General features: G+C 69.8%; 43 protein-coding genes. 25 read left to right on the forward strand and 18 right to left on the reverse strand.

The window, feature by feature from the left end:
- Positions 1-243 precede the first annotated feature (243 nt).
- The 3 genes from VEB62_RS08335 to VEB62_RS08345 all read left to right on the forward strand — a co-directional run bounded on the left by VEB62_RS08335 (position 244) and on the right by VEB62_RS08345 (position 3199).
- Positions 244-1617: a class II 3-deoxy-7-phosphoheptulonate synthase gene (locus VEB62_RS08335; RefSeq protein ID WP_324797959.1), complete on the forward strand. Its 1374-nt coding sequence runs from the start codon at positions 244-246 to the stop codon at positions 1615-1617.
- Positions 1618-1619: 2 nt separating this feature from the next.
- Positions 1620-2192 (forward strand): prephenate dehydratase domain-containing protein, encoded by a 573-nt coding sequence (locus tag VEB62_RS08340; protein ID WP_324797962.1) that lies wholly within the window; start codon positions 1620-1622, stop codon positions 2190-2192.
- Positions 2193-2431: 239 nt separating this feature from the next.
- Positions 2432-3199 (forward strand): chorismate mutase, encoded by a 768-nt coding sequence (locus VEB62_RS08345; protein ID WP_324797964.1) that lies wholly within the window; start codon positions 2432-2434, stop codon positions 3197-3199.
- 122 nt (positions 3200-3321) lie between these two features.
- Here VEB62_RS08345 and panC read toward each other — a convergent pair whose 3' ends face one another.
- Positions 3322-4164 (reverse strand): pantoate--beta-alanine ligase, encoded by an 843-nt coding sequence (gene panC, locus VEB62_RS08350; protein WP_324797967.1) that lies wholly within the window; start codon positions 4162-4164, stop codon positions 3322-3324.
- Between the two features lie 93 nt (positions 4165-4257).
- Here panC and VEB62_RS08355 point away from each other — a divergent pair, with 93 nt between their 5' ends.
- From VEB62_RS08355 to VEB62_RS08365, 3 genes are all read left to right on the forward strand, one after another.
- The gene (locus VEB62_RS08355) at positions 4258-4893 is read left to right on the forward strand and encodes an SPOR domain-containing protein (RefSeq protein WP_324797969.1); all 636 of its coding nucleotides are present in this window, start codon (positions 4258-4260) and stop codon (positions 4891-4893) included.
- 125 nt (positions 4894-5018) lie between these two features.
- Positions 5019-5858, forward strand: a complete 840-nt coding sequence (locus VEB62_RS08360) for a division plane positioning ATPase MipZ (protein WP_324797972.1) — start codon at positions 5019-5021, stop codon at positions 5856-5858.
- Between the two features lie 4 nt (positions 5859-5862).
- Complete coding sequence (locus VEB62_RS08365; protein WP_324797975.1) at positions 5863-6282, forward strand: J domain-containing protein; 420 nt, start codon at positions 5863-5865, stop codon at positions 6280-6282.
- Here VEB62_RS08365 and topA read toward each other — a convergent pair whose 3' ends face one another.
- From topA to ruvX, 7 genes are all read right to left on the reverse strand, one after another.
- Positions 6283-8913, reverse strand: coding sequence for a type I DNA topoisomerase (gene topA / locus VEB62_RS08370; RefSeq protein ID WP_324797978.1), 2631 nt, complete (start codon positions 8911-8913; stop codon positions 6283-6285).
- 93 nt (positions 8914-9006) lie between these two features.
- Positions 9007-10101, reverse strand: a complete 1095-nt coding sequence (dprA, locus tag VEB62_RS08375) for a DNA-processing protein DprA (RefSeq protein ID WP_324797980.1) — start codon at positions 10099-10101, stop codon at positions 9007-9009.
- Positions 10098-10739, reverse strand: coding sequence for a glycerol-3-phosphate 1-O-acyltransferase PlsY (gene plsY, locus VEB62_RS08380; RefSeq protein ID WP_324797983.1), 642 nt, complete (start codon positions 10737-10739; stop codon positions 10098-10100). Before plsY ends, dprA begins: the two co-directional genes overlap by 4 nt.
- A 15-nt stretch (positions 10740-10754) precedes the next feature.
- Entirely contained in the window at positions 10755-12041 is a 1287-nt protein-coding gene (locus VEB62_RS08385) for a dihydroorotase (protein ID WP_324797985.1), read from the reverse strand.
- Positions 12038-13021, reverse strand: a complete 984-nt coding sequence (locus VEB62_RS08390) for an aspartate carbamoyltransferase catalytic subunit (RefSeq protein WP_324797987.1) — start codon at positions 13019-13021, stop codon at positions 12038-12040. Before VEB62_RS08390 ends, VEB62_RS08385 begins: the two co-directional genes overlap by 4 nt.
- A gap of 23 nt (positions 13022-13044) precedes the next feature.
- Entirely contained in the window at positions 13045-13968 is a 924-nt protein-coding gene (locus VEB62_RS08395; protein WP_324797989.1) for an AEC family transporter, read from the reverse strand.
- Entirely contained in the window at positions 13968-14432 is a 465-nt protein-coding gene (gene ruvX / locus VEB62_RS08400; RefSeq protein WP_324797992.1) for a Holliday junction resolvase RuvX, read from the reverse strand. The genes VEB62_RS08395 and ruvX overlap by 1 nt, the downstream gene beginning before the upstream one ends.
- Before the next feature lie 76 nt (positions 14433-14508).
- On the opposite strand from ruvX, the gene VEB62_RS08405 reads away from it, so the two are divergent.
- From VEB62_RS08405 to gatB, 6 genes are read left to right on the forward strand one after another with little or no spacing between them, the layout of a single operon-like run.
- Entirely contained in the window at positions 14509-15033 is a 525-nt protein-coding gene (locus VEB62_RS08405; protein WP_324797994.1) for a hypothetical protein, read from the forward strand.
- Positions 15030-15644, forward strand: a complete 615-nt coding sequence (locus VEB62_RS08410) for a class I SAM-dependent methyltransferase (protein WP_324797996.1) — start codon at positions 15030-15032, stop codon at positions 15642-15644. The genes VEB62_RS08405 and VEB62_RS08410 overlap by 4 nt, the downstream gene beginning before the upstream one ends.
- A 55-nt stretch (positions 15645-15699) precedes the next feature.
- Positions 15700-15987, forward strand: a complete 288-nt coding sequence (gatC, locus tag VEB62_RS08415; RefSeq protein ID WP_324797999.1) for an Asp-tRNA(Asn)/Glu-tRNA(Gln) amidotransferase subunit GatC — start codon at positions 15700-15702, stop codon at positions 15985-15987.
- A gap of 1 nt (position 15988) precedes the next feature.
- Positions 15989-17467 carry an Asp-tRNA(Asn)/Glu-tRNA(Gln) amidotransferase subunit GatA gene (gene gatA / locus VEB62_RS08420; protein WP_324798002.1) on the forward strand — a complete coding sequence of 493 codons (1479 nt, stop codon included), beginning with the start codon at positions 15989-15991 and terminating at the stop codon, positions 17465-17467.
- Positions 17467-17736, forward strand: a complete 270-nt coding sequence (locus VEB62_RS08425; protein WP_324798005.1) for a hypothetical protein — start codon at positions 17467-17469, stop codon at positions 17734-17736. The genes gatA and VEB62_RS08425 overlap by 1 nt, the downstream gene beginning before the upstream one ends.
- A complete protein-coding gene (gene gatB, locus VEB62_RS08430; protein WP_324798008.1) occupies positions 17729-19225 on the forward strand; it encodes an Asp-tRNA(Asn)/Glu-tRNA(Gln) amidotransferase subunit GatB in 1497 nt (498 codons plus the stop codon). Before VEB62_RS08425 ends, gatB begins: the two co-directional genes overlap by 8 nt.
- 52 nt (positions 19226-19277) lie before the next feature.
- On the opposite strand, the gene VEB62_RS08435 is transcribed toward gatB, so the two are convergent.
- Both VEB62_RS08435 and VEB62_RS08440 read right to left on the reverse strand, forming a co-directional pair.
- Positions 19278-19721 carry an RcnB family protein gene (locus VEB62_RS08435; protein ID WP_324798011.1) on the reverse strand — a complete coding sequence of 148 codons (444 nt, stop codon included), beginning with the start codon at positions 19719-19721 and terminating at the stop codon, positions 19278-19280.
- 114 nt (positions 19722-19835) lie between these two features.
- The gene (locus VEB62_RS08440; RefSeq protein ID WP_324798014.1) at positions 19836-20540 is read right to left on the reverse strand and encodes a P-loop NTPase family protein; all 705 of its coding nucleotides are present in this window, start codon (positions 20538-20540) and stop codon (positions 19836-19838) included.
- 497 nt (positions 20541-21037) lie between these two features.
- On the opposite strand from VEB62_RS08440, the gene aspS reads away from it, so the two are divergent.
- A complete protein-coding gene (gene aspS / locus VEB62_RS08445) occupies positions 21038-22819 on the forward strand; it encodes an aspartate--tRNA ligase (RefSeq protein ID WP_324798017.1) in 1782 nt (593 codons plus the stop codon).
- A gap of 33 nt (positions 22820-22852) precedes the next feature.
- Here the strand turns inward: aspS and VEB62_RS08450 are convergent, their stop codons facing one another.
- The 3 genes from VEB62_RS08450 to VEB62_RS08460 all read right to left on the reverse strand — a co-directional run bounded on the left by VEB62_RS08450 (position 22853) and on the right by VEB62_RS08460 (position 26809).
- On the reverse strand, positions 22853-23776 hold the full coding sequence (locus VEB62_RS08450) for a pentapeptide repeat-containing protein (protein WP_324798020.1): 924 nt from the start codon (positions 23774-23776) through the stop codon (positions 22853-22855).
- A 74-nt stretch (positions 23777-23850) separates the two neighbouring features.
- Entirely contained in the window at positions 23851-24342 is a 492-nt protein-coding gene (locus VEB62_RS08455; protein WP_324798023.1) for a pentapeptide repeat-containing protein, read from the reverse strand.
- Between the two features lie 64 nt (positions 24343-24406).
- On the reverse strand, positions 24407-26809 hold the full coding sequence (locus tag VEB62_RS08460; protein ID WP_324798026.1) for a TSCPD domain-containing protein: 2403 nt from the start codon (positions 26807-26809) through the stop codon (positions 24407-24409).
- 199 nt (positions 26810-27008) lie between these two features.
- Between VEB62_RS08460 and VEB62_RS08465 the strand changes: the two genes are divergently transcribed.
- Both VEB62_RS08465 and VEB62_RS08470 read left to right on the forward strand, forming a co-directional pair.
- The gene (locus tag VEB62_RS08465; RefSeq protein WP_324798028.1) at positions 27009-27401 is read left to right on the forward strand and encodes an NADH:ubiquinone oxidoreductase subunit NDUFA12; all 393 of its coding nucleotides are present in this window, start codon (positions 27009-27011) and stop codon (positions 27399-27401) included.
- Positions 27398-28063, forward strand: a complete 666-nt coding sequence (locus tag VEB62_RS08470) for a DUF2155 domain-containing protein (RefSeq protein WP_324798031.1) — start codon at positions 27398-27400, stop codon at positions 28061-28063. The genes VEB62_RS08465 and VEB62_RS08470 overlap by 4 nt, the downstream gene beginning before the upstream one ends.
- Here the strand turns inward: VEB62_RS08470 and aat are convergent.
- Genes aat through aroQ form a run of 4 tightly spaced genes read right to left on the reverse strand, consistent with a single transcriptional unit; the run spans position 28030 to position 31090 of the window.
- Positions 28030-28725: a leucyl/phenylalanyl-tRNA--protein transferase gene (gene aat / locus VEB62_RS08475; protein ID WP_324798034.1), complete on the reverse strand. Its 696-nt coding sequence runs from the start codon at positions 28723-28725 to the stop codon at positions 28030-28032. The genes VEB62_RS08470 and aat overlap by 34 nt on opposite strands.
- Before the next feature lie 5 nt (positions 28726-28730).
- Entirely contained in the window at positions 28731-30083 is a 1353-nt protein-coding gene (accC, locus tag VEB62_RS08480) for an acetyl-CoA carboxylase biotin carboxylase subunit (protein ID WP_324798036.1), read from the reverse strand.
- Between the two features lie 4 nt (positions 30084-30087).
- Positions 30088-30603 (reverse strand): acetyl-CoA carboxylase biotin carboxyl carrier protein, encoded by a 516-nt coding sequence (accB, locus tag VEB62_RS08485; protein WP_324798039.1) that lies wholly within the window; start codon positions 30601-30603, stop codon positions 30088-30090.
- Positions 30604-30622: 19 nt separating this feature from the next.
- Complete coding sequence (gene aroQ, locus VEB62_RS08490; protein ID WP_324798041.1) at positions 30623-31090, reverse strand: type II 3-dehydroquinate dehydratase; 468 nt, start codon at positions 31088-31090, stop codon at positions 30623-30625.
- A 102-nt stretch (positions 31091-31192) separates the two neighbouring features.
- Here aroQ and thiS point away from each other — a divergent pair, with 102 nt between their 5' ends.
- Positions 31193-31390, forward strand: coding sequence for a sulfur carrier protein ThiS (gene thiS, locus VEB62_RS08495; protein ID WP_324798043.1), 198 nt, complete (start codon positions 31193-31195; stop codon positions 31388-31390).
- Between the two features lie 7 nt (positions 31391-31397).
- On the opposite strand, the gene VEB62_RS08500 is transcribed toward thiS, so the two are convergent.
- A complete protein-coding gene (locus VEB62_RS08500; RefSeq protein ID WP_324798046.1) occupies positions 31398-32951 on the reverse strand; it encodes an MFS transporter in 1554 nt (517 codons plus the stop codon).
- A 141-nt stretch (positions 32952-33092) separates the two neighbouring features.
- Between VEB62_RS08500 and VEB62_RS08505 the strand changes: the two genes are divergently transcribed.
- The 9 genes from VEB62_RS08505 to VEB62_RS08545 all read left to right on the forward strand — a co-directional run.
- Positions 33093-33314, forward strand: a complete 222-nt coding sequence (locus VEB62_RS08505) for a hypothetical protein (RefSeq protein ID WP_324798047.1) — start codon at positions 33093-33095, stop codon at positions 33312-33314.
- A 44-nt stretch (positions 33315-33358) separates the two neighbouring features.
- Entirely contained in the window at positions 33359-34378 is a 1020-nt protein-coding gene (locus VEB62_RS08510) for an SPFH domain-containing protein (RefSeq protein WP_324798050.1), read from the forward strand.
- A gap of 49 nt (positions 34379-34427) precedes the next feature.
- Positions 34428-35207, forward strand: a complete 780-nt coding sequence (locus VEB62_RS08515; RefSeq protein ID WP_324798053.1) for a thiazole synthase — start codon at positions 34428-34430, stop codon at positions 35205-35207.
- Positions 35208-35556: 349 nt separating this feature from the next.
- Positions 35557-36024, forward strand: coding sequence for a DUF411 domain-containing protein (locus tag VEB62_RS08520; RefSeq protein ID WP_324798055.1), 468 nt, complete (start codon positions 35557-35559; stop codon positions 36022-36024).
- A 260-nt stretch (positions 36025-36284) separates the two neighbouring features.
- On the forward strand, positions 36285-37730 hold the full coding sequence (serS, locus tag VEB62_RS08525) for a serine--tRNA ligase (protein WP_324798058.1): 1446 nt from the start codon (positions 36285-36287) through the stop codon (positions 37728-37730).
- 150 nt (positions 37731-37880) lie between these two features.
- On the forward strand, positions 37881-38249 hold the full coding sequence (locus VEB62_RS08530) for a hypothetical protein (protein ID WP_324798061.1): 369 nt from the start codon (positions 37881-37883) through the stop codon (positions 38247-38249).
- A gap of 7 nt (positions 38250-38256) precedes the next feature.
- Positions 38257-39048 (forward strand): 5'/3'-nucleotidase SurE, encoded by a 792-nt coding sequence (surE, locus tag VEB62_RS08535; RefSeq protein WP_324798063.1) that lies wholly within the window; start codon positions 38257-38259, stop codon positions 39046-39048.
- Positions 39045-39689: a protein-L-isoaspartate(D-aspartate) O-methyltransferase gene (locus VEB62_RS08540; RefSeq protein ID WP_324798065.1), complete on the forward strand. Its 645-nt coding sequence runs from the start codon at positions 39045-39047 to the stop codon at positions 39687-39689. The genes surE and VEB62_RS08540 overlap by 4 nt, the downstream gene beginning before the upstream one ends.
- A gap of 140 nt (positions 39690-39829) precedes the next feature.
- A partial coding sequence (locus VEB62_RS08545; protein ID WP_324798067.1) for a LysM peptidoglycan-binding domain-containing protein occupies positions 39830-40458 on the forward strand: 629 nt, incomplete at its 3' end.

Genomic DNA, 40458 nt, shown 5'->3' on the forward strand with positions numbered 1-40458 from the left:
CGGGCCGGCGAGTCGAGGAGGTCCGAGAAGGGCCGGCAATCGACGGGCGGGTGGAAAACGGCCACGCGGGGCGGCCTGTCTCGTCGAAACGGTAAAACAAACTCATAGCCGGGCGAGGCCCGGCCGCCCCGCACCCTCCCCCCACCGCCTCGCATGAGGCGGCGAAGACCCATGTCCGAAGAGAAAACCCATGCGTCACGACGGTTCATTGTCCCCGAACGCCCGTCCGCCTATCTTGGCCCGATGAGTACGCGCTGGACACCCGAGAGCTGGAGACAGAAACCCGTCGTGCAGATGCCGACGGACTATCCGGACATGGCCGTCCTGCATCGCGTCGAGGACGAACTGCGCGCCATGCCGCCGCTGGTCTTCGCGGGCGAGGCGCGCCGCCTGACCGCCAAACTGGCCCAGGTCGAGGCCGGAGAGGCCTTCCTGCTGCAGGGCGGCGACTGCGCCGAGAGCTTCAAGGAGTTCTCGACCGACAACATCCGCGACACCTTCCGCCTGATCCTGCAGATGGCCGTCGTCCTGACCTTCGCGGGCCGCAAGCCGGTGGTGAAGGTCGGCCGCATCGCCGGCCAGTTCGCCAAGCCGCGCTCCTCCTCGGTCGAGCAGATCGACGGCGTCGAACTGCCCAGCTACCGCGGCGACATCATCAACGGCATGGCCTTCACGCCCGAAGAGCGCGTGCCCGATCCGCAGCGCCTGATCCGGGCCTACAACCAGTCGGCCTCGACGCTGAACCTGCTGCGCGCCTTCGCCGGCGGCGGCTACGCCGACCTGTACAACATCCACCGCTGGACCATGGGCTTCGCGGCCGACACGGCCTACGGCGCCAGATATCGCGAACTGGCCGACAAGATCACCGAGGCCCTGGCCTTCATGGAGGCTGTCGGCGTCACGCCCGAGACCCATCCGGACCTCAGCCGGGTCGAGGTGTTCACCAGCCACGAGGCCCTGCTGCTCAATCTCGAGAGCGCCCTGACCCGCCTCGACGGCGCCACCGGCGAATGGTTCGACACCTCCGCCCACATGGTCTGGATCGGCGAGCGCACCCGCCAGCTGGACGGCGCCCACGTCGAATTCGCCCGCGGCATCAAGAATCCGATCGGCCTCAAGTGCGGCCCGACCATGGAGCCGGACGACCTGTTGCCGCTGATCGACGTGCTCAACCCGGACAACACGCCCGGCCGACTGACCCTGATCGGCCGCTTCGGGGTGGACAAGGTCGGCGAGCGCCTGCCGCGCCTGATGAAGGCGGTGAAGGACAACGGCAAGCGGGTCATCTGGTCGATCGATCCGATGCACGGCAACACGCTCAAGGCCGGCAACGGCTACAAGACCCGGCCGTTCGAACGCATCCTCGGCGAGGTGAAGGGCTTTATCGACGTGGCCGAGGCCGAGGGCGTCCATCCCGGCGGCGTGCACCTCGAGATGACCGGCCAGAACGTCACCGAATGCCTGGGCGGGGCCCAGGCCCTCACCGAGGACGACCTGTCCAGCCGTTACCACACCCATTGCGATCCGCGCCTCAACGCCGACCAGGCCCTGGAGCTGGCCTTCCTCGTCGCCGAGCGGCTCAAGGCCGGACGGCGTCCGCAGTCCGAGGCGGCGTAGAGGTGGAGGGCGTCGGCCGCCCTGCCGATGACGAACTGCCCGGCCGCTGCGCCTACCAGGGCGCGCCGGGCGCCTTCAGCCACGAGGCCGTCATCGATCTTCGTCCCTGGGACGAACCCGTCGCCTGCGACACCTTCGAGGCGGCCATCGACGCCCTGAAATCGGGCGAGGTCGGCTGCGCCCTGATCCCGGTCGAGAACACCACCATCGGCCGCGTCGAGCCGGCCGCGTCCCTTGTCGAGAAGGCGGGCCTGAGGGTGGTGTCGGAGGTCTGGCGGCCCATCCGTCTGGCCCTGATGGGCACCCCCGGCGCGCGGCTCGGCGACGTCCGGACCGCCGAGAGCCATCCCGCCGCCCTGGGCCAGTGCAAGGGCGTCCTGGCCAGTCTGGGCATCGAGCCGGTCGAGGCCTTCGATACGGCGGGGGCGGCCCGCGCCGTCGCCGAGGCCGGGGATCCCACCCGCGCCGCCGTGGCGCCCCTGCGGGCAGCCGAGGTCTATGAACTGTCGATTCTGCGCAACGACATTCAGGATTCAGCCGACAACCGCACGCGATTTGTCCTGTTGAGCGTCTGAACGGGTTGACGGCGCACGATCCATGCGGCCAATGAGCCCCATGGTCCGCTCGCAAGCCATCGCTGCGACTGCATTCGCCCGCTTCAACGCGGCCGCGGACCTGTATTTCTACGGCTTTCGATACGCCGGCTGAGGCGTTGGGCATCGCGTCCTGACCGCCTCGCCGGCGACCGCTCCGCGACGGAGCGGCGGCTCGCAAAACGCCTCACAAAGCCCATCGAAATCTGAAAGTCCTCCCCGTGTCCCAGTCCATTACCAAGCCCGCCCTCCAGCAAGCCTGGCCGTCCGTCGAACTCTCCGCCGAACAGATGGCCCTGGCCGTCCTGCGCCATGAGATCGACGACCTGGACGACCAGCTGCTGGCCCTGTTCGAACGCCGCCTCGCCATCGCCGCCCTTGTCGGCCAGGCCAAGGACGCGCCGTCCGGCCCCCACGTGAAGCTGCGTCCCGACCGCGAACAGACCGTGCTCGACCGCGTCCTGGCCCAGGCCGAGCCCGACAACCGCGAGGCGGTCGAATCCCTCTGGCGCCAGATCGTCGGCTGGGGCCTGGCCCGTCAGGGCCGGATGCAGGTCCAGGTCTGGTCCCCGGTCGAGCCGACCCGCGCCTTCGACGGCGCCCGTCTCCGCTTCGGCGCCGCCGCCGACATGCGGGCGGTGCGCGATCCCCAGGCCGCGCTCGCCTGGGCCGCCGAGGGTCACGGCGTGGCGGTGCTGGCCGTGAACGCCGGCGATCCGTGGTGGATGGGCCTGCGCCGGGAGTGGGCGTCGCTGAGCGTCTTCGACGGCTTCGGCGGCGAGACGCCCACGGCGCTGGCGGTCGGCAAGATCGATCCGGCGGCCCTGCCCAGCGGCCGGCGCGTGCTGGTCACCGCCGGCGGCGACGCCGGCGACGGCTCGGGCATCCGGCGTCGCGGCCTCGACACCCACCACGGCTGGACCCTGTCCCTGACCGACTCCGTCCTGCCGGTCGGCGGCGACGAGGGCTGCGTGGGCTCGATCGGCTAGAGCGAAATCGGTTCTGATGGACGCAGTCCATCAGGGCTCAGATTTCGCTCCGCTGCGAATCTGGACCATTTTTTGGGTTCAGGTCGATTCGACCTGAAACAAAAATGGTCCAGGGCGGGCGGTCAGATCGCCATATTGTCGATCAGCCGGGTCTTGCCCAGCCAGGCGGCGGCCAGGACCCGGCCCGGGCCGTCGACGGCTCCGGCCTCGAACACCCCCAGATTCTCCGCCCGCCGCACCGCCACATAGTCCACGTGGCTGAAGCCCGCTCGCAGCAGGGCGTCGCGAGCCCCGGCCTCGATGGCGGAGAGGGGGCCTCCCGCCGCCGCCTTCGCCCCGGCCTCGGCCAGCACGCCGTTCAGCCGCCGGGCGACGTCCAGCTGGTCCTCGGACAGGTAGGCGTTGCGCGACGACAGGGCGAGGCCGTGGCCGTCGCGGATGGTCGGCGAGCCGACGATCTCGACGGGGATATCCAGGTCGCGCACCATTCGGCGAACGACGATCAACTGTTGATAATCCTTCTCTCCGAACACCGCGACATCCGGCTGGACCTGGTTCAGCAGTTTGGCGACCACCAGGGCGACGCCGCCGAACATCTGCGGCCGGAACGCGCCTTCCAGCCCCTCGGCCGGCGCGCCGACGGAGATCGTGGTCGTGGCGTCCGCCGGATACATCTCCTCGACCGCGGGGGCGTACATCAGCGCGCACCCCGCGCCGGCCAGCAAGTCCGCGTCCCGGGCCTCGTTCCTCGGATACGACCCGAGATCCTCGTGCGCCGCGAACTGGGTCGGATTGACGAACACGCTGGCCAACACCCGGTCGGCTCGCCGTCCGGCCTCGCGCACCAGGGTCAGGTGGCCGTCATGCAAGGCCCCCATGGTCGGCACGAAGCCGACGGTGAACCCCTGGCGTTTCCACGCGCTTATAGTGGTGCGCAGGGTGGTGACGCCGCGAACAGTGGCCATGAGTGGTGTTTCGGCCATGGTGAACGAATTAACCCTTCGCCTTAAGCGTGCTTGTGAACCGCGCCTCAAAGCCAGGCGTGCAATGTGCCGCTTATGACGCCGAGCCTCATCATCCGTCCAGTGCTGGCCTGTCTGGCCGCCGCCACCCTGTCGGCGTGCGGTCTGGTGGACAGCGATCCGGACCGCTTCGAAAACCTCGCCGAGTCCGTCGCCGCGATCCCGCTGGACGGGTCGGCCGCCCGGACCCCGACGCGCGGCGCCGGGGCTGAAGCCGGTCTGCGGCCCGCGCTCCGGGTCGAGGTGATGGATCCGCACGCCCTGTGGGACGCCCGCGACGGGGACCTTCGCGCCGTGGCCGGCCAACAGGCTCCGCGCCTGATCGCCGCCGCCGCGCCCCCGGTCGTCGAGGCCGTCGTCCACAAGGTTTCGACCCGCATCGACGGCGCCGCGGTCCAGGCCGGATTGCGCCCGGCCCAGCCATCCCGCGCTACCGGCGGCCTGGTCCAGATCGGAGCCTACTCCAGCGAGGCCGCCGCCCGCGCCGCCTGGGCGGAGCTCAGGGACGGCGATGCGGCCCGGGCCCTCGACGGCCTGACGCCGGTGTTCGAGGGGGTCGAGATCGGCGGTCGTCGCCTGACCCGGCTGAAAGTCCGGGCTCCGGCGGCCGGCGCGGCCGCCGTCTGCGCCGCGGCCGGCATCGATGATCCATGGTGCCGCCGCGCGGCGTGATGCGCCGGCGCCTCACATCCACAGTCCGTTGATCGCCGCTCGTTGACGGCGCGCCCCCGCCCGGCGATTCTGGCGTTTCAGGGCTGCGCGTCGAGTCGGCGGCCGGGCAGAGGCATCGAGAGTTCATGGCTGACCCCACGGTCATCGTCGTCGGCAACGAGAAGGGCGGGGCGGGCAAGTCCACGCTCGCCATCCACATCGTCTGCGGCCTGCTGCATGCCGGCAAGACGGTGGCGATCATCGATCTGGACCTGCGCCAGCGGTCCATGGCCAAATTCTTCGCCAATCGCGCCGCCTGGATGGCCGGCAACGATCAGCGCCTGCCCATGCCGGTCGAGCCCGACATGGGCGACGGCAAGGCCCTGGCCAAGGCCGACGAGGCGACCCAGCTGGCCCGCTTCGACGCCGCCTTCGCCGAGGCCCGCGCCGTGGCCGAGGTCATCCTGATCGACACGCCCGGGGGCGACACCCTGCTGTCGCGCACCGCCCATGGCCTCGCCGACCAGATCGTCACACCGATGAACGACAGCTTCGTCGACTTCGACCTACTGGGCCAGGTCGATCCGGTCACCCTCGATCTGCTCAAGCCGTCGATCTATTCCGAAAGCGTCTGGGAGGCGCGCAAGCACCGCGCGGTCACCGAAGGCCGCGCCGCCGCCATCGACTGGATCGTGGTCACCAACCGCCTCGCCGTCGCCGCCGCCCGCAACCGCCAGCGGCTCGAGGAGCGAATGGAGAAGCTGGCCCGCCGGGTCGGCTTCCGCATGGGCCCCGGCCTGCGCGACCGGGTCATCTACCGCGAGCTGTTCCCGTTCGGCCTGACCGTCGCCGACCTGTCCAACGAGGTGCGGCCGGTGGCCGTGTCGCTGGCCCACGTCGCGGCCAGGCAGGAGTTGCGCAACCTGATGCTGGCGCTGGGGCTTGACGGCGGCCAGCTCGACGCGCCGCTGGACGAAGCGGCGTGAGGTCTTGAGCCTGGTCTGGCTGGCGCTGGCGGCGATCGCCGTCTGGGCGCTGGTTCGGCTGGGCCGTCAGACGGAAAGCCCCGGCCGCGGCCACTGGCGCGTCGCCGCCACCCTGTTCAGCGCCGTGCTGATCGCCGGCGCGGTGCTGCTGGCCGCGCGGGGCGCCTGGCTGCCGGCGATCGCGCTCGGCGGCGCGGGCCTGTGGCTGACCCTGTCCTCGCGCCAGCGCGTCGCGCCGCCCCGCACCGAAGCCATGACCGCCGCCGAGGCGCGCTCGCTGCTCGGCGTCGGCGCCGACGCCACGCCGCAACAGATCAACACGGCCTGGAAGCGGCTGATGGCCCGAGCCCACCCCGACCAGGGCGGCACGGAAGGCCTCGCCTCCCGCCTCAACGCGGCGCGGGACCGGCTGCTCAAGCCCTGATCAGGTCGCGGCCTTCTTCGCGGCCGGCTTCCTGGCCGCGGCCTTCTTCGGAGCGGCCTTCTTCGCCGCCGGCTTCTTGGCTGTCGCGGCCTTCTTCGCCGGCGCCTTCTTCCCCTTGGATGGCGCCGCCAGAGCGCGTGCGGCCAGCAGCGGCAGGGCGTCCTCCAGCGTCAGATCCTCCGGCGCCGTGCCCTTGGGCAGGGTGGCGTTGATCTTGCCGGACTTCACATAGGGCCCGAACCGGCCCGCCATGACGTGGATCGGCTCGCCCGTCTCCGGGTGGGCGCCCAGATCCTTCAGCGGCGCGGCCGCGGCTCCGCGCCCGGCGAACTTCCCGGCCCGCTTCTCGGCCAGCAGCACCACCGCCCGGTTCAGCCCGACCTCGAACACCTCGTCGATGTCGGCGACGTTGGCGTAGGTGCCGGCGTGCTGCACGAACGGGCCGTAGCGCCCCAATCCGGCCGTGATCGGCTTGCCGTCCTCCGGGTGCATCCCGACCTCGCGCGGCAGGGCCAGCAGCCGCAGCGCCTGCTCAAGCGACAGCGACGCCGGGGACCAGCCCTTGGGCAGGGAGGAGCGTTTCGGCTTCTCCTCGCCCGGCGGCGTCGTCTCCACATAGGGCCCGAACCGCCCGATCTTCAGGTTGACCGGCTGTCCGGTGACCGGATCGACGCCCAACTCGCGGTCGCCGCCGTCGGCGCCCCCCTCGGCCGCGTCAGGCGACGCCACCGGCCGGGTGTATTTGCAGTCCGGATAGCGCGAGCAGCCGATGAAGGCGCCGAACCGGCTGGTCTTCAGGCTCAGTTGTCCCTGATGGCACAGCGGGCATTCGCGCGGGTCGGAGCCGTCCTCCTTCTGCGGGAAGATGTGCGGGCCCAGCGACTCATTCAGGGCGTCGAGAATGGCCGTGGTGCGCAGTTCGCCGGCGGCCTGGGTGGCGAGGTGGAAGTCGCTCCAGAACTCGCGCAGCAGCACCTTCCAGTTCAGGTTCCCCGCCGACACCTCGTCGAGCCGGGTCTCCAGCGCCGCGGTGAAGTCGTACTCAACCCATTTGCGGAAGAACTGTTCGAGGAAGGCCGTGACCAGCCGTCCCTTGTCCTCGGGATAGAACCGCCCCTTGTCGGCGCGGACGTATTCGCGGTCGCGCAGCGTGGTCAGGATCGAGGCGTAGGTCGACGGCCGGCCGATGCCCAGCTCTTCCAGTTTCTTGACCAGGGTCGCTTCCGAGTAGCGCGGCGGCGGCTCGGTGAAATGCTGTTCGGTGCGGATGGCCTCGACCCTGGCGGCCGCGCCTTCCTTCAGCGCCGGCAGGCGGGTGGTGTCGTCCTCGTCGTCGGCCCCGTCTTTCGGCTTGTCGTCGCGACCCTCTTCATAGACCGCCATGAAGCCGTCGAAGGCGACCACCTGGCCGGTGGCGCGCAGGCCGGTCAGGCCGTCCGGCGTCTCGACCTCGACCGTGGTCCGGTCCAGCCGCGCCGACTCCATCTGGCTGGCGACCATCCGCTTCCAGATCAGCTCGTACAGCCGCGCCAGATCGCTCTCCAGCCGCAGCGTCTCGGGCGCGCGGGCGAGGTTGGTCGGCCGGATGGCCTCGTGCGCCTCCTGGGCGTTCTTGGCCTTGGTCTTGTAGTAGCGCGGCTGCTCGGGAACGTAGGCCGGTCCGAAGCGGCTGCCGATGATCTCGCGCGCCTGGGCGACGCCTTCGGGGCTGACCGACAGGCCGTCGGTCCGCATATAGGTGATCAGGCCGCCCTGGTCGTCGACGCCCTCGTACAGCTTCTGCGCCGCCTGCATCGTCCGCTGCGCCGTGAAGCCGAGCTTGCGCGCCGCTTCCTGCTGCAGGGTCGAGGTCATGAAGGGCGGGGCGGGCGCGCGCTTGACCGGCTTCTTCTCGATCGACCGGATCGTGAACGGCCCGGCCTCGATCGCCTCGCGCGCCGCCGTCGCCATGGCTTCCGAGACGATGTCCAGCCGCTGCACCCGCTTGCCGGCGTGCTTGACCAGACGGGTCGTGAACGGCGGGCTCCCGGCGGTCAGGTCGGCCTCGACCGACCAGTATTCCTGCGCCTTGAACCGCTCGATCTCCATCTCGCGATCGACCACGATGCGCAGCGCTACCGACTGCACCCGGCCGGCCGAGCGCGCGCCCGGCAGCTTGCGCCACAGCACCGGCGACAGGGTGAAACCGACCAGATAGTCCAGCGCCCGGCGGGCCAGATAGGCTTCGACCAGCTCCATGTCGAGCTGGCGCGGATTGGCCATCGCCTCCAGCACGGCGGTCTTGGTGATGGCGTTGAAGGTGACCCGCTCGACGTGGGTGTCCTTGAGCGCCTTCTTCTTGGTCAGGATCTCCAGTACGTGCCAGCTGATCGCCTCGCCCTCGCGGTCCGGGTCGGTGGCGAGGATGACGCGGTCGGCCTTCTTCGCCGCCTCGGCGATCTCCGACATCCGCTTGGAGGCCTTGGCGTCGATCTCCCACGACATGGCGAAATCGTCGTCGGGCAGGACCGAACCGTCCTTCGACGGCAGGTCGCGGACGTGCCCGTAGGACGCCAGGACGGTGAAGTCCGGGCCCAGGTATTTATTGATGGTCTTGGCCTTTGCGGGGCTCTCGACGACGACGAGGTTCATGCGGGGAGGGGGCCTTGAAGGGGGCTCGAAAGGGGGCGGAACGTGGTTGGCGCGGGCGTCGCTGTCAATCGCCGCCGGAATTCGGAGGTTCGATCAGAGGGAAACCAGCCCTCCCGGCAGCAGGCTCGCCCGGCCGGCCAGGCTCAGTTCCAGCAGGGCCGCGGCGACCAGCCCGACCGGCGCGGACAGCGCCCGGGCCAGTTCGTCGCGCGGCGTCGGCGTCGGCGACAGCAGGGCGGCGACACGCTCGAGGAAGGCGTCGTCCACGTCGTCCGGCGCCCCGGCGAACGGGTTGTCGGCTGGCGGCTCGCGCAGAGTGCGCAGGGTCGAGAAGGCGCGCTCGACGTCCTCCAGCCCCTCGCACAGGATCGCGCCCTGCCGCAGCAGTTCGTTCGGGCCGCGCGATCTGGGGTCCAGCGGCGAGCCCGGCACGGCGAACACGTCGCGCCCCTGTTCGCCTGCCAGCCGGGCCGTGATCAGCGAACCGGAGCGCAGTTCCGCCTCGACCACGATGACGCCGCGCGACAGGCCCGAGATGATGCGGTTGCGGCGCGGGAAATCCTTGGCCTGCGCCCGCGCCCCGACAGGGCTCTCCGAGACGATGCAGCCCTGTTCGGCGATCTGGCGGTACAGGTCGGCGTTGTCCGGCGGATAGACATCGTCGACGCCGCCGCCCAGCACCGCCACCGTCCCGGTCGGCAGGGCCCCGGCGTGGGCCGCGCCGTCAATGCCGCGCGCCAGCCCCGACACCACCACGTGGCCGGCTTCGCCCAGCTGCTGCGACAGGCCCCGGGCGATGCGCTGCCCGCCCGCCGAGGCGATCCGCGCCCCGACCACGGCGATGCAGGGGCGGCCCATCAGGGCGGCGTCGCCCAGCGTCCACAGCAACGGCGGTGCCGGATCGACGGCGGCCAGCATCCCGGGATAGGCCGCGTCGCCCAGCACGATCAGCCGCGCCCCGATCCGGGCGCCGGCTTCGATCTCCGCTTCGATATCCGCGATGGGGGGCACATCATGCCCATGCCCGCCGCCGCGCCGGAGCAGGTCGGGCAGGGCCGCGATGGCCCGTTCGGCTGTGCCGAACCGGTCCAGCAACTGTTTGAAGGTGACCGGCCCGACCCGGTCGGTCCGGGCCAGTCGCAATCGGGCGAACCGCTCCGTCTCCGGCAGCGGCGCCCGGCCGGTCACGCCTTCCCGGCGCCGATGCGGGGCTCGGTCCCCTTGAGCAGGCGGGTGATGTTCTGATGATGCCGCACCCAGATCAGCGCCGCGGTGAAGGCGGCCAGCACCAGGACCGGCGCGGGTGTCGGCAGGCCCAGCGCCGCCAGCGGAAGCAGGGCGTAGAGCGGGGCGGCGGCGGAAGAGACGAGGGCCGCCAGCGAGGATATCCGGAACAGGGCGGCGACCAGCAGCCAGGTGGCCCCCGCCAGCAGGCCCAGCGGCCAGGCCGCCGCCAGCATCAGGCCGAAGAAGGTGGCCACCCCCTTGCCGCCCTTGAACCCGAGCCAGACGGGGAACAGGTGGCCGAGGAAGGCCGCGCCGCCCGCCACCGCGGCCATCGCCGGAACGCCGGGGAACAGGTATCGCGCCAGCAGCAGCGCCGCCGCGCCCTTGCCGGCGTCGAGCAGCAGGGTGGCGATGGCCAGGTCCTTGCGGCCGGTCCTCAGCACATTGGTCGCGCCGATGTTGCCCGAGCCGATCTGGCGCACGTCCCCGGCGCCGGCGGCGCGGGTCAGGATCACTCCGAACGGAATGGAGCCCAGCAAATAGCCGCCCACAGCCACGAGGGCGAGCGTGCCGAGCGCCGGGCCGACCAGATCCTGCAAGTGATTCGCTCCCCTTTAACGTGCGTCGTGGACGATGCGTCCGCCGACGACGGTGAGCAAGACCTTCCCTTGCAGGCGGCGGCCGTCGAACGGCGAGTTCTTCGACTTGGACTTCAGGGCGTCGGCGTCGATCACCACTGGCGCGCCCGGGTCGAACAGCATCAGGTCGGCGGGCGCGCCGGCCTTCAGCACCCCGGCCTCCAGCCCCAGCAGCGTGGCGGGGCCGCAGGTCAGGGGGCGCAGCACATCCAGCAGGTCCAGCCCGTCCTCGTGGTGCAGCGACAGCGCCGCCGGCAGCAGCGTCTCCAGACCCACGGCGCCCGGCGTCGCCTCGGCGAACGGGCGGCGCTTGTCCTCGGCCGGGGCGGGGGCGTGGGCCGAGGTGATGGCGTCGATCAGCCCGTCGCGCACCGCCTCGATCAGCGCCTGCCGGTCGCTCTCGGGCCGCAGCGGCGGGTCCATCCGGTAGAAGGTCCGGTAGTCGCCGATGTCGATCTCGTTGAAGCACAGGTGGTTGATCGAAACCGAGGCCGCGACCTCCAGTCCCCGGGCCCGGGCCCGCGCCAGCGTCTCCAGCGCGCCTTCGGTTGAGATCTGGTCGACAAGGAAGCGCGCGCCGGTCTGTTCGACCAGGGCCAGATCCCGCTCCAGCTGGATGCGTTCGGCGATGGCCGGCGCCGAGGCCAGCCCCAGCCGCGTCGCCAGCTCGCCCGAGGTGGCCACCGCCCCCTCGCTCAGCCAGGGATCTGCCGGGCGGCACGAGATCAGGGCGTTGAACGCCGCCGCATAGCCCATCACCCGCAACAGCATCCGGCTGTTGGCGATCACCCGGTCGACATCGGTGAAATAGAGCGCCCCGGCCTCGTCCATCAGGCCGATCTCGGCCATGCGGACGCCGTCTCGACCCTTGGTCGCCGCGCCCGCCGCCCGCACATTGACCAGTCCCAGCGCCGCGCCGCGTCGCTGGATGAACTCGATCATGGCGGGATCGTCGATCGACGGGTCGGTGTCCGGCTGGATGACGATGGTGGTCACCCCGCCCGCGGCCGCCGACAGCGAGGCCGATTTCAGCGTTTCCTTCGGTTCCGCCCCCGGCTCGCCGGTCTTGACCCGGATGTCGATCAGGCCGGGCGACAGGCACAGGCCGCCCGCATCGACGGCCTCGACTCCCTGCGGCGCCGCCGCGCCATGGCCGTGGATGACCTCGACGATCCGCCCGTCCTCGACCAGCACCGCGCCCGGGCCGTCGTAGTCGGAGGCCGCGTCCAGCAGCCGTGCGTTCAGGACAGCGAGCGCACTCATGCCCCGGCTCCCTCGCGCCGCACGGACAGGGCGGCCAGCACCGCCATCCGCGCCGCCACGCCCATCTCGACCTGATCCTGGATCAGCGACACGGTCAGGTCGTCGGCCACGTCGGAATCGATCTCCACGCCCCGATTCATCGGGCCCGGGTGCATCACCTTCGCCCCCGGGTTCGCCCAGGCCAGTTTCTCGCGATCCAGACCCCAGAAGCGGAAATACTCGCGGGTCGAGGGCACCAGCGCGCCCTCCATCCGCTCCAGCTGCAGCCGCAGCATCATCACCACGTCCACGCCCTGCAGGCCCTCGCGCATGTCGTGGAACACCTCGCAGCCCCAGCGGTCGGCGTCGCCCGGCACCAGCGTCGGCGGCCCGATCAGCCGCACCCGCGCGCCCATCATCGACAGCAGCGCCACATTCGAGCGCGCCACCCGGCTGTGGGCGATGTCGCCGCAGATCGCCACGCTCAGCCCGCCCACGTCGCCAAAGGCCCGGCGCAGGCTCAGCAGGTCCAGCAGCGCCTGGGTCGGATGCTCGTGCCGCCCGTCGCCGGCGTTGACCACCGCGCAGCCGACCTTCTGCGACAGCAGGGCCGCGGCGCCCGAGGCCGAGTGGCGGACCACCAGCACGTCCGGCTTCATGGCGTTCAGCGTCGCCGCCGTGTCGATCAGGGTTTCGCCCTTGGTCAGGGACGAGGTGCGGGGGGACAGCGCGGTCACGTCCGCCCCCAGCCGCTTGGCCGCGATCTCGAACGAGGCGCTGGTCCGGGTCGAGCTTTCGAAAAACAGGTTCATCACCGTGCGGCCGCGCATCAGGTCCAGCGACTTCGACGATTGCCGGTTGAAGTCGACGAAGGCGTCGGCCAGGTCCAGCAGCGGCGGCACGGTGGCGGCGTTCAGGTCGCCTGCGGACAGGAAATGATCGCGCGGGAACGGCGCCAGCCGCTCGTGGATCAGGTCGGTGACGGCGGCGGGCTGGGTCATCGAAGCCGGGCTATAGGGCGGACTCACGCCAGATGGAATAGGGCCAGAAGAACCGGGATGCTGATCGCGCTCCCTACGGTCGTTAAAGCCACGATTCCCGCCATCAGCGGCGCGTCCCCGCCCATCTGCCGCGCGAGGATGTAGCTGGCCGCAGCCCCGGGCGCCGCGCCGCACAGCAGGGCGATGCCCTGGGCCGTCTGGTCGCCGCCGTAGAGCACGCACAGGCCCCACATCAGCGGCGGCGTGACGACCAGTTTGACGAAGGAGACCAGGCCGATGGTGATTTTGCGCCGCGCCACCTCGGCGAAGCTCAGACCCGCGCCGGCCACGATCAGCCCCAGCGGCAAGGCCGCCCCGCCGAGCAACTCCAGCGTCTCCGAGATCCCCGACAGCCTCGGAACGCCCGCCAGATTCAGGCCCAGCCCGATCAGACAGGCCAGCAGGATCGGGTTCGACAGAATCGCTCTCGCCAGCGACAGCGGCGACATCGCCCGCTGGTCCGCGCCCCAGCGCACCAGCACGATGACGCACAGGATGTTGGTCACCGGGATCATCGCCGCGATCACCACCGCCGCCAGCGCCAGCCCGTCGGTCCCGTAGACCGCCTGGATCACCGGCAGGAAGACGAAGCTGTTCCAGCGGATCGCCCCCTGGAACACGCTGGTGAAAGCCGGGCCATCGAGCTTCATCAGCGGCTTCAGCGCCAGCGTCAGGGTGGCGATGATCACCACCGAGGTCACCGCCGCGGCCCCCGCCGCGCCCGCACCCCCGCCCGATATGTCGGCGTTCCAGATCGCCGGGATCAGGAAGCCCGGATAGAGGATGTGGATCGACAGCTTCTCGACCGGCCGCCACGTCGCATCGGGCAGAAAGTCGGACCGGCGCAGGCCGTAGCCGATGGCGATGAGCACGAAGACCGGGACGACCCCGGCGAACAGCGCGCCCATCAGCCCCTCAACCGGTCCAGCGCGCCCTGCAGGATCCAGGCGGCGGCGGTGCGGTCGACCACATTGGCCCGCCGCTTGCGGTTCAGGTCCAGCTCCCCGATCAGGAACCGCTCGACCGCGCTCGTCGACAGCCGCTCGTCCTGGAAGGCCACGGGCACCTCGCGCAGCCGCTGCAGATTGCGCGCGAAGGCCCGGCACGACTGCGCCCGCGGCCCCTCGCTGCCGTCCATGTTCAGCGGCAGGCCGATGACCAGCCCCGACGCCTTGCGCCCGTCCATCACCTTCAGCACCGCATTGGCGTCGTCGGTGAACTTCGTCTTGCGGATCAGCACCAGCGGGCTGGCGATCATCCGCGTCGCGTCCGACGCCGCCACCCCGATGGTCTTCTCGCCGAGGTCCAGCCCCAGCCACGGCGTGCCGGGCGGGGTCGAGGCGGCGAGCTCTTCGAGGGTCATGACGGTCACGGCCTGCCGGTAGGACTGGCGCGGGCCCGTGTCAAAGTGCAAAGCTCCGGCCACGTTTGACGGGGAGGGTCATCCAATGAAGCCGCTTCTGTTCCTTACCGCCCTGATCGGGCTGGCCGCCTGTGATACCGGCGTCGAAAGCCGCAAGGAGGCGGTGCCGCCGGCCGAGCGGGCCGCTCCGGCCGCCGCCGAACCCCCCGAGGCCCGTCCGTCCGGCCCGTCGCAGACCGTGCGGCCCTCGACCGACGCCGGTCTCGCGATGGCCGCCTCCGTCGATTTCGTCCAGCCTCTGAACGACCATGGCTACAGCGCCAAGCTGATCAGCCTGTCCGGCGGCGATCCGGCGGCCAACGGCAATCACCTGTATCTGGTCTTCTTCAAGGGCCCGGCCGAGGGCCACGCCGTGTTCCCGCTGGGCGATTTCGCCAGCTGGGAAGTCGAGCAGCAGGAGGTCCAGCTGGTGCTCAAGGTTTCGCAGGACGTGGTTGGCCCCGACGGCGCCGTGACCCGCGGCCCCGAGCGCCGGATCATCGTCGGCTATGCGCCCGGCGGTCCCGAGGCGACGGCCCCTGACACCGTGACCATCACGCCGGCCCGGTGAGCGGTTCCGGAGATCTGGCCCGCAACCGGGCGACCGTCGCGGGCTACGACGCCACCGCCGCGGATTATGCGGCCGAAACCGATCACGCTCCCACGGCGGATCATGTCGAGGCCCTGGACCGCCTCGCCGCCTCGGTCGGGCCCGGCGGCCGGGTGCTGGAGGTCGCTTCGGGTCCCGGCTGGGACGCCGACCGGCTGGAGAACCTCGGCGTGCAGGTCCGGCGGACGGACCTGTCGAAGGGCTTCATCGCCGTCCAGCGCGAGCGCGGCCGGACCGTGGATCAACTGGACCTGATCACCGGCGATCTGGGCGGCCCCTGGGACGGCATCGTCGCCCTCTATGTCATCCAGCATGTCGGCCGCGAGCTTGTAGACGGGGTCATCGGCCGGATCGCGGCGGCGCTCCGTCCTGGCGGCGCGCTGCTGATGTCCTTTCAGGAGGGCGAGGGCGAGGAGACCATCGTCGCGCCGGAAGGGACGTATCAGGAGGTGCGCTGGCGCGAGGCCGAGATGACCGACTGCCTGTCGCGGCATGGCCTCGCCGTCGACTGGCGATCCACCTTCGACGGCCGAAGGGCCGTCTGGATCACGGTAATCGCGCGCCGTTCTTGAGATTTGGGGACCGGCCCGCTAATCCCGCCCCTTCACGTTCGCCGCTGGAGCCCCGATGGCTATCGACGCAGAGACGGTGAGGAGGGTCGCCCACCTCGCCCGCATCAAGACCCCGGAAGACCGCCTGGAGCCGCTGGCGCAGGAGCTGAACGGCATCCTCGCCTGGATCGAGCAGCTCAACGAGGTCGACGTCGACGGCGTCGAGCCGATGACCTCCAACGTGGCCCAGCCGCTGCGTCTCCGCGACGACGTCGTCACCGACGGCGGCAAGGTCGAGGCCGTGCTGTCCAACGCCCCGAAATCCGCCGACGGCTTCTTCGTGGTCCCGAAGGTGGTCGAATAGAATGTCCGACCTCACCAGACTCACGCTGAAAGCCGCGCTCGACGGCCTGAAGGCGAAATCTTTCTCCTCCGAGGAGCTGACCCGCGCCTTCGTCGCCAACATCGACGCCGCCAATCCGGCCCTCAACGCCTACGTCATCCAGACCACGGACAAGGCCCTCGACATGGCCCGCGCCGCCGACGCCCGCATCGCGCGCGGCGAAGGCGGAGCCCTCGAAGGCGCGCCGCTCGGCATCAAGGACCTGTTCTGCACCGACGGCGTCCAGACCACGGCCGGCTCCAACATCCTGCGCGGTTTCGTCCCGCCCTATGAGTCCACCGTCACGTCCAACCTGTGGCGCGACGGCGCGGTCATGCTCGGCAAGCTGAACATGGATGAGTTCGCCATGGGCTCGTCGAACGAGACCAGCGCCTTCGGTCCGGTGGTCAATCCGTGGAAGTCGCGCGCCTCCAACGCCGACCTGACCCCGGGCGGCTCCTCGGGCGGTTCGGCCTCGGCCGTGGCCGGCGACCTGTGCCTGGCCGCGACCGCCTCCGACACCGGCGGCTCGATCCGCCAGCCCGCCGCCTTCACCGGCACGGTCGGCATGAAGCCCACCTACGGCCGCGCAAGCCGCTTCGGCATGGTCGCCTTCGCCAGTTCGCTGGATCAGGCCGGCCCGATCGCGAAAACGGTCGAGGACGCCGCCATCCTGCTGCGTTCGATGTGCTCCTTCGATCCGAAGGACTCGACCAGCCTCGACGTCGAAACCCCCGACTGGACGCAATCGCTCGGCAAGGGCGTCAGGGGCCTGCGCATCGGCGTGCCCAAGGAGTACGTCGTCGACGGCATGCCCGCCGAAATCCAGGCGCTGTGGGACCAGGGCGTCCAGTGGCTCAAGGCCGCCGGCGCCGAGATCGTCGAGATCAGCCTGCCGCACACCAGATACGCCCTGCCGGCCTACTACATCATCGCCCCGGCCGAGGCCTCGTCCAACCTCGCCCGCTACGACGGCATGCGCTTCGGCCACCGGGCGGAGACGGCGTCCAGCCTGACCGACCTGTATGAGACGACCCGCGCCGAGGGCTTCGGCAAGGAGGTCCAGCGCCGCCTGACCATCGGCGCCTATGTCCTGTCGGCCGGATTCTATGACGCCTACTACGTCCGCGCGCTGAAGGTCCGCCGCCGCATCGCCATGGATTTCGACGCCGTCTGGGACAAGGTCGACGCCATCCTGACCCCGTCCACCCCTTCGGCCGCCTTCGCCCTCGGCGACAAGCAGATCGACCCGCTGCAGATGTATCTGAACGACATCTTCACCGTCACCGCCAACCTCGCCGGCCTGCCGGGCATCTCGGTGCCCGCCGGCGTCGACAAGGGCGGCCTCCCGCTCGGTCTGCAGGTCATCGGCAAGGCGCTGGACGAGGCGACGGTGTTCCAGGTCGCGGACGTGCTGGAGCAGTCGGCGGGCTTCACAGCCCGGCCGGAGAAGTGGTGGTGATGAAGCGTTTCGTCAGCACGGGCTTCATGGCGATCTACTGGATCGCCCTGCCGGTTACCGCGCTGGCCATGGTCGGGCTGGGTTACGCTGTGCTGGTGCCCGGCGCTGTCTTCACTCCTGGTGCGCGCCCCGGTTTCTGGATGTCCTTCCTCCTGTCGACGGTGCTTACACTGCTGATCGTCTGGCGGCTCTGGACTCACGACCGCGCGCGCAGATGCGCCAATGAACACGCCTCATCGATTGAGGACTCGAGAAGCGACAATGACTGAGACCACCACCAAAACCATCCAGGGCCGCACTGGCCCGTGGGAGCTCGTCATGGGGCTGGAGATCCACGCCCAGGTGGCGTCGAAGGCCAAGTTGTTCTCCGGGGCCGCGGTCGGCTTCGGCGCGGGTCCGAACGAGCAGGTGTCGCTGGTCGACGCCGGCTTCCCCGGCATGCTGCCCGTGCTCAACAAATTCTGCGTCGAACAGGCGGTCCGCACCGGCCTCGGCCTCAATGCGCGGATCAACAGGCGCAGCCAGTTCGACCGGAAGAACTATTTCTACCCCGACCTGCCGACCGGCTATCAGATCAGCCAGCTCTACTTCCCGATCGTCGGCGAGGGGGTCGTCGAGGTGGAGGCCGAGGACGGCTCCTTCTTCAACGTCGGCATCGAGCGCCTGCATCTGGAACAGGACGCGGGCAAGCTGATCCACGACCTGTCGCCGACCGAGTCCTACGTCGACCTCAACCGCGCCGGCACGGCCCTGATGGAGATCGTCTCCAGGCCGGACATCCGCTCGCCCGAAGAGGCCGTCGCCTACGTCAAGAAGATCCGGACCATCCTGATCTATCTGGGCACCTGCGATGGCGACATGGAGAAGGGCAATCTGCGCGCCGACGTCAACGTCTCGGTCTGCCGCCCGGGCCAGTACGAGAAGTTCAAGGCGACCGGCGACTTCAGCCATCTGGGCACGCGCTGCGAGATCAAGAACGTCAACTCGTTCCGCTTCATCAGCCAGGCCATCAACTACGAGGCCCGGCGCCAGATCGAGATCCTCGAGGACGGCGGCTCCATCACCCAGGAGACCCGCCTCTACGATCCGACGGCGGGCGAGACCCGGTCGATGCGCTCCAAGGAAGAGGCGATGGACTATCGCTACTTCCCCGACCCCGACCTGCTGCCGCTCGAAATCGAGCAGGCGTGGATCGACGAGATCAAGGCCTCGCTGCCCGAGTTGCCCGACGAGAAGCGCCGTCGTCTGATGAGCCAGTACGGCCTGTCGCAATACGACGCCGTGGTGCTGACCTCTGATCAGGCCAAGGCTGACTATTTCGAGGCCGCCGCCGAGGGCCGTGACGCCAAGCTCGTCGCCAACTGGGTCACCAACGAGCTGTCGGCGCGTCTGGCCGCGCGGGGCGAGGACTTCGCCGGCTGCTGGATGCCGCCGTCGCAGGTCGCCGAACTGGTGGCCCTGATCGAGGAGGGGGTCATCTCCTCGAAGATGGCCAAGGAGGTCTTCGAACACGTCTGCGCCGGCGAGGGCTCGCCGCGTCAGGTGGTCGAGGCGCGCGGCCTGGTCCAGGTGACCGACACCGGCGCCATCGAAAAGGCTGTCGACGAGATCATCGCCGCCAACCCCGACAAGGCCGCCGCCGTCGCCGAAAAGCCCCAGGCCATCGGCTGGTTCGTCGGCCAGGTCATGAAGGCCACCGGCGGCAAGGCCAACCCGGCCGCGGTCAACGACATCCTGAAGGCGAAGCTGGGGTTGTAGACGCCGTCCTGGATGAAACGCCCGCCCCGGCATTCCGGAGCGGGCGCGTTCATTAATCCAGCAGCGACAGGATCACCCCCGTCGCGATCGCGGCCAGCACGATGTCGCCGGTATCGGTCCGGTAGTAGCCGTAGCCGCGCGGCGGAGGGGCCCAGCCGTAGCGGCGGTAATCGCGGACGTACCAGTCGCGGCGATAGTCGTAGGGGATCACCGCGCCGCGATACCAGCGGCGGTGATGGCCCCAGGCGTTGCCGTAGGGCGGCCCGTGGTAGCGGCGGCTGTCGCGCCACTGGTCGCGCTGGCCGCGTCGCCAGTCACGATAGCGTTCGCGTTCGGTATAGCGGCGGCCGTCCCAGCGGTTCTGGTCGGCCCGGCGCTCCCAGCGCTCGTAGCGGCCATCGCGATCGCGGTCGCCGCCGCGCCAGGACTGGGCCGAGGCGACGGTGGGCGCGGCCATGGCCAGTGTCAGGGCGCCGATCAGCAGGGGTTTGATCATCTGAACGTCTCCTTCATCTGGAGCCGCGGTCGCCTTCCCTCGGAGCCCGCGACATGAGACCCGACAAGGCTGGAATTTTGTTCGCGCCGTCCTGAACCGACGCTGAACGGTCCGTTAAGGGACGTCTTCGGACCGGCGGTCGAACAACTCCCCGCTTTCGTCCGCGCCCTCCACCACCTCCCGCGCCAGCGCCCGCGTCACCGGCCGGTGCGCGGCGTCCAGACGGTCGACCACCGCCACCGCGGCGGCCGCCGATCGGTCTATGCGGCGCAGCAGCCAGGGGATGACGTCCTTCGCCGGCCGGATGCCGCGCTCGGCGAAGCGCGCCTCGAGCATGGCCGCCAGCACCGCGTCATCCGGCGCCTCCACCGCGACGGTCCGGATCGCGTCCAGCCGGGAGCGCAGGTCGGGAAGGGCGGCCGACCACGTCGACGGCGGCTCGGGTGAAACCAGGAGCAAGGCCCCTCCGGGGGCCTGCGCCAGGTTGATCAGATGGAACAGGGTCTCGTCGTCCACATCCACCGCGTCGTCGAGCAGCACCGGGCGGCCTTCCAGCTCCAGCGGATCGATCAGCGCGGCCTCGGCCCCGTGCAGCGCCACTGCGCCGACGCGCTCGGCCCAGATTTGCCCCAGGCGGCTCTTGCCGCTGCCGGCCGGCCCGCAAACCGCCATCACGCCGCCGATCACGTTGGGCCAGTCCGCCAGCGCCTGATGGGCGGCCCGGTTGCAGTCCGAGACCACGAACCCCTCGGCCCCCTCGGGCAGGTCGCGCTGAAGCGCCAGGCGCATCTGGTCGGGAGGCGAGGGGCGGGCTGTCATTGCGTTCACCATAGCAGACCCGCGCTTGAGTTCCGCCCCCGCCGGTGGACAAGCCGCCGCGCCTGTGGACGCCGCGGACCCTGCCATCCCGACACTCCCGTACCCTGTCATCCCGGTCAAAGGCTGTCATTCCGACCCTGCGGCGGGCGCCCGAAGAAGCGCTGCAGCCCCGGGATCGAGCGCCATGGCCGTGCGCCGGGAGGTCCGGGGCTTCGCCCGCCCGCCTGGCAATCCTCAGTCCGGCCAAGGACTTGCCAGTTTCCACCGCGCACGCGGGCCGGATGCGACCGAAGTTGACGGGGGCGGCGGCTACAGTTTCCAGGTAACGGCGACCGGTCTTTGACATCATGAAATGAACGGGTTTGCATTTTTCGGGCGTCAACCCTGCCATCCCGTGCGTCCGGGCCGGTGAACCTTGACTTTCGGAGACGATAATGCGCCCTTCCGGCCTCCCGATTTGAGGCCTCCCCCGGCCCGTATTCCAAGACGAACCGACCATGCACGCCTACCGCTCCCACACCTGCGGCGCCCTCCGTTTGGCCGACGCCGGATCGACCGTCCGCCTGTCCGGCTGGGTGCACCGCAAGCGCGACCACGGCGGCCTTCTGTTCGTCGACCTGCGCGACCACTACGGCCTGACCCAGCTGGTCCTGCACCCCGGGACGCCGGGCTTCGAGGCCGTGGAGCGCATCCGCGCCGAGAGCGTCATCCGCATCGACGGCGAAGTCATCGCCCGCGAGGCCTCGGTGGTGAACCCGAACCTGCCGACCGGCGAGATCGAGATCCGCGTCACCGGCGTCGAGGTGCTGTCGGAAGCCGCCGAACTGCCGCTGCCGGTCTTCGGCGAGCCGGAGTATCCCGAGGACATCCGCCTCAAGCACCGCTACCTCGACCTGCGCCGCGAGACCCTGCACAGGAACATCGTCCTGCGCTCGAAGGTCATCTCCTCGATCCGCCAGCGCATGGTCGGCCAGGGCTTCCTCGAGTACCAGACCCCGATCCTGACGGCGTCCTCGCCGGAAGGGGCCCGGGACTTCCTGGTCCCGTCGCGCCTGCACCCGGGCAAGTTCTACGCCCTGCCGCAGGCCCCGCAGCAGTTCAAGCAGCTGCTGATGGTCTCGGGCTTCGACCGCTACTTCCAGATCGCTCCGTGCTTCCGCGACGAGGACCTGCGCGCCGACCGTTCGCTGGAGTTCTACCAGCTCGACGTCGAGATGAGCTTCGTCACGCAAGAGGATGTTTTCGCTGCGATCGAGCCCGTCATGCATGGCGTGTTCGAGGAGTTCGCCGACGGCAAGACGGTCGACCCCTATCCGTTCGTCCGCATCCCCTATCGCGACAGCATCGCCAAATACGGCACCGACAAGCCGGACCTGCGCAACCCGATCGAGATGCAGGACGTCTCGGTGCATTTCCGCGACGGCGGCTTCGGCCTGTTCAGCAAGATCCTCGCGGCCGACACGAAGAACGCCGTATGGGGCATCCCGGCGCCCAAGGGCGGTTCGCGCGCCTTCTGCGACCGCATGAACTCCTGGGCCCAGGGCGAGGGCCAGCCGGGCCTCGGCTACATCTTCTGGTCCGAGGACCAGGGGGCCTGGGGCGGCCCGATCGCCAAGAACCTCGGGGCCGAGGCGACCGACGGCCTGATGAAGGCGCTGGGCATGGGGCAGGGCGACGCCGCCTTCTTCGCCGCTGGCGATCCCGGCGTGTTCCACAAGTTCGCCGCCAACGCCCGCATCAAGCTGGGCCAGGACCTGAACCTGATCTCCGACGACGAATTCCGTTTCTGCTGGATCGTCGACTTCCCGATGTTCGAGTGGTCGGAAGAGGAGAAGAGGGTCGACTTCTCCCACAACCCCTTCTCCATGCCGCAGGGCGAGCTGGAGGCGCTTGAGACCAAAAACCCGCTCGATATCCTCGCCTATCAGTACGACATCGTCTGCAACGGCTATGAGCTGTGCTCGGGCGCGATCCGGAACCACAAGGCCGAGATCATGCTCAAGGCCTTCGAGATCGCCGGCTACGACGCCTCGGTGGTCGAGGACCAGTTCGGCGGCATGCTCAACGCCTTCCGCTACGGCGCGCCTCCGCACGGCGGCCTCGCCCCGGGCATCGACCGCATCGTCATGCTGCTGGCCAACCAGACCGCCATCCGCGAGGTCATCGCCTTCCCGCTGAATCAGCAGGGCCAGGACCTGCTGATGAGCGCGCCGTCGGACGCGGCCGAACGTCAGTACAAGGAACTGCACATCCGGCCGGCCCTGCCGCTCAAGGGCTGATGCGAAAAGGGCCCCGCCGGAGCGGGGCCCTGATCAGCGGCCGCTGCTGGCGACCACCAGGTTGCGACTGCGGGGCGGCACAGGTGGGGCCGGGGGCCGGGGCGGCGCCGGCGGCGCGGCCCGGACGCCGCTGATGCCCCGGCAGGCCCGGGCGGTCAGATCGCCCGGCAGGCGGGTGTTGGCGTCGCCGCAGGCCCGTCCGACCTGTTCCTGGGTCAGGTTGCGCGCGCGGGAAAGGTCTGCGCCGCGAATGTCGGTGCGGTTCATCCCGGCGTCCTCGAAGTCCGCGCCGACGAAGTTTCCGCCGGTCAGCCGCGCCCCGTTCAGCGTCGTTTCCGAGAAGTCGGCTCCACGGAAGTCGCCGTTGGAGAGGTTGGACATGCTGATGTCCGAGTTCGAAAAGTCCGTGCCCCGGGCGCTGACGTTGGCCAGGGTCACGGCGACCATCTCCGCGCCGCTCATGTCCGCGCCGCCGAGGACCGCGCCGTTCAGGTTGACGCTGACCAGTTCCGCGCCCGACAGGTCGGCGTTGCTGAACCGGGCGCGCACCAGGGTGGCCCCGGAGGCGTCGACGCCGGACAGGCTGGCGTTGCTGAAGTTCGCGCCGGTAAAGTTCGCGCCCACCAGGGTGGCGCCGTCCAGATCGGCCCGGCTGAAGTCGCTGCCGGAGAAGTTGGAGCCCATCAGTTCGGCCCCCCGCAGGTCGGATCCGACCAGGGTGGCGTTGATGAAGGTCGCGCCGTGGAAGGCGGCGCCGGTCAGGTCGCGGCCGGACAGTTCGCAGCGGTTGCAGGAGCCTCCCAGCGAAACCATCCGCGCTATGTCACGATCCTGCACGCCGTACTGCAGGCGGACCTCCGCGGCGGCCGGGCTCGCGGCCATGGCGGCCATGGCGGCGCCGGCGGCCAGGGTGGCGGTTGTGAGGCGGCGGATCAGGGGCGAAGCGATCTGGGTCACGTTGTGGTTTTGCCCTCAAAGCCCGGCAAACCCTACTTAAATCGCCGTAAGGTGCATGGCGGGGACCTGTCCGATCAGCAGCGCGGGATGCTCAGGCCGGGCGGCAGCAGGGTCGCCTCGTCACCACAGGCCTGATTGAGGCGGCCCTGGCTCAGCCCCGTGGCCCGCTCGAGGGACGCTCCGGCGAAATTCGTTCCGCTCAGCGTCGCCCCGCTGAAATTCGCGCCATCCAGATAGGCTCCGACGAAGCTGGCGTTGGTCAGGTTGGCGCCGGCGAAGCTGGAGCTGGAGAAGACGCCGCCATAGGCTTCCACATCGCGCAGGTCCGCATTCGAGAACCGCGTCCGGTTCATCACGCTGAGGCTCAGGTCCGCCTGCCGCAGCCGCGCCCCGCTCAGGTTCAGTCCCCGCGCTTCAAGACCGGAGAGGTCACCCTGAAACAGGTTGCAGCCGGCGCAGCTGGCGCCGCCGCGCACACGGGCGATCTGGCCCGCGTTCTGGGCGGAAGCGGGCAGGGCCGCCGTGGCGGCGGCCACGACGAGAATGGCGGTGAGGATCGGCTTCATGGCGGGCTCCGTGTCTCGCACCCGGCGATGCAAATCCCACGCCACATTGGGAGGCAATGGTTGATTATCCCTGCATGGAGGGCGCGGCGCCGCAGGTGTCGCAAATCCAGCCCGCGCCGCGCAGCTGGAGCGTGAAGTCGCCGCAGGCGGGGCAGGCCGTTGCCTCGGTGGTGGAGGTCGCCGCCGCCGGGGGCTCGCGCCTCTGCCCGAATGGCAGGACGACCAGATTGTCCGGAGCCGCGCCCCGGGCGAATCCCTTGGAGATGAATCGCGCCGCCGGCACGGTTTCGGGCGCGCTGTCGTCGCCGGCTCCCCCGCCCAGCCCGTCGGCGTTCAGCCCCTCCGGATCGGCGTTGGCGAGTTCATGCCGGTCCAGATACGACACGCCCAGCTCGCGGAAGATGTAGTCGAGGATCGAGGTCGCCGAACGGATCGAATCGTTGCCGGTGACCCGTCCCGCCGGCTCGAACCGGGTGAAGACGAAGGCGTCGACGAACTCGTCCAGCGGCACGCCGTATTGCAGTCCGATCGAGATCGCGATGGCGAAATTGTTCATCAACGAGCGGAAGGCGGCGCCTTCCTTGTGCATGTCGATGAAAATCTCGCCCAGTTCGCCGTCGTCGTACTCGCCGGTGTGGATGTAGACCTTGTGACCGCCGACCGCGGCCTTCTGGATGTAGCCCTTGCGGCGATCCGGCAGCTTGCGGCGGGTGCGGTCGCGCTCGATGACCTTTTCCACGACGCGTTCCACGGCCCGGTTTTCGGGCTCCCGGCGGCGCTCGCGCGGACCGTCGGCTTCGGGCAGGTCCAGCAACCGGCCCGCTGGCGCGGGTCCGCGCATCAGCCGCACGGCCCGTGATCCGGCGCGCGCCGCGCCACCGAGCAGCCGGACGGCCTCCGCGGGCGTGGCGCGCCAATCAAGGGGCAACGGCGTGATGTCCGGGGCGACACTGCGGTGTTCGAGAATTCCGCGGAGCCGCGCTTCAAGAACAGCGGGATCCGCCAGCACCGGCCGCAGCTTTTCCGGAGCCTCCGGCCAGGCCGACAGGTCGGGATGTCCGAAGGCCCAGGTCTGGGCTTCGGCCACGGCCTCCGGGGTGAAGCCGAGGCGAATCAGCAGGTCGCCCTCGTCGCTGTTTTCGACGCCGAGTACATCCCGCAGGAAACCCGCATCCAGGACGGGCACGCGGAAGGCGTCCTCCAGGCGCTGCACCTGGGCGAGCGCGATTTCGACCGCCTCCAGTTCCAGGTCGGTCAGGCCGCGCGTGCGAAGAGCCGCATGATCGATGCCCGGCGCCCCGGCCAGGGTCCGCCGTCCCAGCAGGTGGCGTTCGGCGGATTCGACGTCGCCGCCGGCTCTCGCGATCGCCGCGGCCAGCGAAGGCCTCAGGCGCCGCCTCACGTCACCGTCGCGGGTCTCGAACACATCGGCCGCCGCCAGGGGCGTCAGGCCCAGGCGCAGGTTCGCTTCGGGGTCGTCAACGAAGAGACCGGAGGGAGCTCCATGGGCCGTCACGAGGCCGGCCAGATCGGCGGCAAGCGCCGCCGCCTCGTCAAGGTCGCCGCCCAGCGCCACATCGGCCAGACCGCCGAGGCCGAAGGCGGGTGCGGCGTCGGCGTATGCCTGCGACCACAGTTCGACGAGGGCGGAGAGCGCCGCCCCGAACTGCTCGTCCGCGAGGGCGTGCAGCGTGGGCAGGGACAGCAAAACGGCCGGTCCGGCCGAGGTCTCGGCGAGGGCGTCGGCGACCTCGGCGTCGAAGGTCAGGATCAGGTCCCCGTCCATCGCCGCCTCGGCGGCGATCAGGGCGACCGGCGCACCCGAAGCGATCAGATCGCGGCTGGCGACACCGACCATCGGCGTGAAGGCCGGTATGGCGAGCGGTCCGACCTCGAACGGCTCGCCGGAAATGGCGCGGAGGATGTCGGCGTCCGTCGCGCCGGCCCGGCGCGCGGCGAGGGCGGCACGAGCCAGGGCCGGGTTTCGGGCCGGGTCTGCGCAATCGCCGGACGGTCCCTCACAGCGGCGGACGGCGTCGCCGACCGCATGGAGCGAGGTCGCGGCCGCTTCGACGGCGGTCGCCGCCAGCCTGGCGGCGCGCCGGCGGGCCATTTCGGCCCCGAGCCGCCTCCCGGCGTCGGGCTCGGAGAGATCCAGGCGCCGGGGCAGGGCGGCTACCGCGGCGGCCGGCGTGGCAAGGCCGAGCAACAGGGTCGCCGCGAGTTCGTTGGCCGCCGGGCCGGTCAGCCCCAGCCGTTCGGCGAACCCTGTGGCTGCGTCGGCCAGCGGGTCATCGCCATCGAGATCAAAAGCCTGCGCGTCGGCCCAGTCCAGCCACGCTTCGACCTGGGCGTCGGGCCAGTTCTCGGGCGCGCGCACCATCGTGAGGCGGTCCGGACGCTCGATCTCCCGCCGGGGACGGCGGGCGAGGGCGGCAAGCAGGGCGAAGCGGAACGGCGGGCGCATGCGACGATCTCGGCGGAGCTGGGCCGATGCTAACCGGCATTGCGACTTTCGCAATAAATCTGGCGTCCGCAGGCCGGGTTACCCCCAAGATGTTGAGTCGGAGCGACGCCGCGCCGCGCTGGACGGACCGCGCCGAGGTTTCTATGATCGCGTCGATGTCGCCAGCCTTCCGCGCGACCCGAAAGAGTGGATTCCCGACGTGCTAGGCAAGATCTTCGGCTGGACCAGCGGCGCGACCATCGGCACGCTGTTCACGATCGCCAAGCGTGGCGAGCTCGTCGGCACGGACGAATTCGGCAACCGCTATTACCGGTCGCGCGACACCACCAGCTATGACGGTCGCCGTCGCCGCTGGGTGGTCTACAACGGCTATGCCGATGCGTCGAAAGTCCCGCCGGACTGGCACGGCTGGCTGCACTACACGTTTGACGAACTCCCAACCGAGCATCCCTTGCCGCGCCGGTCGTGGGAGAAGGACCACCTTCCCAACCTGACCGGTACGCCCATGGCCTGGCGGCCGCAGGGATCACTCGCCGCCGAGGGCCGGCGTCCGGCCGCCACCGGCGACTATGAGGCATGGCGTCCCGAATGAACCGCAGGTGGGCGATCCTGGCTGGCGCGACCGCGCTGGCGCTGCTGACGTCCGGCGCCGTCGTTGCGTCGGCGCTGAACGACGTGCCTCAGGATGCCCAGCCGGCGCCGCAGAATCCCACCGCCGACCTGAACCGCCAGCCGACTCCACCGGTGCCTCAGGAGCCGGCCCCGGAGGCCGCGCCCGCACCCGCCGCTCCCGTTGCGATCACGCCGCCGGCTCCGGTGATTGTGGTTGCGGGAGAAGCGCCTGAGGACGAGGGCGAGGCGGAGGACGCCGACGACGCGGAAGAGGAGCGCGTCGAGGTTCCGACCCAACCGGCGGCCGTGCCCGGACGCCGCCAGCGCCGTCGCGTCGCTGTCGTGGAGGCCGTCGACAAGGTCACGGCCGAGAGGATGCGGTTCGAGGTCGAGGTCGGCGGTCGCCCGGTGCGCTTCCAGAAGACGCTGATCTTCACAGCGCGGGCTTGCGAAGTTTCCGCGCCGGACGAGCTGGTCGAGGATTCGATCGCCTATCTGGAAATCAGTCTCCAGCCTCGCGGCGTCCTGCAGGCGTCGGAACCGCGGCAGATATTCCGCGGCTGGATGTTCGCCTCGGCGCCGGCCGTCAACGGTCTGCAGCACCCGATCTACGACGCCTGGGTGGTGGACTGCAAGGCGTAGAGGACGGCCTCCGTACCGCTCATCGGCTCCAGCAGAGCCCGGAGGTCGGGGCGAACGGCGCGCGCGGCTTTCAACAGTCCGAGGTAGGCCGCCTGCGGCATTTCCATGGCCCCGAACTGGCTCAGATGCGGGGTCATGAATTGGGCGTCCAGCAGCCGCCATCCGCCGCGCTTCAGCCGCGCCACAAGGTGCACCAGCGCCACCTTGGACGCGTCGCGCTCGCGGCTGAACATGCTTTCGCCGAAGAAGGCTCCGCCCAAGGTTACGCCGTACAGGCCTCCGACGAGGCGCTCGTCCAACCAGCATTCCACCGAATGGGCGTGGCCGCGGGCGTGCAGTTCGGCGTAGAGGCGGCGGATCGGTCCATTGATCCAGCTGTCTTCGCGGCCCGGAGCAGGTGCGGCGCAGGCATCGAGCACGGCGGCGAAGGCGGTATCGACCCGGACTTCTATCGCCCCGGTCCGCACGGTGCGCTTGAGTCGGCTCGGGATACGGAACCCGTCGAGCGGGATCACCCCGCGCTGCTCGGGCTCCACGAGGAAGACGCGGGGATCGTCGCGGGCCTCGCCCATTGGAAAGACGCCGGTGGCGTAGCAGTTCAGAAGTTCGTCGGGGCCGAAACCGCCGAACGGGCCGCTGGCGCTGAAACCGGGCTCATCCACCGGATCTAGGCGTCGCCCTTCTGGCGTTTCGCCCACTGCTCCAGCCAGTGGATGTCGTAGTCGCCGGACAGGATGTCGGGCTCCTGCAGCAGCTTCTGGAACAGGGGGATGGTGGTGTCGATGCCGCCCACGACCATCTCGCCCAGCGAGCGCTTCAGGCGCGCGATGCATTCCTCGCGGTCGCGGCCGTGCACGATCAGCTTGCCGATCAGGCTGTCATAGTAGGGCGGGATCGAATAGCCCGTGTAGATGGCGCTATCCAGCCGCACGCCCAGCCCGCCCGGAGCGTGGAAATCGGTGATGGTGCCGGGCGACGGCGTGAAGGTCTCCGCGTTCTCGGCGTTGATGCGGCACTCGATGGCGTGGCCCTCGAAATGCACATCCTCCTGCGTGAACGACAGCGGCAGGCCGGCGGCGATGCGGATCTGCTCACGCACCAGATCGACGCCCGTGATCATTTCCGTAACCGGATGCTCGACTTGCAGCCGGGTATTCATCTCGATGAAGAAGAACTCGCCGTCTTCCCAGAGGAATTCGATCGTGCCGACGCCGAGGTAGCCGATCTTGCCGATGGCCTCGTTGACGGTGCGGCCGATCTGGGCGCGCTCGACCGCCGAGAGGGCCGGCGAGGGGGCCTCTTCCATGACCTTCTGGTGGCGGCGCTGCAGCGAACAGTCACGCTCGCCGAGGTGAACGACGTTGCCGTGGCTGTCGGCGATGACCTGAAGTTCGATGTGACGCGGTTTCTGGAGGTAGCGTTCCATGTAGACGGCGCCGTTGCCGAAGGCGGCGGCGGCCTCCGACTGGGCCGTTTGCACCGCCTCGACCAGATCGTCGGCTGTCAGGGCCACCTTCATGCCGCGCCCGCCGCCGCCGGCGGCCGCCTTGACGATCAGGGGGAAGCCAATGGTCCTGGACGCTTCTATGGCCGCTTCGACCGTCTCGACCTCGCCGTCCGAACCGGGCACGCAAGGGATGCCGGCCTCAAGCACCGTCTGCTTGGCGGTGATCTTGTCGCCCATGATGCGGATGTGCTCGGGCTTGGGCCCGATGAAGGTCATGCCGTGGGCCTCGACAATCTCGGCGAAGCGGGCGTTCTCGGACAGGAAGCCGTAGCCGGGATGGATCGCCTGGGCGCCGGTGATCTCGGCCGCCGCGATGATCGAGGGGATGTTCAGATAGGATTTGGCCGCCGGGGCCGGCCCTATGCAGACGCTTTCGTCGGCCAGCCGGACCCACATGGCGCCGCGATCCGCTTCCGAATGCACGGCGACGGTGGAGATGCCCATCTCCTTGCAGGCGCGGTGAATCCGCAGGGCGATTTCGCCGCGGTTGGCGATCAGGACCTTGGTGAACATGGGCTTACGCCTCGAGCAGGACGAGGGGCTCGCCGAACTCGACCGGCTGGGCGTCGCCGACCAGGACTTCCTTCACGACGCCATCGCGCGGGGCCTGGATCGGGTTCATGGTCTTCATGGCCTCGACAATCAGCAGGGTCTGGCCCTTCTTGACCGTGTCGCCCGGCGCGATGAACGGCGGCGCTTCGGGCGAGGCCTGCAGATAAGCCGTGCCGACCATCGGTGATTTCACCTCTTCGCCCGAGCGGGCGACAATGGTGGCGGGGTCGGAGGGCATTGAGGCCTGGGCCGCGGCGGCGGGAGCGGCCGCTGCAGCGGCGGGGCCGGTGGCGGGCGCGGGCGCGTACTGCACCGGCGCGGCCATGGTCACTTCGCGGGCGACGCGGATCTTCAGATCGCCGCGCTCGACCTCGATCTCGGTCAGGTCGGTGTCGTTCAGGATATCGGCGAGCGAGCGCACCAGGGCGGTGTCGATCTCGTCGTTCTTGAGCTTGGGCGCGGACGTCTTGGGATCGGCCATGGGAGCCTCTTGTTACCTTCTAAACCGAACGGCCGGCAGCGGCGCGCTGTTCCTGCGCCAGCCGGAGAGCGGCCTTGACGGCCAGTTCGTAGCTGAACGGGCCGAAGCCCGAAACCACGCCGGCGGCGACCGGCGAAACATAGGAGCGGTGGCGGAAGCGTTCGCGCGCCGCCGGGTTGGACAGATGACATTCAACGACCGGAATGCCCAGGGTCTTCAAAGCGTCCAGCAGGGCCACAGAGGTGTGGCCGTAGCCCGCGGGGTTGATGACGACCGCCGAGGCCTTCCCGCGAGCCTCGTGGATCCAGTCGATCAGTTCGCCCTCGTGGTTGGTCTGGCGGAAAACCACGGCGGCGCCGTCGGCGGCCCGCTCGCACAGCACCCGTATGTCGTCGAGTGTCTCGCGCCCATAGATGTCGGGCTCGCGCACCCCAAGCAGGTTGAGGTTCGGGCCGTTCAGGACGTAGAGGACGGGGGTGTCGGGCATTCGCTCGAGGTTATGACATCCGGCCGCGCGGATTCGGAGCGGCCTTTTAGCTGAGGCGTCGCGGTAATCAAACCGTCCGCCGCAAGAGATTGACGTAGCGTCATGCGTATTCAGGTCAATGGCGAACCCCGGGAGGTTGTCGCCGCCACCGTTCTGGCCCTGGTCGAGGAACTGGGGCTGGATGTGCGCAAGGTGGCGGTCGAGCGCAATCTGGAGATTGTACCAAGGTCCCTGCACGGCGCCACGGCGATCGCGGACGGGGACCGGATCGAGGTGGTCCAGTTCGTCGGTGGCGGCTGACGCGTCGTCAGCGCGGATCCTCCAGATCGCGGAGGTCGCGGCCACGGGTTTCACGGCCGAGCACCGCGATGAGGCCGAGAGCGGCGACCGTCAGGGCGCCGACGGCGGCTGCCGCGGCTCCCAGCGGAGGCGCGATCGCCAGCACGCTCAAACCCTGCGCCGCGAGGCCGCCCAGCTTGCTGCAGCCGGCGATCCAGCCGGTGGCGCGGCCGCGAATGCGCAACGGATAGTTCTCGGCCGTGTAAGGCAGAATGATCGCGATCACGCCGCTGGAACCGACGATCAGCAGGGCCAGCGGAATCATCGGGTTGGCGAGAACCTCCACGCCCATGCTGCGGAACAGCAGGCCGAACAGGCCCGTCGCCGTGACGCCCAGCATCAGGGCCAGCGCGCCGCGCGTGCTCCAGGCGCTGTAGAGCCAGACGGACAGCAGGATGGTCGGGGCGGCGATCAGGGTCGATTTGGCGATCAGGGCCGAGGCGGCCTCGACGCTGCGGCCCTCGGCGACCAGGGCGCTGGGCAACCACAGCAGGACGCCGAAATTGACCAGGCCCCAAGACAGGGCGGCGAGGGTCAGGGCGAGTGTGATGGCCAGATGGCGGCGGTCGACCGGGGGGAGGTGCGAGTGGCTTTCGGCCACGGGCGGGGTCATGACGGTCTGCACACGGGCTCCGAAGCGGGCCATCATGGCGCGGGCCTCTTCGCCGCGTCCCACGTGCTGGAGGAACCGCGCCGATTCCGGCAGCAGGGGGCTGAGGGCGATCAGCAGCAGGCCCGTCGGCATGTTCAGGAACCACATGATCCGCCAGCTCCAGAAGGGCTGCAGCCAGGCGGACAGGGCGCTGGCGGCGAAATAGCCGCCGACGGCGCCGATGCCGCCGACCAGGACCAGCGCCCAGCCGCGGTGCCGGGTCGGCATGATCTCGGCCAGCAGGGCGTAGGCCACGGGCAGCATGCCGCCAGCCGCCGCCCCCATCAGGAAGCACATGCCGACATTCCACCAGAACTCGGGCATGGCGCCGCAGATCGATGTGCCGACGAACATCACCGACGACAGCAGGATCGAGGCGCGGCGGCCGTAGATGTCGGCGAGCCAGCCCCAGACGAACGAGCCGACCACGGTGCCGCTCAGGGCCGCGAACGGGAACAGGGCGACGACGGCGCCGGACACCCCGTATTCAGCGCGCATGCCCGGCAGCACGAAGCCGAGGCTGGCCGGCTTCATGATGTCCACGATCAGGGCGACGGAGAGCAGCGCGCACATGGCCCAGTGGGCGCTGGTCAGCGGCGCGTCCTCGGGCGGGGCCAGCACCTCGAGCGGCGTGTCGTCCCCGTTGTGCGCCGGCAGCAGGCCGAAGGCGGCGAGGACGAGGCCGACGAGGATCAGGGCCATGCCCCACATCATCCCGGCGTCCATCGGCATGCCGACGAGGCGGAAACCCATGTCACGGCCCATCCAGTACATGGGCAGATGCAGGGCCACGCCGGCGGTCACGACGAGGCAACCGAGCCAGAAGGCCCACGCGTGGCGGCGATCGCCGAAGATCTTCGAGATGGTCAAGATGGTCCCCCGTCCGGACGGGCCGGATAGCGGTACCTATCGCGCGCCCGCGCAGTCGTCGAGGGGACGAGCCGGCGTGATGGAATATCCTTTGCGCCCGTGCGGCGAGTACGCTCTAGATGACATCGAAGGGGGGCGCCGATGGACCGCGAGATCAAGACCGCCCTGGCCGTGGCCGCCGGCATAGCCGGACTGGTGATCGCCTTCATCTTCCTGGTCCGCTATGCCGTGCCGGCGATCCTGGAAGCCCATTTCGCGGGCAGTCTGATCACGGCGTCGATCGTCGGCATCGCGGGCATCCTGTTCCTGGTCTGGTGCGGGTGGCGGCTGTGGGCGTGGGCCGTGAAGTCATTGAAACGTTGAGGGGCCGGTAGCGAATGTCGAATTTCGGGTCGGGAATGCCGAACATGAGGCTGCCCATCGGCGACAGCGGCGGGGGATCGGTGCGGCGCACGGTCGGCCTGGTCGTTCTGGTCATCGCGCTGATCCTCATCTCGACGATCTCCGTGAGCTCCTGCAGCGTCACGGTCGAGAGCGGCTACATGGGCATCAAGACCACCAAATTCGGGCCCAACCCCGGCGTCCAGCGTCAGGAGCTCGGCCCCGGCTTCCACTGGGAAGGCATCGGCGAGAAGATCCGCACCTACCAGACGCTGCAGCGCACCTACAGCTACACCCGCGAGGCCAACAGCGACGGGCGCGAGAACGAGGAGATCACCTTCTCGGACGTGCTGGGCCTGCCGATGACGGCGGACGTCGCCCTGACCTTCCGGATCCGCGAGGACAAGGCGGCGGACCTGTACGCGACCTGGCGGCAGGAGTTCGACGCCTTCATCGACGGGCCGCTGCGGACCTCGGTGCGGGCGGCCATCGCGCGGGAGACCGAGAAGCTGCCGGTGGCGTGCAACGCCCAGCAGTCGGCGACGCCCAACGTCCAGCCGATCGCGCCCGGCGCCGTGGCGCAGTCGGGCACGCCCGACGCCGCCGACTGCCCCGGCCAGCTGATCGGCCCGGGGCGACAGATCGTCCTGCAGCGGGCGATGCAGGCGCTGCAGCGCGAATGGACGCCGCAGGGGCTGGAGATCATCCGCATGGAGTGGGTCGGCTCGATCCGCTATCCGGAGACGGTGCTGGCGGCGATCCAGTCGCGCACCACGGCCGAGCAGAACACCCGGGCCGCTCTGGAGCGGGTCAATCTGGAGCGGGCCAACGCCGAGGCGCGCATCGCCCAGGCGCGGGGCCAGGCCGAGGCCAACCGGCTGCTGGCCGAATCCATCCGCTCGAACCCCGAGGTGGTGCGGCTGCGCGAGATCGAGCGGACGCTGGGCATCTGCCCGCTGAGCTCCAGCACCTGCGTGGTGGGATCGGACATCAACGTCTCGGCCCTGGTCGAGGCCCGGGACCGGCGGACCGCGGGCGGCGGATAAAGTCGGCGAGGGGGTTCGACTCGGGCGGGCGACGGGCTAAACCCCGCCCATGACCACGCCTCAGGACACCTGGACCGTCGCCGGACGGACGTTCAGCAGCCGGCTGATCGTCGGCACTGGCAAATACGCCGACTACGCCCAGAACGCGGCGGCAGCCGAGGCCGCGGGGGCGGAGATCGTCACCGTGGCCCTGCGCCGGGTGAACCTCAGCGATCCGTCGCAGCCCATGCTGGTCGACCACGTCAAGCCGGACCGCTTCACCTTCCTGCCCAACACCGCCGGCTGTTTCACGGGCGAGGACGCGGTCAGGACGCTGCGGCTGGCCCGTGAGGCGGGCGGCTGGAGCCTGGTCAAGCTGGAGGTGCTGTCGGACACGGCGCACCTGTATCCGGACATGGTCGAGACGCTTCGGGCCCTGGACCTGCTGGTCGCCGACGGCTTCGACGTCATGGTCTACTGTACCGACGACGTGGTCATGGCGAAGCGGCTGGAGGAGGCGGGGGCCGCCGCCATCATGCCGGCCGCCGCGCCGATCGGGTCCGGACTGGGCATCCAGAACCGGGTCAACATCCGGCTGATCGTCGAACAGGCGAAGGTGCCGGTGCTGGTCGACGCGGGGGTGGGCACCGCCTCGGACGCGACCATCGCCATGGAGCTGGGCTGCGACGCGGTGCTGATGAACACCGCCATCGCCGGGGCCAGGGATCCGATCCTGATGGCCTCGGCGATGAAGCACGCGGTGATCGCCGGGCGGGAGGCCTATCTGGCCGGGCGGATGCCGCGGCGGATGTACGCCAGCGCCAGTTCGCCGATGGCGGGGCTGATCTAGGGGCCTGCCGCCGGCGGCATTTCACCCGGGCAACGAGCGAAAAAACACGGTCTGAATCGTCTGAACCGTCTGAATCGTCTGAAGCGAGCCCGGCGCGCTTCGGGCGGTGCGGTGAGGATGCGATTGTCAAAGACCAGCGGGACAACAGCGCATTGTGAACCGGTCGGCCGCTGCGGCGGGAAGATCGGGTCGAGAAAAGGCGATGTATCTGGAAATTCGGGAGGTTTTCCGCCGAACCCGACTATAATTCCGGGGATTGCCAGCACAGCGTCACGGGCCGCCGGTCGTGGGATGGCCGGACGGCGAAGGGGATCGTAAGGTGACCGGCCGTTCGCTTCACGGAATGACGATGCCGGATATCAGTCGACGCCTTCTCATCGCCTCGGGGGTCGCGCTGGGCCTGGGCGGAACCGCCGCGGCGCAGGCGCGGGGGAGCCGCGCGCTGGCGGTGTACAAGTCGCCGACCTGCGCCTGTTGCGAGGGCTGGATCGCCCATATGCGGGAGGCCGGCTTCACGGCGGCGGTGCATATCACCTCCGACCTGCGGGCCCTTCGCCAGAGCCGGGGGCTGCCCGACGCGCTGGCGTCGTGCCACACCGGCGTGATCGACGGCTATCTGGTCGAGGGCCATGTGCCGGCGGCCGACGTGATCCGCCTGCTGGCGGAGCGGCCCGACGCGCTGGGACTGACGGCGCCGGGGATGCCGCCGGGGTCGCCGGGGATGGAGACGCCGGACGGGCGGAAACAGCCGTTCGATACGCTGCTGGTGCTCCGCTCCGGGCAGACGCGGGTGTTCGCGCGGCATGGGCGGGGCTGAGTAGCGCCCCTCCTTTCGTCATCCTCCGGCAAGCCGCAAGGCGGCGCAGACCGGGGGACCCAGCGGCGCGCGTGAGCGCGAACCTGCCGAGAGCGCCGCTGTTCGCGACAGCCTGCCGGAACAGATCGCCTTCGGCGCCGCTGGGTCCCCCGGTCTCGCTGCGCTCGCCGGAGGATGACGAAAGCAGAGGGAGCCCCGTCCCGGGTTGGCGGAATCCGCGACCGGGGTTAGAGCAGGCGCTCCCCGAACCGAGACCGACCATGCACGACATCCGCGCCATTCGAGACAATCCCGCCGCCTTTGTGGCCGGGTGGTCGTCGCGCGGGGTCGAGGAGGCCGACGGGCTGGTGGCGGACCTGCTGCGGCTGGATCGGGAGCTGCGCACCGCCCAGACGACGGGGCAGGAGGCGCTGGCGAAACGCAATGCGGCGTCGAAGCTGATCGGCGCGGCCATGGCGAAGAAGGACATGGCCGAGGCCGACCGACTGAAGGCCGAGGTCGAGGCCCTGAAGACCGACATCGCGGCGGCCGAAAAGGTCGAGGCGGAGGTCGGGAAAGAGCTGCGCGACCTGCTGGCGGCGCAGAAGAACCTGGCGGCGGACGATGTGCCGGACGGCGAGGACGAGGCGGGGAACGTGCTGGTCGGGACGCCGTGGGGCGAGCCGCGCAAGACAGGCCCGGCCAAGGATCACGCCGATCTGGGCGAGGCGATGGGGCTGCTGGACTTCGAGGCGGCGGCGCGGATGTCGGGGGCGCGGTTCGCGGTGCTGAAGGGCGGGCTGGCGCGGCTGGAACGCGCGGTTGGGCAGTTCATGCTCGACGTGCAGACGGCCGAGCACGGCTATCTGGAGGTCAATCCGCCGTATCTGGTGCGCGACGAGGCGATGTTCGGGACGGGGCAGCTGCCGAAGTTTGGCGACGATTTGTTTTTCGCTACCTCCACTCATATTCCAAATGAGATCGGCGCAGCTGCCAACTCAGGCGTCTATTATGAGCGAGGCGAGGGCGTAGACGTCTTCGTTGATGAGAAGGGCAACTTCCAGTTTGAGCACGTCCCCGCGTCAGAAGCGCGTTTGGTAGCTCGGCGGCATTTCCTCATCCCCACCGCCGAAGTCTCCCTGACCAATCTCGTGCGCGAGCAGATCCTGCCGGAGGAGCAGCTCGCCGAGCCGATGCGGCTGACGGCGCTGACGCCGTGTTTCCGGGCCGAGGCGGGGTCGGCGGGGCGGGATACGCGGGGGCTGATCCGGCAGCACCAGTTCCACAAGGTCGAACTGGTCTCGATCGCGCGGCCGGAGGACTCCGAGGCCGAGCATGAGCGGATGGTGCGCTGCGCCGAGGTGGTGCTGGAGAAGCTGGGGCTCCCCTATCGCCGGATGCTGCTGTGCAAGGGCGACATGGGCTTTTCGGCGAAGAAGACCTTCGATCTGGAGGTGTGGCTGCCGTCGCAGGGGACCTATCGCGAGATCAGCTCGTGCTCGAACTGCGGCGACTTCCAGGCCCGGCGCATGGACGCGCGCTTCAAGCGGGCGGGCGAGAAGAAGACCGAGTTCGTGCATACCCTGAACGGCTCGGGGCTGGCGGTCGGCCGCACCCTGGTCGCGATCATGGAGAACTATCAGGACGAGGCGGGGCGTATCGCCGTGCCGGACGTTCTGAAGCGGTACATGCCGGAGGGCGTGACCCATGTGGGTGGAACTCAATGATCCGCTCATCCCGGCGAAAGCCGGGACCCAGTGCTGTCGCTGCGTACTGGTGGGTGGGATAAGCCTTGGGCCTGATCTGGATGGACCGGATCGCCCAGAGAACTGGGTCCCGGCTTTCGCCGGGATGAGCGGAAGAGAGGGAGTTTCGAAATGAAGATCGTAGTTGCCCTTGCAGCCGTTGCCCTGACCGCCTGCGCCTCGATCCCTGAACCGGCCGCCTTCGATCCGGCGGCGACGAGCTTCACCGGCTATGTTCGCTTCACCGAGGGCGAGTTCCAGCTGTACGAGCGTGAGGCCCAGGTGCAGGCGCCGTTCGCGCGGCCGTGCGTGTCCGGAGCCCTGCCGCGCGACGCCCAGCGGTCGGCTGCGGAAATGTCGGGTCAGAAGGTGACCTTCACCGGACGGGCCGTGGCCTGGCCTGCCGGCGGGGTCGGGCTGGAGCACGAAGGCTCGACCATCCGCAACACCTGCGGCGTGGATCATGTCATCCTTGCCCAGACCGTTTCCGTGATCCGCTAGGAGCCGAATGCGCATTCTCCTGACCAACGACGACGGGATCGAGGCCGAGGGGCTGGAATGCCTGGAGCGGATCGCCCGGACCCTGTCGGACGATATCTGGGTGTGCGCGCCGCAGGTCGAGCAGTCGGGCAAGGGGCGGGGCATCACCCTGACCGAGCCGCTGCGGGTCAACTCCATCGGCGAGAAGCGGTTCGCGGTGACCGGGACGCCGACCGACTGCGTGGTGCTGGCGGTCAACGACCTGATGCCGGCGCGGCCCGATCTTGTGCTGTCGGGGGTCAACCGGGGACATAACGTCGGCGAGGACTGTTCGTATTCGGGGACGGTGGCCGGGGCGCTGCAGGGCATGGCGTTCGGGATCCGCTCGATCGCCCTGAGCCAGTCGCTGGAGCGCTTCCACGACGAGGTGACGGCGCACTGGGAGACCGCGGAGGCCTATGCGCCGGCGATCATCGCGCGGCTTCTGGAGCGGCCGTGGCAGGCGGGCGTGGTGATGAACCTGAACTTCCCGGCCCGGCCGCCGGAAGAGGTGACCGAGGTCGAGGTGACGCGGCAGGGCTTCCGCGACATCGGCGAGATGCACGCGGTGAAACGGACCGACCTGAGGGGCCGCGACTACTACTGGATGAGCTTCCGCGGGGCGAAGCAGGACCATGCGGCGGGGACCGACCTGCGGGCCATGGACGAGGGCAAGATCTCGGTCACGCCGCTGCATATCGACCTGACGCACATGCCGAGCGTGCACGACCTGAAGGGCGTGCTGGGCGGAGCGCCGCCGAAGACGGTGGCGGCGGCATGAAACTGAACGACGATCGCGCCGGGCGGCTGATCCTCGGACTGCGGCAACAGGGGGTGACGGACCCGAAGGTGCTGCAGGCGATGGAGTCGGTCGACCGCGCCGTGTTCGTGCACGAGAAATTCCTCGATCAGGCGTGGGAGGACCAGGCCCTGCCGATCGACTGCGCCCAGACCATTTCCCAGCCCTATATCGTCGGTCTGATGACCCAGGCGCTGGACGTGCAGCCGCGCCACCGGGTGCTCGAGATCGGCACGGGGTCGGGCTACCAGGCGGCGGTGCTGAGCCGGCTGGCGCGTTACGTCTATTCGGTCGAGCGCTACCGCAGCCTGCTGAGCGAGGCCGAGCGGCGGCTGCGCGAACTGCAGATCGACAACGTCATCACCCGGCACGGCGACGGCGGGCTGGGCTGGCCGGAGCAGGCGCCGTTCGACCGGATCATGGTCACGGCGGCGTCGCCGGGCGAGCCGACGGAGCTGCTGCACCAGCTGAAGCCGGGCGGAATCCTGGTGTGCCCGGTGGGGCGCAGCTCGGTGCAGCGGCTGCACCGCTACGTCAGCCTCGAGGACGGCTCGTTCCGGCGGGAGAGCCTGGCCGAGGTGCGGTTCGTGCCGCTGGTCGAGGGGACGGCGAAGGAGGGGTGAGGGGGAGGGGTGTGGCCCTGCGGGTTTGACTCTACGACACCCCACACCCCATTCCCTTTTCGTTAACCTTCACGCCCAACTTTGGCGCGGTTTCCCGGGTCTGGTCGGGCAGGGCGGGTTCGAGTCTGAGGAGCGGGCGAATGATCGGGATCAGGGCGGGGCTGAAGGCGCTGGCGGTGCTGGGAGCGATGAGCCTGACGGCGGCCTGCGCCAGCTATCCGGCCGAGCCGCGCTATTCGATCCACGCCGAGCCCGCGCCGGTGCGCCAGCCGACCTATCCGACGACGCCCGCCGCGCCCGCGCCGAGCGGCGAGGGGGTGCGGGGCGCGACCAACCCCGCCACCGAGGCGCCGCCGCCGGCGACCGCGCCGGTCGGGGAGATCGAGGGCGGGGCGCTGGACATGCCGGTCGGGACCTCGCCCTACGCCTCCGGCCCGTACACCCCGACGCCCGCGGCCGGACCGGCCAGCGAGGGCTTCACCAGCCCGCCGCCGCCGGCGAGCGGGGCGACGGTGACCGCGGGGGCGGCCTACGAAATCCAGCCGGGCGACACCATCTCGGGCATCGGGCGGCGCTTCCAGACGCCGGTGCAGACGCTGATCACCCTGAACAATCTGGGGCCGAGGGCGGACGTGTCGCCGGGCCAGCGCATCCTCCTGCCGGCCAACGCGGTCGATATCGGCGGCGATCCCTACGCCACCGGGCCGTCGCCGAGCGGCGTTTATGTGCCCGACGCCGGGACGCCGCCGCCGCCGCCTCCGCCGCCGCC

The organism is Brevundimonas sp., assembly GCF_035626975.1.
Lineage (GTDB): Bacteria > Pseudomonadota > Alphaproteobacteria > Caulobacterales > Caulobacteraceae > Brevundimonas.

Excerpts from the sequence above, each read along its gene's own strand:
- VEB62_RS08530 (WP_324798061.1), top strand. The coding sequence starts at position 37,881 with ATGAAGATCGTAGTTGCCCTTGCAGCCGTTGCCCTGACCGCCTGCGCC.
- aroQ (WP_324798041.1), bottom strand. The coding sequence starts at position 31,090 with ATGCCCGACACCCCCGTCCTCTACGTCCTGAACGGCCCGAACCTCAAC.
- VEB62_RS08460 (WP_324798026.1), bottom strand. The coding sequence starts at position 26,809 with ATGCGCCCGCCGTTCCGCTTCGCCCTGCTTGCCGCCCTCGCCCGCCGT.
- gatA (WP_324798002.1), top strand. The coding sequence starts at position 15,989 with ATGTCCGACCTCACCAGACTCACGCTGAAAGCCGCGCTCGACGGCCTG.
- VEB62_RS08470 (WP_324798031.1), top strand. The coding sequence starts at position 27,398 with ATGAACCGCAGGTGGGCGATCCTGGCTGGCGCGACCGCGCTGGCGCTG.
- VEB62_RS08355 (WP_324797969.1), top strand. The coding sequence starts at position 4,258 with ATGACGCCGAGCCTCATCATCCGTCCAGTGCTGGCCTGTCTGGCCGCC.
- accC (WP_324798036.1), bottom strand. The coding sequence starts at position 30,083 with ATGTTCACCAAGGTCCTGATCGCCAACCGCGGCGAAATCGCCCTGCGG.
- thiS (WP_324798043.1), top strand. The coding sequence starts at position 31,193 with ATGCGTATTCAGGTCAATGGCGAACCCCGGGAGGTTGTCGCCGCCACC.
- VEB62_RS08515 (WP_324798053.1), top strand. The coding sequence starts at position 34,428 with ATGACCACGCCTCAGGACACCTGGACCGTCGCCGGACGGACGTTCAGC.
- VEB62_RS08435 (WP_324798011.1), bottom strand. The coding sequence starts at position 19,721 with ATGATCAAACCCCTGCTGATCGGCGCCCTGACACTGGCCATGGCCGCG.
- VEB62_RS08390 (WP_324797987.1), bottom strand. The coding sequence starts at position 13,021 with ATGACCCAGCCCGCCGCCGTCACCGACCTGATCCACGAGCGGCTGGCG.
- gatB (WP_324798008.1), top strand. The coding sequence starts at position 17,729 with ATGACTGAGACCACCACCAAAACCATCCAGGGCCGCACTGGCCCGTGG.
- VEB62_RS08360 (WP_324797972.1), top strand. The coding sequence starts at position 5,019 with ATGGCTGACCCCACGGTCATCGTCGTCGGCAACGAGAAGGGCGGGGCG.
- VEB62_RS08405 (WP_324797994.1), top strand. The coding sequence starts at position 14,509 with ATGAAGCCGCTTCTGTTCCTTACCGCCCTGATCGGGCTGGCCGCCTGT.
- surE (WP_324798063.1), top strand. The coding sequence starts at position 38,257 with ATGCGCATTCTCCTGACCAACGACGACGGGATCGAGGCCGAGGGGCTG.
- VEB62_RS08520 (WP_324798055.1), top strand. The coding sequence starts at position 35,557 with ATGCCGGATATCAGTCGACGCCTTCTCATCGCCTCGGGGGTCGCGCTG.
- serS (WP_324798058.1), top strand. The coding sequence starts at position 36,285 with ATGCACGACATCCGCGCCATTCGAGACAATCCCGCCGCCTTTGTGGCC.
- VEB62_RS08540 (WP_324798065.1), top strand. The coding sequence starts at position 39,045 with ATGAAACTGAACGACGATCGCGCCGGGCGGCTGATCCTCGGACTGCGG.
- VEB62_RS08440 (WP_324798014.1), bottom strand. The coding sequence starts at position 20,540 with ATGACAGCCCGCCCCTCGCCTCCCGACCAGATGCGCCTGGCGCTTCAG.
- VEB62_RS08395 (WP_324797989.1), bottom strand. The coding sequence starts at position 13,968 with ATGGGCGCGCTGTTCGCCGGGGTCGTCCCGGTCTTCGTGCTCATCGCC.
- VEB62_RS08510 (WP_324798050.1), top strand. The coding sequence starts at position 33,359 with ATGAGGCTGCCCATCGGCGACAGCGGCGGGGGATCGGTGCGGCGCACG.
- VEB62_RS08455 (WP_324798023.1), bottom strand. The coding sequence starts at position 24,342 with ATGAAGCCGATCCTCACCGCCATTCTCGTCGTGGCCGCCGCCACGGCG.
- VEB62_RS08505 (WP_324798047.1), top strand. The coding sequence starts at position 33,093 with ATGGACCGCGAGATCAAGACCGCCCTGGCCGTGGCCGCCGGCATAGCC.
- accB (WP_324798039.1), bottom strand. The coding sequence starts at position 30,603 with ATGGCCGATCCCAAGACGTCCGCGCCCAAGCTCAAGAACGACGAGATC.
- VEB62_RS08385 (WP_324797985.1), bottom strand. The coding sequence starts at position 12,041 with ATGAGTGCGCTCGCTGTCCTGAACGCACGGCTGCTGGACGCGGCCTCC.
- VEB62_RS08425 (WP_324798005.1), top strand. The coding sequence starts at position 17,467 with ATGAAGCGTTTCGTCAGCACGGGCTTCATGGCGATCTACTGGATCGCC.
- gatC (WP_324797999.1), top strand. The coding sequence starts at position 15,700 with ATGGCTATCGACGCAGAGACGGTGAGGAGGGTCGCCCACCTCGCCCGC.
- topA (WP_324797978.1), bottom strand. The coding sequence starts at position 8,913 with ATGAACCTCGTCGTCGTCGAGAGCCCCGCAAAGGCCAAGACCATCAAT.
- panC (WP_324797967.1), bottom strand. The coding sequence starts at position 4,164 with ATGGCCACTGTTCGCGGCGTCACCACCCTGCGCACCACTATAAGCGCG.
- VEB62_RS08335 (WP_324797959.1), top strand. The coding sequence starts at position 244 with ATGAGTACGCGCTGGACACCCGAGAGCTGGAGACAGAAACCCGTCGTG.
- aspS (WP_324798017.1), top strand. The coding sequence starts at position 21,038 with ATGCACGCCTACCGCTCCCACACCTGCGGCGCCCTCCGTTTGGCCGAC.